The sequence below is a fragment of the bacterium genome (assembly GCA_035295165.1).
Classification (GTDB): Bacteria; Sysuimicrobiota; Sysuimicrobiia; order Sysuimicrobiales; family Segetimicrobiaceae; genus JAJPIA01.
Genome location: DATGJN010000017.1, coordinates 1 through 50,851, shown reverse-complemented (window position 1 = coordinate 50,851; position 50,851 = coordinate 1). Strand labels below are relative to the sequence as shown.

Sequence of the window (50,851 nt, the reverse complement as noted above, 5' to 3'; positions counted from 1 at the left end):
GAAGCCGCGCGTGTCGAGGGCCGGGGCGCACTGCCAACGTGGCGCGAGTACTGGAGCGAACGGCGGTGGGGACCGCGTCCGGCGTTGTCGACCGCGCCGCCGGTCGCGGAGACAGCCAAGGAGTCGCTCCGCGAGCAGATTGTCGCGCTCAACACGGAGCTCGCCAGACGGCACGGCGAGGACGAGGCAACGAAGTCAAAGGTCGCCGAGTTCGCCGCGCAGCTTCAGGTGCTCGAAGGACGCACGACACCATGACGGACGAAACGCGCCGCGACGACGGCGGTGACGCCAAGCCTCTCGCGCTGTCGCCGGTCATCGTGGACCCGGAGACCGGCGACCCGTGGACTATGTGTGACTGCTGCGGCCACGTGTTCCCCGTGCCCCCGGAGGGGGACGGGGACAGCGGCGGGCACGCCTAGTGCCGCGCACCTGCACCGTCTGCCGCCACCCGCAGCGCGATGCGATCGACGCGGCCATCGTCGCCGGCACCCCCTACCGACGCATTGCGGCGCAGTACCGGCTCGCCGAGGCTTCCATCCGGCGCCACAAGGCGCACATCGCCGCGCACATCGCGAACGCCCGCCAGGCCAAGGCCCGTCGGCACGCGACCGACTACTGGGCCGTCGTCGAGCGCGTCATCGAGAAGCTCGAGCGGACGCTGGAGTCGAGCGACGTCGCGAAGGACATCAGCTCGGTCTCGCGCGAGCTGATCGGCGCCGTGCGGATGGCGCTCGAGGCCAAGGGCGAGCTGCGGAGCGGGTCCCAGGTGCAGGTGAACGTGGCGATCGCGAGCTCGAGCGAGTGGTTGACGCTGCAGGCGCGCATCATCGCGGCACTCGGGCCGTACGCGGAGGCGCGTCAGGCCGTGCTGCTCGCGATCGGTGGGGATCACGTCGCCCCCGGCGCTGCCAGGAGCACCGCGAGGCCGCGAGACGCCTCTGCAGCCGTCGTTGTGGCGGCGAACAGCGGTCACGCAGGTGCGTGATGCGGCACAAAGAGTTCTTGGTGCCGCACGATGACGGCGCGTGCAAACGCCATACAGGACACGGCGCGGCGGGACGCGGTTGGGACACCCTTTTTGCCGCACCGGCTACGGTGAGGAGGCATGAGCATGGACCCGGCCAGTAGCGTCGCGGTGGCATGTCGGATGCTTCGTGAGGGTAGTCGCCGCCGAATGACGGGGACGTGTGCGGCATGTCTCGGCTCTCTGGGGCGGCCGTCCCGTGCGTGGCCCGGGCTGTGTGACGGCTGCGGATTGATCCTGTCGGCGTGGCGGGCACACGGGCGGACAACCACCGCGGCGCACCTGACCGAGTTGTGCACGAAGGGGCGGGCGCGATGGGGTCAGGACACGCCGATGTGGCAGTGGCCGCTCTTGTGGTGGTGCGAGGTAGGGTGGACGGATGGTCCGACCGACGCATAGAAGTCCACGGCAAGGCGGCCAGAACGCCCGCCATTGCGTTGAACGGCGGGGGCCGTCTCCAACACCCCCGACCCGCTGCCTGGGCCTGGTCTACAAACGCGTTGGCCGCAGTGGCGGGATCGCATGAGTGAGCTCGCCCGCACGTTGGCCGAAGCCTTGCGCCACTGTCCGTGGGCCGAGCTGGCCCGGCCGGCGCAGCTGCCGCCATCCGGCGGCTGGCGGATCTGGGCGCTGATCGCGGGCAGAGGATCGGGCAAGACGCGGGCGGCGTCCGAACACCTCACCAGCGAGATAATGGCGGGGCGGGCGCGGCACGTGGCCGTGGTGGGACGCACCGCGGCCGACACGCGGGACGTCATGGTCGAGGGGCCGTCCGGTCTGCTGGCGGTGGCGCCCGCGTTCTTCCGGCCCACCTATGAGCCGAGTAAGCGCAGGTTGTCGTGGCCGAATGGCGCCGTGGCGACGACGTTCTCGGCCGACGAGCCGGACCTGCTCCGCGGGCCGCAGCACGACCTCGCCTGGTGCGACGAGCTGGCAGCGTGGGAACGGGCGCAGGAGACGTGGAACAATCTGATGCTCGGCCTGCGGCTCGGTGCAGCACGGTGTATCGTCTCGACGACCCCGCGGCCGATCCCGTTGATTCGCGACCTGTTCGCCCGGGACGGTCGCGACGTCGCCGTCACCAAGATGGCGACACACGAGAACCTGCCGAACCTGGCCGCGGGGTTCGCGCAGGACATCGTCTCGCGCTACGCTGGCACGCACCTCGGGCGGCAGGAGCTGTTCGGCGAGCTGCTGCTCGACACGCCCGGCGCGCTATGGAGCCGCGACTTGCTCGAGAAGACGCGCGTCGCGTCCCCGCCGATGGTGACGGGCACGCGCACCGACGGCCAGCAAGTGCAGATTCCGGACTTGGTGCGCGTCGTGGTGGGGGTGGATCCGAGTGTCGCGGCCACGGCCGAGGGCGCGGCGGAGTGCGGCATCGTCGTCTGTGGGATCGACCGGCAGCGGCCGCTGCCGCACGCCTACGTGCTGCAGGACGCGAGCGTGCGGGCGAGTCCGGACACGTGGGCGCGGCGGGTGGTGAGCGTGTACCGGGTGCACCTGGCGGATCGGGTCGTGGCGGAGACGAACCAGGGCGGCGTGCTGGTCGCCAACGTGCTGCGGACGGTCGATCCGTCGCTGTCGCTGACGACGGTGCACGCGGCGCGGTCGAAGCAGGCGCGGGCCGAGCCGGTGGCGGCACTGTACGAGCAGGGGCGGGTGCACCACGTCGGGCTGCACGCGGAGCTCGAGGAGCAGCTGTGCGGATGGGTGCCGGGCGAGGGGGAATCGCCCGACCGCTTGGACGCGCTGGTGTGGGCGGTGACGAATCTGATAGTGACGCCGGGCAGTGTTTCGCTTAAGGACAAGCTCGCTAGCATGACCGACTTCGAGCGGGCGCGCTATTTCGCAGCACAGAGCGCGGCGCTCACTTGGAAGACCTAAGAGTCGTTCGTGATGCAGGGCTGGTAGATGGCGATCATCGCGAATTCGGCCCTCCACCGGATCTAGCCCGCGGGCGACTGGCTCTGGAACACTGGACCGAGACATTCATTCTAGACCAAGCCCAAGGCAAGACTTGCCCCGCAGCACCGAACGGCATCGCAAGGATGCCGGACTTAACTGATGTCCGCTTCCGGAGCCGCCGATTCATTCCCGGGTGCTTTGCCGCCACGAATAGACGGTTCCTGCGCCAGTTTTCTTCGGACTAAGTCAACCACGCCTCCTGGTTGCAAAGCATCAGGCGACATCCCAAGAACCTCAGTTGCGAAACGCCTATCAAGCTCATGTCGCACGTTATCTCGATCCAGCTCGTTGAACGGAAGGAGACCCTTCTTCATGAGCGCGTCAAAAATACTGGTCGCAAATTTCAATTGTTTCGGGTTCAAAGCTGCGACGTCCAAGACGGGCAAGCTTCGTAGCGCTGTCCTGCCTATATTCCCGCGGCCGGACTGCTGCTTGTTGGCATGATACCAATGAAGCAGTAGACCAAACGTCGTATTACCCCAAGCCACTAGCGCTTTCTCTTGTTCCACGGACGCGAGGCGAATCGATATCCAGGCACGGCCACCGATCGTTCGGTAGGGTGTGAACTGCATGGCGGTCGGTTGGCTATTGAATTGGAAGTTCTGATTGAAGTGGCAGTGCGCGGCCGTGGCCCAAATCGTCGCCACCTTTTCGTTGATTACCAGCTTCTCTGTTGCATTCTTCGGGTGCTTTGGTTGTGCTTCCGAATCGGCAGGAAACATCATGGTCGTTTCGCGAGTCGCGTCGTGCGACCATAGTACTGGATACGTAGGCGCCGCGTGCTCATCAATATCTGAAATGAGAAACGGGCCGCGTATACCGCCGCCGGAAGGAGTGCCATTAATGTCTGAGTGGTAGGGACCGATCTCTCCGATGGCTTGCACAGTTGAAATTCGTACACTGACCGATTCAGCTTCTTGCATCGCAGGAAGCCAGATGCGGCCATTTGTGGCCATTTGGTAAGCAGTTTGCGCTAATGAAAGATCAGCGATCCGCGACGGATTCCATGCGCAATCCTCGGAGATTGGCGCGTCAATCGCTTGCCCGACGATGTCATCGCCGAAGTAGAGAGGCGTACCGCCTATCGGCCCATCCTCTAACCGCCTAAGGTTGTTTCCGTGTGCTAAACGCCGTATCTGTCTTGCGGCCGTCGCACCGAGGAGCGGGTATGCGGGACGTTCCTTTAGAACGACGAACGCTGCCCGTTTGCTCGGTGTACCGGTTTTCTTGCCAACGACGAGACATTCCCCCATCCCTGTGTCCGCTGAAAAGGACATCTCCTCAGGACTTGCGCCAGCGATTGAAACAAGCACCAGATCGCTGTAATTTTTTGCCAGGAGGGCTCGCGATGCTTCCCAGGCCTCGCCTGCGATGAGGCTCAGTGGCATTACCAACGCAAGCACGCCGCCCTTCTTGACCTTCCGATCAGCGAGAACGAGGAAGATCGAAGCCTCGCCAGCATTTCCGTGCGCGCTCGTGCCTTTGGTGAGCGTCTTCGTCGCTTTCGCCATCAGCCGCTGTTCTTCGGCCGTAGAGGTAAATGCTGCGAACATCGGTCGAGGGACTCCGATCTTTTGAGCCTCATGGCCTGTTGATCGCGTAAAGGGTGGGTTCATGACCACGACATCAAAAAAGCCGTCTGGGATCTCCGTCCACGCGTCGGTACTGGATTCGCCCGATCCACCGGCCGCTTTCGCCGTGGTCGCAATGATGTCCACTAACTTGTTTCCCTGTGGATCGAGTAGATTAAGCGACCCTAAAGCCACACCGCCATCTGCCTGCCTTCCAAAGGGAACTGTCAATATTGAGCTATGGTCGTAAGTCACCGTCGGATGAGTGCCTGCCAGCATCGACGCAGTAAGATGCGCTGCGGCCGGTAGCACATCGCATCCGACCATCGAGTTTGCCATCATGGCCGGGTGGAGAGTTTCAGAATCCCCACCGTTCAGCTCGTGCAATTGTCCGATGCGCTGATACGCTGTGGACAGCAGTGTTCCCGTGCCGCAAGCGAGATCGCCGATGCGCAGATTCTCTACGGCTTCAGGTAATGCCCATTTGTCAGAGCTGAGCGGTGTCTCTGGAGTGACCGCCAAGCCAACTAACAAGGCCGCAGACGCCGGTGTCGTGTAGTATGCTGCGAGGAACTTTCGGTCAGCGATGAGCTTTTGAAAAACAGCCCCGGTAAGGTCGTGGGAGCGCATCAGTCGATTCTCAACGAGCCTGTCTGCGGTCGTGGCTAGTCGATCAAGCAGCAACTTCGTGTGGCCGACCGGAACAGTTTGGAGAATGCGGCGCGCAATGTCGAAGATCGGCCAGTAATTGACCCTTAGGACCTTTCGCCACTCGTTTAGAACCGCGGACTTCGTCAGCGCTCCAGATCCGCGCAGTTCCTCGATCGAGAGAACCTGAGAAAGCCCTCCGGGTCCGCGCGCTAGGCTCTCTTGAAAGACAAACGCATTCGCGAGAATCGTCGCCGCCATGCGCCGTGTCTGTTCATCATCGTGCTGGCGTAGTTCTTTGCAAATCTCCTGCATCGCGCCAGGGTTTCCCTGCGCCACTTCCGCGAGTAGACCTGCCGCTTCGCTCACACCCTCCACTAACTTGTTTGCGGCTTCTTCGATAACTTTTGGAGGCACAGAAGCCGACTGCGTGAGAATGGAGAGATCAGAGATCCCACCGGTGAGCCAACCCGATTGAGGCCATCGCAGGCAGTCTTGGGTATTACTCCCCGTGTAGATTGCCATCTCTAATTCCGTTGTGGCTTCCAGCTCTTTCCGCAGCGACGTTCCAGAGTGCTGCTTCAAAGCTTCGGGAAGTTGAACGGCAATCGCCGAGAGGATCAAGCGCCCGTTACTGCGGACGCGTTCGCCGAGGCGAGCAGCAGCTTCAAGTTCAACCACGGGCGCCGGAGCAAACTCTGTTTCAATGACGACGGGCGAAACCGTTGCCTCCATTACCAGAATGTCAGGGCGCTTGTTGGTCCCCACCAGCATTCCAGTGGTCTCGGAGTGCACAACATCCGTCGCTCTCCAAGCACGCCGCGTTTCACGCAGCAGGCTCGCAATCGCGTCGTTTATCGTGTGTTCGGTCGTTGGCATAATGGTTTTCATTCACGATGTCCGGTGCGGGGCTCCTGCCTAAAGCGCCCTCCTTCGGGTTGCTGTACGAGGCGGCCGACGGTCCGCGCCGAGCACCCGAGCCGTCGGGCCGCCTCGCGTCGGCTCAGGGCGCCGGAGGCGACGAGCGGTCGGATCTGGACCCACTCGCCGTTCACGGCCCGCGGCCGCCCGAGGCGCTTGCCCTGCTTCTTGGCCCGCGCCATGCCCGCGCGGACGCGCTCGGCGATCAGGCCGCGCTCGAACTGCGCGACCGCGGCGAGCACGTGGAAGATCAAGTCGCCAACCGGAGACGACCCTGACGTGTCGAGCCACGCCTCGGAGTAACTGCGCAGTCCGACGCCCCAGCGACGCAGCTGCTCGAGCGTGCTCGTGGCGTGGCTCACGGACCGGAAAGCGCGGTCGAGCTTCCAGACGAGCAGCACGTCGATCTTGCGCTTGGCCGCGAGGTCGAGCACCTCACGCCACGCGGTGCGGCCGCGGAGATCGGTGGCGCTGGCGTGGTCGACGTGCTCGCCGGCGACCGTCCAGTCCTGCGCCGCGACGAACTCGCGCAACGGCAGCAGCTGCGTCATCGGATCCTGGTCTTTGTCGCTGGTGCTGACTCTCGCGTAGATCGCGGCGCGCATCGTTACCCCCTGGTGGTTCACCTTGCCTCCTAGTATACGCGCTAACAACGAGGAGTGCAATACGCGCTAACATGCTATACTAAACACCATGAGAAAGCTGACGCTCTCGGAACGTGGACGACGCGCGGGCAAGGCACGGCTCCAGGCGATGACGCCCGAGGAGCGCCAGCGCGTCGCTCGATTAGGCGCCGAGGCCCGCAACAAAGAGCTCACGAAGGAGCAACGCCAGGAGGCCGCCCGGAAGGCTGTGCTGGCTCGGTGGGCGCGAACAAAGCGACAGGGCCGAGGAGTCCCATAATCGATATTCCTTGTAGTCGACTGGCTGCACTATGACCACGGGCGATCCCGGTGAGAGAAGGCCGCGCGCGGCCGGGCTTCCGCGGGAGTCTCGGCCACGCGTGCGACGCGTTCCCGCCTCGACGGCTATCCATGTGTTCCGTGCAATCGACGTAGACCACCAGGCGTGCGAAAAGGCTAGGACGATACTTGAGCGCACCCACGAGTCTGCCGCCGCGCTTCTAAAAGCATTCGATCTGCTCAGAACGCCGCGCGGAAGGCGAACGGCTAGGGTGGGTATGACTACGGACGAGGAGCAGGATGTCCTGCGAGCAATGCTCGTGATGGCGGCCGCTGGGCTTGACGCGATGACGAAGCAGCTGATTCGCGATGCGCTCCCTCTCATTGCACACCGCAACAGCAGGGCGAGAGCGGAGCTAGAGAAGTTTCTCGCTCGGCAGTTCGCCGTCGACGTGCAGTCGATCACTGCTGGGAGATCAGCAAGGTTCGTGGCCGGGTTGTTATCGGCGTCCGACCTACCAAGCCGTGCGGTCGCACTGTATGTCGAGGATCTTACTGCCGGTAGCCTTCAGTCGGCGGAGGAACTGTCTCGGATAGCCGCCGCCTTTGGGCTTACTCGGGAAGACCTCGGAACGAATTTCGAGGATCTTAGGGATATCTTTCGGGTGCGGAACAAGATTATCCACGACCTTGATGTTAATCTGGAGGCAGCCGGCAGAGTGCGAAACATGCGAACCAGACCGCGAATGGCTGCCGACGCCAACGCGCTCCTTCAAGCGAGCGAAGATCTGCTGCGGGCAATTAACAATCAGCTCAGCGGACTCGGCGCAAGATGATCCCGATCTTCGACCGGTCCGGATCGCCGGTGGGTTGGCTAGATGACGACCGAATCCTTGACGACCACGCCAGACATCGCGCTCTTGTCTACAATGGAGCAGTATTCTCTTACGCGGCTACGTACTTGGGAACATTCAGTCACGGTCTCTTTCGCAACAAGCATGGCGCGACCGTCGCGTTCATTCCAGGCGCATCAGGCGTTCTCTTGCCGCGCACAAAAGTGCCACCGATCCCTCCTCTTCCTCACTTTCCACCAGTCAAGCCGGTCCCTCCGCTTCCACCGATCCCGCCGCCCCCGTCGCTGAGTTGGAGCGGAATGAGCTGGGAGCAATTCTTACAGGGGACGTGAGCCCATGATAGCCGACGATCGTTCCTGTCGCGTGAGTGATTCGCGAAGATGTTTGGCCAACTAAAGAGCGCAGTCGATATCCTCAGTGCGGCCGCAGGAGCCGTGGCCACCTTCAAGGACAAGAGAGCACGACGCGAGGCCGTCCTCGAGCTGCTCGGTACGTGTTTCATCCTCACGGACGTCACGAAGGACGGCGAGAAGCTTCTCGATTCCGTAGGCAATGATCCCGCTCGAACATTGACCAGCCTCCCTCCCGAGGAGGCAGATCTGCTGGCGCGCGAGTGGGCACTGATTGTTCACCGCCAGGCCGGACGACTTTACTCCTTGGCTGGTTCTCTTTTCGGGCAGGATGCTCTAGCGTTGGTAAGCCCGGGGCTGAAGGATCGCCTCGAGGCGGTGGTTGGCTCCAAGCTCGAGCGCGCGGATTCGCTACACGAGATTGGTGCCGGTCTAGTCTACTATTCGATGTTAGCTCGCGTCGATGATCGGGAGTGGCTTCTCGACGTTGTTCGGTCGATGTACCCGGGTCGAGCGGACGAACTTCTAGATACCAGGAAAGCTCGAGAAGAACTGGCGATCCTCGAACACGGGCTCGCGGAGTATCGCAAGCTGTGCGAACGCCTCGTCAGCGATAGTGAGATCGTAGCGATGGCTAAGGAGGCGCGAAAGAGATCACGGGAACCGTAGCTCGCACCCCAGGGCCCTGCGACCGCATGAAAACGGAAAGAGCCGTGGCGTGCGGGAGGTCGAGAAAATGAGGCCACGCGCAGGCCACGGTACGGCAGGGAGTCGCAGATGAGAGGCAATCGTTGAGAATCGACCCGAGGGACTTTATTGCTCCGCCTTTCCAGGCGTGTCCGCAATGCCATCGCGAGAGCTTTGGCGTGCTGATGATTCCCGGGCAACACTACGTGCGGCGGTGTCGGGAGTGTCGACACACGGCCCGCATACAGCTTCCTCCCATCAGGAAGACCGTGATCTATCTCGACCAGTTTGCCATCAGCAACATGATGCTCGCGCTGAATCCCGCGACCGATGCGCATCGGGCCAGACGAGTTGACCCCGCGTGGCTCCAGCTATTCCGCCGGCTCGACCACGTGGCGAAGGTTCAACTGGTCGTCTGCCCGGACTCGGGCTTTCACTGGGACGAGTCGCTCGTGTCGCCATACTACAGTGCGTTGAGGCGCCTGTATGAACTCCTTTCCGGCGGCGCCACGTTCCGGGACGCATCGTACATCGAGCAGTTTCAGTTGATCTTCGCAGCCAAGGCGTGGATGAGCGGGCAGTCGGCCCCAGGTTTTGACCTGCACGCCCGGGACGTCGTCGACGGAGAGCTGGACCGCTGGTGGGAGAAGTTCCAGATCACGGCCAACATGAATATCCCTCCGGAATGGCTCGACGATCTTCGCTGTGAACGAGACCGGGCGCATGAAATTATGGGGGAGGTGTTCGAACGGTGGCAGCAAGAGCGGCCATCGTTCGAGGACGTCTTCTCAGAAGAGGTGCGTGCGTACGGACAGCAGCTCCTGCGAGGGTACCTGCAGCACTTGCAGCGATTTCACCGCGTGCTGACCGGGCAAGAAGCACCGTCTCTTGAACTTCTTGGGACTCCGCCGGTCCGGACTCTACACGAGATCCGTGACGCCCTGCGCGAGTCCGGCGTAGAGGAACAGGACCTGTGGCCTAAGACCGCGGAATTTCTTGCCTCAACGGCTCTCACGCACGTTCCGTTCCTGCGGCTGCGTTGCATGCTCTTCGCGGCCGTCGCGAGAAAGGCGGCCGCGGGTCAGCAGCGACCACCGAGCCGGGGGTTCGCGACTGACGCGCTCATGGTGTCCTGTCTCCTTCCCTATTGCGAGGCCATGTTGGTCGACAACGGGATCGCGGCCTATCTTGCCGAGCAACCGTTAGTCTCCGAGGTCCAGCGGTATGGAACTCAGGTGTTCTCGTTCAACACTAGGGACGGGTTCTTCGGTTTCCTCGACCGCATTGAAGCAGGCGCTTCGCCGGAACACCTTGAGATGGTACGCACCGTGTACGGGCCCGATTGGGGCCAGCCATTCGAGACGGTCTATCAACAGGAGGATCATGAGAATCTCTGACCGCTGGGACGAAGGCGATGCGCCGCGAGGCCGCGAGGAAGGCCGTGCTGGCCAGGTGGGCCAAGACCCCACCGAAGCCCGGGGCGCAGGTGGGGAGGCAGAGCCGTGACTGAGTCGGACCGGTATGCGCCACCGCAGCCGATTCCGCACGCTCCCGCAGGACGGACGTACCCGCACGGCGGCCGGTGGCTCGCGCCACTGGTGCAAGAACGCTTCGGATCGGCCACCGCGTTCGCGCGGGCCGTCCCGATGACCCAGCGCGGGCTGGCCCGCTACTTTACTGACGCGGACTTCTACCCGCGCAGGCCCACGGTCGAGAAGATCGCACAGGCGCTGTCGCTGCGGGGCGCCCCAGTGACGGCCGACGAGGTGCTGGACCGCTTCGGAGGGCGCACCTACGAGGACCACCGGCGGCAGGAGGCGCAGTCCGTTCTGGCGCAGCGGCCTCCGTGCCCGGTCTGCGGCCGGCCCGTCCGGCGGTCTCCGTCGCGCCGCGCGTCGAAGCACGCCGCGTGCGGCCGCGGCTGCGACACCATCTGGAGGATCACGCGCGCGGGCGTGGAGACCCTGCTTGGCCGCTGGGTGGTTGTCATCATGGCCGCCGCGGCGGATGTCCCGGCGGGTCGGATCGCACGCCTCGTGCATGTGCCGCCCGTGGCCGTCACCACGTGGCTCGAAGAGTGGCATGGCCGCGTCGAGGAGATCCGCACAGCGGTGCGGGCGTCTCCGACGCGGCCACATTCGCTGATGCAGGCGACGGCGGGCGTCCTCGGGATCGAGCGCAGCGCCCTGGCGGCGCTCATCCACCACCGGATCCGCCACCCTGACAAGCGCCATCCCAATCGCCGCCGCGTGGTGACGCCGGCGTACCTGCAGGACCGCGTCCTGCGGGCGCTGGCCGGGTTCTTCAGCCGCTCGACGGACGAGGTCCTCGCGGCGGCGCAGCGTGGCACCATGACGGACTTTTACAAACAGCACGGGCCACGGGCGAGCATCCAGCGGTTCCGACCCGACCAGGCAACTGGCCGGTTGCTCAAAGCCGAGGTCCACATCGCCACGCAGTTCATCGTCCGCGCGCTTTGGCGCGGCGATTCCCTCGACGCGATCCGCCAGGCCCTGGAGGACGCCGAACTCCCCGGCTCACACGACCCGATGTGGACCGCGAAGCAACACGCCCTACCCGACCGCTGTGCGCCGTGCCGCGCCCTCATGGCCGCCTACCTCAACAAGCGGCAGGGGAAGACGCTCGAGGGGGTCGGCGAGGTCTGCGGCTGCACGAAAGTCTGGGCCGGGAAACTCGTGAAACGGGGCCTCAACGCCATGAAACATCCGACCCCAAGTTTACAAACGTTGCTCGCAAAGCCTTGCGCCACGAGGGGTTCCGAACTGCCGCCCATATAACCGCCCACAATCGCCCCGAGTTCTGATCATTGGTCGGACCCCGCGGCTTTCGCGGGGCATTTTAATTCGAGGCCGCCGCTGCTGCTGTTTCATACTTTGAGTTGTGAATGTTATCCACTACGCCGATCTCGACCTCGCCGCTGTCGTGCAACACCGCGACCGCGAGCTTGCCGCATGGTACAGCTTCCGCACCACTGACGACACCGGCACCGGTCGCGTTTCACGAGACCAGGTCGAGAACGTGCGTCATCAGCTCGGGTGGAGTCCCCGGTTCTCGGCGCGGGTGCTCAGAGACGGCGCGGACACGTTCTGGCGAGTAACGCCGCGTGGCGTCGTCTACCTCCGAGGTCCAGCGACAATCGCGGGCGCGCTTGGTGTGACATCATTCCACGTGGCCTACTGGGCGCCCCTTGATGATCTGCGCGGGGCGCTCGGGGCGGCTCGTGCCCGACTCGTGATGCGCGCCGTCGCGGCCCTGCGGAAAGGACGCCCCGTCTCGAACGCGACGATCGCGGAGATGGTGCACACATCCATCCGCACCATCACGCAGTGGAGGCGGACCGCCCGAGTTCACCCGCGCGAAAACTTCGTGCTAGTGGCCCCACTCCACCCTGGGCAGATTGCCGGCGACCTCCGGGCGTCAGCACCGGCACTCCGCACCGTGCGGTTCCGTGGCCGTCGCTGGGTGGCTCGCCGGATCGCGGATTCGCTGCAGATTCCCGAGGTGGGAGGGCGGTCGCGCTTACGGCACGTGAATCGGCGCCTGCGGCTTCTCGCCGGCGCGGCATCTTCCGCATCATCCGACGGGGGCCCTGCCCGTCGGCTCTACGCACCCGGTTCCACGCGCCGCGCCCCCGCGACCCCCTCCCCCGGTCTCCCAGTGTACGACGTGATCACCCCGCTCGGCGAGGGACGGCGGTCCCATCGGGCGGTCCGGGTGTGGGGGTCAAGATCGGAAGTAAGCGGTCGAAGTTTTGTGCACGGGGACAAGTTGTGAGCGACGTCGCCAAAGTCCGATCGTGTGCCGAGTTGGCGCAGGCGCTGATCCCACCGTTGGACGCAGCGGTCTACGCGGCCCTGAAGGTCGACATTGCGGCGCACGGTGTGCTCGTCCCGGTGGAGTACGACGAGGCCGGCCATGTCCTCGACGGCCGCCACCGGGTCCGCGCCTGGGAAGAACTGAAAGCCGAAGGAACCCGCTTGCCGGACTACCCACGGACCGTCCGCGCGTTCACCTGTGATGCTGAGCGGGTCGAACACGCGGTGCGCCTCAACTGCGCGCGCCGGCACCTGACACGGGAGCAAAAGCAGAGGATTGCGGCGACGCTTCGGGAGCACGGGTGGACGACACGCCGCATCGCCGGACTCGTCGGTGCGGACCACAGCACGGTGGCCCTGTGGGTGCGAGATGTGTCGAAAATTCGACACGTCGTCACGGATACGCTGGGTCGCCGACAGCCGGCCACGAAGACGCGGCGGCCGGCGATCATCGCCACCACATTAGCGGAGCAGCGCGCGGCGCTGCGGCTCCTACCGTCCCTCGACGGGGCATCTGACGGCACGGCGGGCGTACTCACTGTTCGCGCCGCGGCCAAGGCCGCCGTCCGCGCCGATCGCGAGGCAGCCCGCAGAGCGGCGGAACAGACGGGTGCCACAGCGCCCTTGCCGCGTGATGTGGATTTGCGGCATGGTGACTTTCGGGATGTGTTGCGGCGGTTCCCCAAAGCGTCGGTCGACCTGATCTTCACGGACCCGCCGTACTTGAAAGACAATCTGCCGTTGTACGCCGATCTGGGGCGCGCAGCCGCACGCATCCTCAAGCCCGGCGGCAGCCTCGTCGCATATTGTCCACACTACGCGATCCACCACGTTATCGCGTCAATGGAGGGCGTGCAGCCGTTGCGCTTGTGGTGGCTGTTTGCTGTCGTACACTTCGGCGGCCAGAATCGGCTGCCTGGCGCGCATGTGTGGGGCTGCTGGAAACCGCTGGCGTGGCTCGTGCATGGCACGCTGTCGGCCGAGGTGAAGAAACGCGAGCTGATCAACGACATTGTGCGATCCGAGCCGCCCGACAAGACGCTACACGACTGGGCGCAGAGCGAGGTTGAGGCTCGCTACTACATCGAACACTTGACCACTCCTGGCGACATGGTGTTGGATCCGTTCTGCGGGTCTGGGACGACGCTGCTGGCTGCGCTGGCGCTTGGGCGGCGGGCCGTCGGGATCGAGATTGACGAGGCCACGTTCCAGCGGGCGAGGAGCCGGATCGCCGGTGTGAGTCGCGCGGGGAGTCCGCCGATCGTGGGCAGGCGAGCGGATGATGCCTGACGCCCCTTCCCCGTTCGTCACCGTTCAAGAAATCGCGGCACTCCTGCGCGTCCCGGTCAGCCGCGTGTACGCGTGGACGGCACGCCGCGACCCCGGGTCCATCCCCAGGTACAAGGGGGGGCGATGTTTGCTCTTTGATCCGGTCGAGGTCGTCGCGTGGTTCAAATCGGAGCAGCGCGTTGGACAGGATCTCGGCCCTCGGAATCGGGTGCGTCTGGCCCGATCCCGGCGTGGGCGGTTGACAGAAGTCACCTCGCCACGTAGGATCACCGTGACTTCGTCATGCGGAGGCAACGATGCGCGTACCCGCAACGATGACGATCCGAATCGACCCCGACGTGTACCGCATCCTCAAGGCCCACGCGCGGCCGCTCGTGGACACCCCGAACAGCGTGCTCCGTCGGCTTCTCAACCTCGAGCCACAGCAGACTCCGACGGACCCGACGACGCGCGGCGGGGGCTCGGGGATCACGACGACGTCTGAGCAGGCCGGCGCTTAAATGGGCACGGTACGCTATCGGGCCGATCGTGGCGCGCATCAGATCGACTTTGTGGACGCGACCGGCCGCCGGGTGCGGCAACTCATCAACGGCGGCGAGCGGTTGGCCCGCCGGATCCTCGAGCAGCGCGAGGCTGAGGCGGTGCTCGGCGTGCATCGGATCGCGCCCGCGCAGACGCCGCGCTTCGGAGACTTCGCTGACGACTGGCTGCGGCGCGGCCGGGCGCGGGGGCTAAAGCCGAAGACGCTGGAGTCGTACGAGGGGACCGTGAACGTGCACCTGCGTCCTCGCTTCGGCGAGTCGCGACTCGGGACGATCAGCCGACGTGACGTCGAGGACTTCGTGACTGCGCTCGCGGAGACCGGCACGCGGCGCGGCAAGAAGAAGCGTCGGGTTCCCCTCTCCCCGACGACCGTCAACTACGCGCTCCACGTTCTCAAGTTCATTCTCAAGGACGCGGTCGACCAGGGACACCTGACTGAGAGCCCCGCCGCCCTCGTGCGACCGCTGCGCGCGCCCGACCGGGTGGACGGGGAGCGCCTGCAGATACTCCGGCCGGACGAGATCGGGCGACTGCTCGACATCGCCCAAAAACCCTTCCGAAGTCTCTATCAGCTCGCAATCTACAGCGGGATGCGACGGGGCGAGCTATTGGCGCTCCACTGGTCGCAGGTCGATCTGCGCAACGCCCGCGTTCACGTCCGTCGGACTCGGGGGCGCGTCAAGGATGGCGACGTCTATCGCGTTGTGGAGGGGCCGCTCAAGACGGCCGCGTCCCGGCGCGTCATCGATGTCCCCCGCCCTGTCCTGCTGGATCTGCCCGGGAGCGACGTGGAGGACGATTACGTCTTCCGCAATCGTGACGGCGCACCGCTGGACCCGGACAACGTCGACCGCACATTCACTCGGCACCTCACGCTTGCCGGGGTGCCGATGGTTCGGTTCCATGATCTGCGGCACACGCACGCCAGTCTGTTGATCGCCGCCAACGTCCACCCGAAGGCGATCCAAGCACGGCTCGGGCATACGTCGATCACGACGACCCTCAACACCTACGGACACCTGATGCCGTCGGCGTTTCAGGGGGTCGGCGAGCAGCTGGATAGGCTGCTCAGCGGCACCAAGAACGGCACCAGGACGGCACCAGACGCGACAGGGGAACAGGTCGATGCGCGGAAACCCTAGTGAAATATGGTCGGGCCGGGCGGATTTGAACCGCCGACCACCTGAACCCCATTCAGGTGCGCTACCGTCGCGCGCCGAGCCATGTGAATGAAGGGCTGCCGGACCAAGATCACCTGATTGCGCCACCGAGATTCCCCCCTCCCAGTTGTCGTCGGCGGCTGAAGCGCGGGCCCGATTCCCGAAATCTGTCAAGCCCACATGCCCATTTTCACTTGTTTTTACGAATTCGTTGCACGCCATACAGAGCCTGAACGGCCGACGACGTACTTACGCATGATTATGCAACTTCTGCCCACTCACGTCATCGTGAATCTGAACGAATTTAGGGCAACTCGAAAATCGTATGGTATCTTCGTCCGTAACGGAACCAGGGGGTGGACGACTCCCATCCTCCAGGCTGAAACCCTTGCGCGGTCATCCAGTGGCCCGCCGCTCCTTCCCGTCGGCGCAGGCGCGCCGCGTCGTTACCTGTGCTTCACCTGTGGCACTCGCGTTTGGAATGCTCCGGCCCGCGACGCATCGCTGATCGACGAAGGGCTGAACCTTACGAAGTTCCGCCATTGGGTAACACGGTGGTCGGCGAAGGTTGCGAGAGACAGGATGTGGAAATTCGGGAGGGTGCAAGGCGATGAGCAGCACATTCGTGTGCGATATCCAGTGCAAGGATTGCCCGGCGCAGGCGCTCCGAGCGATCAGGGTAGTCTTGCGTCGGGTCCAGCATGGCTATCCTTGGGATTGGAGCAGACTCCGCCGGCGTGTTCGGCAGTTCGAGACCGTTGACGATCTCGACGAAGCCGCTGGCCAATGGTTCCCCGACCCGGTCACGCACACTCATACAGGCCCAACCCGGTTTCCCCTCCCCAGGTGCTGTCGGATGGAGGCCGCGTTTAACACGACTGGCGTGGTCCGCTTCGCGAAGAAGACTGAGTTCTTAGCGGGACTCGTGGCCCATGAGTGCGGTCATGCGGTGACGACCTATGCCCAGTTTTCGGCGCGCGAGGGGAATGACGCCGGCTGGGCCTCAGAGCTCTGCGCGAATCGGTACGTGTGTAAGTGGGGGTTCGATAGCCGAAGATGGCGCAGGATCATCCAAGCCCAGTTCGGGCACATGGTCGGCCTGCCCGGCACCACCGTAACGGTTGGCAGCGTTTCCGGTGGAACTGCAGTCACGTTCCGCGTCACCAAGGACTTCCGTCTGCAACGCTTTTAAAGGCACGCCTTAGACATGCGCGAGCCCGGCTCATCGGGTGCGTCTTCGGGTAGCGGGCCCCCTGCACCCTAATCTTAGATCGGGACTGGAGCCTCCGACCTGACGAAGCGGTCCCCTACCCCTCGGGCGCGACGCGTCATTCTACCGCGGGTCCCCTTCTGTCTGCGCGCGGCAATCCGCCGGGACGCTTACTGCCTCGGCGGCCTTTAGCGCGCCGCAGGAAGATCCACGACCGCGAGAGCTGCCCTCAAGTGAGTATCGAACAGTTCGCGGTTCGCAGTGTGGGCGGCCAGCCACCACATGCCGACGCACCCTTTCTCGCGGACTTGTTGCGCATTTGGTCCCGAACGCGGGCCTGTCCCGGGCCACATTACACCCTGCCCGACACGCTCGGCCGCCGCGTGCACCGCGACCGCGGCTTGGCGGAGCGAAGCCAATTCGAGATGCTGCTCGGCGCACCGCAGGGACGCAACGGCGTCCTTGGTCCCCAGCCCGAACCCGGCCTCCAGCCGTGCAACGACCAAGTAGAGGACGGCAGCCGTGGCGTGTGCCCGTGATCCCCCCACGGCCTCTGCGACGCCTCTCAGGACGCGGACAACGGTTGCGGGATCACGCGCATCGACCTTCCTCAGCGTCTTGAGGCGTTCCGCGAGCGTAAGGAGTGGCGTACCAGGTGGCTCCGCCTCCACAGACGGTGGGGAAGCTTGAAGAGCTGGTTGCACAGGAGGTTCACGTCGTGAACGCTCCGGCACCGCCAAGACATCTTCCAGTTGTCGGACCAAGTGGCTGAGTTGCTGGAGCATAGGACGGAGTACCTGGAGCGCCAGGCGCGGGTCCACATGTTCGGCCCAAGTGCTCATGCGTGCCCGCGCCCTGTTCAACCAAGGCACGATGGCTTCGCTGTCATCTGCCGGGCCGGCTGGCGCTAGCGCAGGCGCTTCGTTGTTGGCGGGGGCGGTCGCATGAGAGAACACTGGGCGCTCTCGAGGAGGCAGGAGCCGCCATCCCTGCGTGCCGACACGTTCGAAGACGTGCGGGCGTTGCCGCAGCGCGATCGCCACCGACGCATAGGAACAGCGACGCCTTGCAAAGACCTCGTGCCTGAGGGTTGACTCGTTCACAACGATCTCGCCATGCGCGGCGTGATCCTGCAAGACGTGCACGATCGCCGTGATCACTCCCTCGTCCACCGGCTGGGTCATCAGCTCGAGCTCCTCCCAGCGTCGTGCCGACCGATAGACGTCTTCGTCAACCTGGATATGGAAGCGCACCTCGGGATCGGTATGCGATCGTGGGGCCCCGCGCTCGTCCGGTGTGAAGCGTATAACGTTCTTGATGACACACTCGGCTGGGCGCGTACGCAGCTCGAACTCATCAAAAGTTCCCGTGCGCGAGAGGGTGAGAATGGTACCGGGTGGCCAATCATGGGCCCATAGGAAGTGCGGCAAGTCGGTCTGGTTGAACAGGACGTGCCGTGCCCGGTCGAGCTTAACGGTGACCCCCCTCCTATCCAGTTGGGTCGTCAACCGAAACTCGGACCGGTCTAGCGGGCAAAGTTTCTCTGCTGCATCGGGCAGCTCGATTACACCCAGATAGAGGGCCTCCGCCCGCAGCACTATCGTAACAACCCCGGTCTCTGGCTGCGCTGTTTCCGCGGCCGTGATCCTTTCCTCAAGCTCCTTCTTGTCCTGATCGAGGTGGTACCCTAGCGCTCGCAGTGCATTGTTGGTGCCGCGCGGAGCCTGGAGGCGTACGTTGCCCTCGTAGCGCGCGCTCACCCCTGTCCACGCCGGCTTCGGTTTCACCGGTGCGCGGGCGTCTGTCCGCCTTCCAGCCAGCGACGGCGATGGATGCGGCGTAGTTGGCTCGAATTGAGGTTCCTTCCCGTCTGTCGGGGAGAGTGTTTCAGGAGCGAGCGGCGCGGTGGAGCCGCGCCTCTGACGGACCCGTTCGTTCTCTTGTTCCGCGGGCATCGATGAGCCCGCCTGCGGCGCGGTTACGCGCCCATCCGCTATGTCCGCCTCAACCTCAACCGTCCGGTGCGGCACCCCATCAGTTGCCCCGGATGGGCCCTGGGAGTCTGCTGGCTCTGGTTCCGGGAACGTGGCGACCGGTTTGGAGGGTGCCGGTTCCGACTCGAGGACCGGTATGGTGAGGTACCGGGTCTGCTGGTGCAGTTTCGGCAGCGCAACGCCGTCTCGGCGCACCCCGGAGACGTCCAGAACGTGACCTAGCGCTCCTTCTTCAGGCGCTTCCACAACGCGGGCGATGATCTGGATGAACAACGCGCCTTCAACACACGCGCCGAGGCCGGCCTTCTGCAGCAGTACTTCCCCTACGCACTGGCCTCCTGCCGCAAGCCCCTCATATCCGGGTGTGATGACCAGGCGAGCGGGATCGCCCTCCGACTCGACCCAGGCGAGCTCCTCGGTACTGCTGAAGCCCCCTAGTCCCTCGATACTCCCTTTGATTTGCAGACGTGTGGCCAGAAATGTTTGGAGTCCCGATAGCCAATCCTCGCATTTCTCCGGCGCTCCGCCGAAGTGAAGGATGATCCGACGGAGGAATGGCCACCGTGCCCTGAGCCGAGTGGATATGTCAGGGGCCGGTTGCTCGCCTTCGGCACGCTCCAGTTCCCGGCGCATTGCGGAGGTCAGCGGTCGGACACCTGCGGCAAGGTACCATGGGAGGAACGTGGCATCGCGAAGGCGGCAAAATTGTGGGGCAGCGACCTTGGCGAGCGCGCCCCAATGGGGATTGTCCTCCCAAAGGGTCTTGTCCGGAAAGTCGAGACGGCCGTCCTGGGTGAGAATGAGGCGACGGTGAAGCTCGGCGGATTGGGGCAGTTTGCGCTCGGCCGCTGCCCTAGCCAACCAGCGATACGCCGACCGGATGACGGACTCGTCTCCTTGGTCTGGCGGTATAGGGTTCTTGGCTGCTTTGGCCGCGATTTCCTCGAGCACATCAAGGTAGTCCGTGGCCTCAATGATCGATCGGGCGCCGAGCGCTCGATACAAATCCTTGAGCTGGCTTGGCGCGCTTTCCGGAATAACCGGCCGGTAGTCCCCGAAATCACCCGTTTCGACCAGGAGCAGATCGCGCGGGCGGTAGTATCGGCCGTTCTCATAGATCAGGAAGCGATCGGACAGGTCCTTCTTCCTGGGCAAATCCTGGCGGTGCTCGGCCAACCACTGATAGACTTTCGCAGATGGTGGCGCCCCTGTCGATGCGAGAGCGTCGAGATGCGCTAGCACTTCCGCCACGTCGACTTCGGTGTGAAACTTGAGCAGGTCGGGGAGGACGCTGTCCGGCAAGAAGCGCACATCGGTGAAGAGCAGTCCGTGTCCGGCGAGCTCTCGGAGTCTCTGGAAGGGAGGTGCGACATCCCTGGGCCGCATTAGGTCTGTGCGACCCTCCGCAGGGATCCAGTGGAGTTTCTGTAGGGGCTCGAGACCGGTGGTGAGGGTCTGGAGGATCTCGCCCCAGTCATCTTCGTGACGCAAGTCCTCCACCATGCGGTCCAGGCCGTGGACAACAGTTTGGATCCGCGTGCGGCGCTCGGGTTCAGGGGTTACCAGGCACTCATCTACGACCGCAACAAGGTCCGACGTGGAAGGAAAGCGCTGAACGTCCAATAGGTGCCAAAAACGCTCCCACCGAAGGGGGTCGGGGACCTTCTCGTGGGATCTGGATCTCCTTAGTTCGGGCGTGATCTTGGGCGACACCTTGGGGTCGATCACGGGCGCCTGAGGCCCGACAATATCCGTCAGCCAGGGGCTCGGGAAGAACACGTCGGCACCCCGGCGCCAGTCGCCCTGTTTGGTCGGAACAAGTTGGGCTTGACGCAGCTGGTCGGTCAGCGACGGTTGGCCTGGGACGACCAACCGGTTGTCCATGTGGGCCTCGCGGAGCCACCTCAGCGCCTCGTGCCGGACCTTGTCAGTGAGGTCCGGCCACTGGCGGAGGAGGTAGTCCCGGATAAACTCGTGGGTTCCTAGCTCGCTGAACCCGACACCGCTCCGGAGGAACGTCCGCATGTCACCCGTGGAGAACTCCGCGTGGATGACATCGTCAACCGGTAGGAAGCTGGGGAGGGACTCGCTACCTTTCACGCGGAGCGCGTGGTTCAGTGTCGACGCACGGAGGGAGCCGTCCTGGGTCAGCCACACAGGAACCATCTGGAGTCGCCGGAGGTCTTCTCGCACCGCCGTTTGGTTATCGATCCACGCCCGCTGGAGGTGGTCATAGAGAACCTGCAGGTCGCCGACAGTCCACCCAAGCTCCTGCGGCTTCAGGGGGCCCGGCGGGAGCGCGCGCACGAGAACCGCGAGAATCCTCGATACCGTCAATCCGGACAGTTTGAGTTCCGCCCGGTGAGGCTCGAGCAGGTCGCACGTTCGTTCACTATCAGGAGTCGACAGGTCGGCATGTTGGAGCTTCAATAGCACCTCCACGGCCGGTTGGTCTTCATCCGTAGGCACGATCAAGTCGGTCGGAGACGTGAGCCGGCGCCGACGATCGGGGATGCAGGGGAGTATGCGCACGCGGGCCCAGTCTTCGCTCCGGTTCTCCTGCGAGAGGACGTACCGGATCAGATCCTCAAGCCGGTTACGAGTACCAACCAACGGATGATTGCCGTCGAGGGCCTGAAAGCCCGGCGTGAGGATGCTGCTGAGGTAGGATAGCAGATCCTTACGCGTGAGTTGCGGGACGCCGAGGGCGTCATATACGTAGCGCAGTTGGCGATTGGTTAGCCCTGAGTGGACGATTGGGAGACTCTCGCACTGTGCCGCGATCTTCCGCTCGGCCTGCTGCGGGTCTACCCAGTACACGTTGCGCGGGATCTGCCATCGGTTCCGGTGATCGGGCAGAACAGCCATGCGGGTGAGCGCCTCGTGGACACGCTGGGCTGGTTCCCGGAACAGATCAAGGATGGTGCGTTCGTCGAGTGGGAGAGCGGCGTACAGCGCAGCGGCCGCCTTTCCGCCGTCGCCATCCATCGCCTCAAGCAACGCGTCCCGCAATCGCTCGACGTTGGTAACGATGAGTTTCCCGAGCGCCTCGATCACGGCCCGGTTCCAAGCTCCGCCGCCTGGACCTGTTTCGACAACATGTCTCCGCGTGGGATCTGGAATGAAGTGCCCGTTCAGCATCATCTTGAATCCGAGTTTGAGGTCTAAAGGGAGCACGCTATAGAGGAGACCATCCGGAGCGTTTGTCGAGAGCACGACCGCAAGTTCCACTTCACGCGACCGGGCAATGCCGACGCCTTCGGATCCTGAGGCGAAAGTGTCGGCGGCGTGGAACCAGCGTTGGGTGCTTAGTACCTCAAGGGCGTTCTTCCGAGGGTCGTACTTGGAGAGGGTCACGGTGTCACCGTTTCTGAAGGCCACCCAGGTTGGTGACTTGGGGAGTGTTTCGATGTAGACTTCGATGGCCCGGACATTGCGCAAGAACAATAACAGTTCGGTTAGGTGCGCGCGGAGCACGCGCTCAAACTGGCGTTCTTGGTGAGGCTCGACCACCGCAGCCTGTTGGGAGAATCTGGCCAGCACCGAGGTCCGATCACGCCGGAACGGCAGAATGATGCTCGTCCACTTCCCATCGGGTTCGAGATCGGCATCACACTCCAGTACCATTCGCTCCCAGTTCAGACGGACTCGGCGCCCGTTGGAGCGGATCTCAGGCGTGTCGGTGATGGAGTACACTGCGCCAAACCCTGCTCCAAAATATCCGGCGGCGCGCTCGGTGCGCTGTTTGTGCCCGGAATTGATCTCGGCGATCGCCCTGAGGTCAGCCTCGTCAAACGGCGGCCCATCATTGTTGACCTCGACACGATTTGAGAAGAAACGGAACCGCACAGTTTTGGCCCCGTAGCGGCCACCCCGGGCGTCCCGAGTGGTCACCCCGGCGTCGTCGGCGTTTTGAATGAGTTCTTTCGCAAGAGCCAGGAAGCCGACGTAGCCATGCAGATGTTCGGCGACAATCCCAACGGGGTTGGCGCCGATCTTGTGGAGTTCGGTCCACGCCATTTCTCTACTCTCCTACGTGCTCCCAGTTCAGCGGCTTGCCATCGGCAAGAACGACCGCTCCCTTTTCCGTCACAACCGGCACGAGATAGGTGTCGGAGCTACTGCGAAGCGAGCGTTGTTCCTCACGGATGAATCCCTCTCGCAGTAACCGCTCATAGGTTTTCTGCAACCTGCGGCGAGGCCGGAGCGTCGCGAGCGCCGCCCACGTCGGGAACCGGTGGAGATGCCGCTGGCGCCGTCGGCGCTCGTCGGGAGGGTACCGATTCACCAAGGCGTAGTCGTTGCCTTCCAGGATGTGCGCTAGCGTCTTCCCACTGTACGGCTGCCGCCCTTCCTTTTCCAGGTCCATGTTGGCCTGGATCGTCTCGATCCACACGGTCGGGAGGTCGAACAGCACCGACGGATTGGGGACGTCCTCGATCCGCAGGTCCGCCCAGGGGACGCCAAGGCGCGGATTGCATCCATCGCACGCTCCGCACGGGGTGGCGAGAGTTTCTCCAAAGTAAGTGAGCAAGCGCTGGCGACGGCACTGATCGGGTCGAGCCTCGGCATAAGCGATCATCTGGCGCAGCTTCCGGTAGGCCCCCGCCACCACGGCCGCATCTGGCGACTCAACTGCCGGGTCGTAGGACTGCCAGGTTGGACCCGGCACGATCGACGCTACCCGTCCATAAGGTCTGTAGATCACGTGCTGGTCCAGTGCAAGGCGCACGAGCAACCGGTCCAGATCGGCCGGAGCCAGCCCTGCCGCGTGCGCCAGCGGGAGTATATACATGACTTGACGCTGATACGGCCGGAGCACACCCGTCCGCAGGAGCGCCTCGAGGCCGGCGTACTCGTCCCCGCGCTCCAGAAGGGTCTCCAGCGTGCGACGGTCGGTCTGGACAGTGAGGATCGCTTCCCGGGTGACATCTACCTCCCGCCGGATCAGGCCGCGGTTCTCCAGATGAGTTAAGGCCACCTCAAGGGGGATCTCCTCAAGGTCCACTTCCTCGGCGAGTTCCTGGAGGTCGACCAGCTGCCCTTCGGCCAGCCTAGCCCGCAGCGCGGCCGTGAGGGCTCTGAGTTTCGAGAAATCGATCTGACCCTGGTCGGCGAAGTATTCCTGGATCTTCACGTCTGCAGGGCAGTAGAGGAGAACGCAGTAGGCGGGCTCCCCGTCCCGACCGGCACGCCCAACCTCCTGGTAGTAGCTCTCGAGATCGCCAGGGACATCGTAGTGAATGATGTAGCGGATATCACGCTTGTCGATACCCATACCGAACGCCTTCGTGGCCACGATGATCGGGACGAGGCCATCCATGAATTGGTCCTGGATGTCCGCGCGGTCGAAGGCGTCCATCTTACCGTGGTACGCTCGGACAGTGAATCCGGCTGACGCGATCCGGCGCGCCAGCGTCTCTGCGCCGTGGACGGTTGCAACATAGACCACAACCGCGTCAGCGTGCCGATCGGCCGCACGGAGAATTGGGAGGAGAACGCGGAATTTGTCCGGCCGGCTGCGGACGTGATAGTACCAGGCGTGCCGATTATAGACGATCAGTCGGAGGTTGGGGCGATCGACCGACGTGCGGATGACCGTGGGATCCCGGAGGCCGAGCACGTTAGTGATGTCCTCGGCGATCGCCGGTGTTGCCGTCGCGGTGAGCGCTGCGACAGGGGGACGCTGCACGCCGTTCGGGTACATCGTCGGGATCGCTCGGTACTCCGGCCGGAACGTGGGCCCCCACATTGAGACGCAGTGCGCCTCGTCGACCACCACCTGTGCGATGCGCCTTACGCGCAGGACCTCCTGCAAGTACGGATCGCGGAGCCGCTCAGGACTGCAATACAGGAGGCGCGTTTGCCCGGCGCGGACCCGCCGGTACACATGCTCGCGCACGTCGGCCGGCAGATGACTCGTGAGCGCGTCCACAAGGTCAATCCGCCGCCCCTGTAGTTGGTCGACCTGGTCCCGCATAAGTGCGATGAGCGGTGAAAACACGACCGTAAGATCGCGCCGCAAGAGCGCCGGCAGCTGGAAGCCGAGCGATTTGCCGGCGCCGGTCGGGAGCACAGCCAAGATATCGTGCCCCATCAATGACTCCCGGACGATGGCCTCCTGCTCCTCCGACCTGAACGCCTCGTGGCCGAAGATGTCGCGGAGGAGCTGGAGGAGTTCGCCCCGGCGCGCCGCGTACGCGTCCGCCGTCAGGGGGCCTACCAGGTTCCAGGTTTCGAGCCGGGTGGCAACCTCCGAGAGCAGGGTTTCCGGGATCTGACCAAGTTGGGCGGCCAAGTCTCGGCCTAGCATGATGGCCGGTATGTGCCGCGCGACTGCCTCGTACGTGGACCGGCGGTCCCCTTCCACCTCGGGCCGGCGCGTGAAATTTGGCAGGCAGTTGAGAAGCCTCTCCCGATAGGATTTTCCGTGAATCCTCCGGTCCAGCAGCAGGACCGCACCGCGATCGCTGGGCGTACGGATCAGTCGCCCGAATCCCTGCTTAAATCGCAGGGCCATAAGGGGGAACAGGAAGTCGTCGAATGGTCGCCCCCCCGCCTGTTCAATCGCCTCCATCCGGGCTTCGAGAACGGGGTCGCCGAAGAACGGGAATGGCAGTTTCTCCATCACCACGATTGACAGCGACGGCCCGGGGACATCTACGCCTTCCCAAAAAGACTGAACACCCAGGAGCACCGAGCTCTCGACATCTCGGAAGCGGCGTTTGAGTTGGTCCCGGCTTTGACCTGCAACTTGCGCCAGAACCTCGACCCCATCAGCGGTCAGTGGCGCGGTGATCTTGGCGAACACACCCTCCATGCGGTAGCGGGCAGTGAACAGCACGAGACCGCGGCCGCCAGTGAAGCGGAGAAGGTGTGTGAGTTCCTGCGCTACCTCCTCCGTGAACGCCGGCACATATGTGGCTGCCGGGATATGGTTGAGGTAACGCGTCAATACGAGCAGCGCGTTCTCGTAAGGCAGGTTGGGAGGAAGCGGATGGAGGTCGGAATCAGTCACCCGATCCTGCAAGCCCAGCCGGTCCCGGAAGTGGGTAAAGTCATTCCGTTCAATCGTCAGCGTAGCGGATGTTAAAACGAGCGACGTCAGCTGCGCGAACCGGGGTTGCAGGTCGGCTGCGACCGAGATGGGTGCGGACCGAAAGGCCCAGCTTGGTGGATCGTCCCGGCGGGGATCGACATGCAGCCAGTACACGTTGCGCCGAGAATCAGCACGCGGAAGGACTTCGAGCCGGGCGGCTTCATTCTCGACCGCCTGCTGCAGCGCGAACAGATCGCCCCGATAACGGCCAGCGTCAGCAGCGACGTCCAGGCCTTCGCGAATCTGCCTAAGATCCTCGGCGAGCGCAAGTAGACAAACTGTTCTGAGGTGAGCTAGCGCCGCATCGATGCGATCCCACCGCTGCGCATACTGATTCCGAAGGTCACGACGGATTCTGAGCGTGACGCCGTATAGTTCGCTCACCTCGCGCCCACTGTGGCGCGCGAACTCGAGGAGCAGTACGCCAATCTCGCCGAGCTGCTGCCTCGCCACACGCACCTTGCGGAACGCCGATGAGATGAGACGAGTCAGTGTGGAACCAGGCCGCACTGCGGCCTGAAGCCGCACCAGCAGGCCCAACCGGTCCCCCGGATACAGGATCTGCGAAAGCGCATACCCGATCGTCTCCGTGCCAACTTCTTCTTGGAGCGCTTCCGTCGCCGCGTCTTCGAACCCATGGGCCTCATCGATCAGGAGATGGGGCACCTGGCTGCGGTCAGCTTGGAGCCATAGCGCGTGGTTGAGAACGAGCACGTGAGCCGTCTCAGCGGCGCGCCGAACAGCTCCCCAGAAGCACCCGCGGTACCGGCCGCAGGTGCTGGTCGGACAACTGTGCTCGAGCGCGCGGACCTGCCCGACAAGGGTCGAGAAAATGGGGAATCGCTCTCGCAGACGAAAGGACAGGTCGTCCAGATCGCCCGTGTTCCCGGAAGCACTAGCCACGGTGCCCCACCGCACGAGGTAGGCTACAAGGAACCGCTCATCTGAAGGGGTTTTTACCGGATCGAGATCCCGGACGAGGCGCTCCAACCGCGTGAGGCACAGGTAATTCTCTCGCCCTTTGACAACCTGGAAACGGAACGGATACCCGGATTGCTCCCTGAGCTGAGTTAGGTCATCCAGCAATTGCGTCTGAAGAATGTGGGTACGCGTAGCGATGCCGACCTGCTGTCCCGTTTGCAGCGCGAAGAGGGCGGCGGGGAAGCCGAGGGCGAGGCTCTTGCCAGTCCCGGTCGGTGCCTCAATGAGCTTCGCCCGTCCATTCACCAGTGCGTCGGCGACATGGCGAACCATCGCAACCTGCGAGGGGCGCGCATCTCGCCCGGTGCGGGTCACGAACATCTCGAACGCTTCCGCCACCGCCTGTGGCGTAAGTTCAGGAAGTACCGAGCCTGCACCGACCATCGTGCCGCTGAAATCTGCACGCCGCGGCGGGGTCAACACAGCCTCCACGCGCGTGACGTCGCCTCGCACCCGCAGGAACGAGCTCCATTCAGGGAGGAGGTACGCCAGCACAGCTCGATCGTCGTCAGGCAGCGCCCGTAGCGCCTCGACTAGCGCGTCGAACAGCGCCCACGTGCACCCAGCATCGTACAGCGCGTCATGGTAGTCCGATCGAGTTGAGTGCTCGCGGATTTTGGCAGGACAAGAGAGCTCAAGGGAGTCGATGAGTGCACCGAGCGTACGATCAGTGAGGTCCGGTCGCGCCAAGTGCACGAGCTCCCACGTATCGATACACTGATTGGGGATCGGGCCGACGTGCGCCTCCAGAAAGGGCAGGTCGAAGTCAACCCCATTGTGGGCGACAACCGGAAGATCCTGGAGCATGGATTGGACACGGGGCCACACAACCTGCAGGGGCGGCGCTGACCGCATCGCGACCTCCACAGGTCCGCCGGCGACAATGCCAAGCTTATCTCGAAGCTCAGGTGCGATCTCGCGATCTGCCGGGTTGACGTACGTTACGAGAGGCTCGCACTCCAGATGCCCGTGGTGGACCCGAAAGGCCGCGATCTGAATAACTCGGTCCGTGCCCTTGACCATGCCCGTTGTCTCGATGTCGAGCACAGCGTAGTGCTCGGCTGTTCGGGGGAGACAGAGCACGGACACGGGGATCGGGTTCCTAGCCGGTTCAGATGCATGGTCGCCCGTGGCCTCCTCAATCGGTTCATGGCCCTGGACATACCAGTGGCCACTGAGTTCGGTAAAGAGGCCGCGCCGGAGAGCGTACTCGATCTGTTGCTCCGTCATGCCGCGGCCGTGCTCGCGCAGCCGCCGGCGGAGTTGAGGGACCGTGACCCCCGCTGGACTAGCAAGAAGAAGCTCGGTCAACAATGCGGTGAGGGCGTTCATCGCCAACGTTTGCGCCTAGCGCACACGTGGCGTCTTGTAGTCATCGGGACACTCCACCCTCTGAGGGCAACCTGAGGCTTACAGTTCAGGAACATCCAATCGCTTGAGTTGCCCAAAGTCGTGTAACACTAGACTTCGATTATTTCAGTTTGCCATCTGGCTGGCGCACTCAAGGACGAACCCCCAGATCCGCTCGCTGCAGGAACACGTAAAGAGATGCACCTCGTACCACGAAGACGTGCTTCTTCGTGACGGTTCTCGGGTCCGTTTTCAACGGTTCGGCCGGGGGCAGCTGCAAGTGAACTGGCAGCGGATACTCCAGCACGGTGGCATCGACCGGCTCGTATCGTACCCGCATCCAATCGACTTCACCGGTGTCCAAAGAAACTGCTTTCGGCGTGAAGCGACACAGGAAGAGATTTGCGGTCGTCACAACCAGCGGGATCACCCAGGCCCCTACTTCCGGTTCCATTCCGGCTGCTAGAAGGTGATTTTGACGTTCCACGATGTCGCCGAACAATGCTTGAACGGCTTGCGTCGCTTGGTAGCAGGCATCCTCAATGCGCTTCGTCGAAGATTTCCACGAATCTGGTTTGCCGAACTCCGCTTTGAGTTCCCGGGCGTCGATGCAAACGACTCCGGCAGTAAATGGGCGGATCTCGGTGCTCAGGCGCCACTTCGAGCCGGCGGTCGTCGAACCAGGGGTTTCGCTCGTCAGTACAGGGTAGGCAACTGGAGCCCTGATCTCTTCCGACCGATCCGGAAAGAAGACCCAATCCTTGTAACTTTGGTCGGACTTCTTACACTCAATCGCGAGAATGATTCGGTAGCCTTGGGAACCGCGCTCAGCCCGGATGTCCAACCGTCCTTCGCGACCCGGGAAGGGCCCATTCCCCTTAGGAAAGGCCACCGGATGTTCTTGAGCCGTGATCGTCCAGCCTGCTTCCTGGACCACGTCGGCGACCCGCTGCTGAAAAAATACTCCCTCGACGTTCAGCGCGTGAGTACGAGCTTGGGTTGGGTCGATCGCACTTGTCTTGCTGTCACCCACCGTGCTTCCCGCCTCCCAAGCCACAACAGCACGAGAGTCGTCCCGCCGGGGCTAGACCCCGTCCGGGCCCGACGCCGTCCCGTATCTGTGCACGTTCCAGGATGGTGGGACCTCCCAGCCCGTTCAGGGTGTTTCACGTGCTCACTACCCCTCCCACATCAGGAACTCCTTGTGCGGTAACCCTCGCCGGCCCCGCGGCGCATTTCGTCCATCGAATCGTCCAATCAGACGGACGACAACTTTGTTATCATCTGTGCGATTCCGCACATTTTGTCCCTGCGATGCGGGCGTGGTGAACTCGTGGGCCGGGAGCCCAGACCCCGCGCGCCGTCGAGGTTAAGCCAGCCGTTCCTCCCGGCCGGTCGGCGTGACGCACAACGCCGCTTCCCGGACGAGCGCCGCGATCGATGCGGACATCCTCTGCCGACGCTTCTCCCACATATCGCGCATGTTGTCCGCGTGGCTACCGGCCCACAGGCCGCGCACATCGTGAGTCGGGATGGTCCCCGCGACGCGTCGCGCGGGGCCGCCTGGCGGGACGGCCCCCCGGAATCCGGATCTTCCATGCAGCTTCCATGCAATCGGCAACGTGTGGACGAAGGCATGGCCCAACGGCGCGCTCGCGAACGCTCCCGACACCTACGTCCAGACGGTGCCTGTGGCCCCCGGAAGCACGCTCGTAGCCCACTTGGCGCTACCGGTGCCCGGTCAGGTGAAGTTCCTGGACCACGCGCTAACGCGCGCGGTGCGCAAGGGCATGATCGGCGTGATGGACGTGACGGGTCCGGCGCAGCCGCAGATCTTCAAACCCGAACATCCTGCGGCGGGATGATACGATGAGGCTGAACCGCGAGAGGTGGTAGGGGCTGAGCGGGACCAACCGATAGAGGCTGACAACGATTCGCTTTCTGCGGCGCGGCAGTCCGAACACCGCGCCGTCGGCGCGCGCAAGTGCCTGCGGTCGCAAGTGGACTTTCTGTTCGTGGGGTCATCCGTCGTTGTCGCGGCGGGACGGGAGCCCGAATGCCGCGCTAGCGCGCCCTCGCCCCGTCCTGTTTTTTTGTGTCCGTGTCTGGGCCGTACTCGGGATCCCTCGCACGGGAACCCAAAGTCCGCGCGCGTTCGACGCGCGCGCACCGCGTGTCTAGATCGCGGGGCCTCTGCCTGTGCTGCTATCACGTCCGGGGTTTCCAGGTCCTTCCGGGCCAACATCACAGGCTCGGCGTGACGCTTCCGAGGCGTTGTTCGCGGCCGAGGGAGATGGTATGCTAACCGAAATCGCTGTGCGATCGGGGCACCCTCCTGGTCGTACTGTTCGTAAGGGGGCTAGCGCACGTCGAGACGCCGAGCGCGCCAATGGATCAGAAGTGACGGAGGTCTTCTTGTGCCGCAGCTCGCCACACCAGCGCATCGTCGCCTCGTCGAAACTGCGTATCTATATCAGACGTTATCGCTCGGTTCCCTGGGCGCTGCCAGGATGTCGTGGGAGGAAATCACCCGTTCCCTGAGGCGGCATAGCCAGCAAGCAGCCCTGACGTTCCTCGCGACGGTAGATGCTACCCTCGAAAACGACGGCGAACTGGCACCTGACACGCAGGCGGAACTCACCGCTGCATTGATTCCGGAAGATCTACGGCTGGCAGCCACTGAGAAGTTGCGTCACTCGCGCGTTGTTGCGTTTGCGAACCAACCCATCTGGATCCTTGAGAAGCTCGCGCTTCTCTACGCCGATCCTGTCGCCGAAGCGGCGGTGACCGAGATGGAAATGCGTGATCTCGGCCGCCTGCTGCTGGCGATTGCCGATCATCTTGACGACCTGACTCCGGCAGACCGACCTGGCGATCGCGACTGGATGCTGTTGCAACACCTTCTGCGTATGGAGATGCTCCATGCCCGCGAGAATGCTGGGGCTGCGCTGCAGCGTGTCTGGGCCATGCTGGTTGACCTCCTGGGCGATCCTGCCCTCTGGGCGGAACACCGCGCCGACCTCAGCGATCTTATGGAGCGGCATGATGGCCTCGACATAAAGACCTACCTTGCCGCGGGCTCAGCGCTCATCGTTCATTATGGCCAACTCAGTCTCCGAAACCGGGTGAAGCCATTGCTGATGCTCTCGCCGCGCGCCTACTTCGCGGCTGCCAACTTTACTCCGGACGTCTGGGACCGGATATGCGCGGTTGCGAGTCTCTCCGCCGACGAGTACGCTGTACGGCTCCGTCACGAACACGTCCGTACTGAAAGTATCGCCTTCGGTTTCCGCACCATGCGCGAATTCCCGCTTGTGCGGTACGGCGATAAGATCTTACCTCTCAGTCTCCGCTTCCTCCGGGAGAAGTTCACGACCGGCTTGCTCTGGCGGCTCCGTGACCACGGGAGGGCTAGTGGGATCGATGTGCCGCCGTTTCTTGGGGAGCTGTTTGAAGAGTACGTTTATCGTAAGCTCGCCGCGGCGCACAGCAGTGGCACGCTGACCCCGCTTGCTCCCCGCGTCCACCGGGAGGTACCATACCGGTGGCATAAACGTGCGCTTTGCAAGAGCTCCGACGTCACCATTGACTGCGGGGACCGTCTCGTCATGGTCGAGGCTGCGGTGGGAGGTCCGCGACTTGAAGAAACTCAGATTCGTGCTGCGCGGCACGAGGTTGAGCGAGATGTCGAGAAGATTGTCGTTCACAACGCACGCCAGCTCGACCGTAACATCCAGGCCCTGCTTGCGGGCAAGTACCAGTTGCCTGGCGTAGACCCGAGCCGGATTCGGCGAATCTATCCCGTGATTGTCACACTGGGCTCCATGCCAGACGGGGATCTGGTCTGGCACGAGTACGAGACGGCGCTCCGTGGGGCTCATTTGCTCCGGTCAACTGAACTGGGAAGAGATGTAGCGCGGCTCCAGCTGCTCACCGCTGAGGAGATTGAGCTCCTTCGCCATCTGATTCCCCAGGGGCTCTCGTTGGCTGACATTCTCGAACGCAAAGACGAGGAATCCATGCGGAACATGGGCTTCAAGAATTTCTTGTTCCGGATAATGCGCGACCGAGTGCACCGCGCGACGACGCTTGCCGACCAGGAACTGGAACGCGTACGGAAAGAAATTGTCAAACTCGTGTTCCCGCCCGCCGGGTAGCGCTGTGAATTCCCCATGAATTGGTTCAACAAATGGTGAGTTCAAGCTCGTTCCTAGTGGAGCGAGTCATTGATAAATGACACGGGCTGTACTCTTGAGATCCTTGCAGGCGCACAAGAACGGCGTGGTCTTGTGTCACACATTTTCGACTCGCGCCACTAGCCGCGGTCGGGACGACCTCCAGAGGTGCTAGTTTAGCTTAGAGTACAAGTGATCGAGCGAAACGGGTATCTGCGCACGTTATTTCAGAACGTCCGGACACATTGTTCCCGTTTGTTCAAGGCGGGGCATGAGCCGACGATAGGCTGCCCTGCTCCGCGGGCTGCGCGTTGCCCATGCCACGCGCTCAGGCACGAGCGGGCCGAGGCCACTCCACGATAGCAGAGACCGTGGCGAGGCGCTGAGGGTCGTCGCCGCCAGTGGCCTAGCAGGGCGTCCGACCGCGTGCCAGCCGTACAGCGAGAAGAGCCCAATCGAGGGGTCAAGGCGAGGCGATTGAGCCCCGATCGGCGTCGCTGGAGGGCCGCAAATGATCCGAACGACCAGCGCCACGCGCGACCTGGCCCAGCGAGCACGGCGACCGAAAATGGCCCTCGCTTATCGCAGAGCGGTCCAGAGCATCGCGGCCCGGAGCCTGAGCGCGCAGGGCAGTTCGTCGGAGCGATGCCGGTGTGGCCGACGAGCCAGTGCGGCGCGCGGCGGTCCGCCTGCGACCGACGAAGCCGCGCTTGCGTTCCCGGTCCCCTCTACGGCACCGCGAGGCCACGCCCATCGGCCACGGCGGCACTTCCCGATCGGGCGGGTAGCAGGACACCCGCAACCCGTGCCAGCGCCTCTCGCGGAGATCGGCGCGGGCTGAGCAGAGCCGCTGTCGTCTCGTTCTCCGGAAGACCGGCTGGCGGTGTGAGCCAGGCCGGTAGCCGAACCGACGAAGGCCGTGCGCGCTTCCCGACTGCCCCTACGTCACTCCGAGGACACCTCTAACAGGCTACGGAAAAATCAGGTGCGAGCATGACCATGCCTCCGGAACCGCAATCAGTTCGCAGCGCGCGTCCGTCGGTTAGCGCGTCCGCGCCGGTGGCGCAAGGACCACGAGCAACGCGGGTATGTGCCTCACGCCCTGGTCTCCAGCAGCTTTCGGATCCGCACGAGATTGTACACGGCCGTGGCGAAGACGAACATCCAGTTGACGCGATCGCGGCCTCGGTGGCGCGTCTTCCGCATCAGTCCGACGGTCTTCAGCCAGCCGAAGATCTCTTCCACCCGCTTCCGGGCCCGCTGGCTGCGCTCGTAGCCGCCATGGCGCGTGGTGCGCGCATCGATCGCGCTCGTCCGTTCGGTGCGCTGCGCGATATGCGGGGTCGCGTTCGCCGCGCGCACCGCGGCGACGAAGTCGCGCGTGTCGTAGCCCTTATCGGCGCCCACCGTGATGCGGCGCCCCGGATTGTGCCGGCCATGCACCAAGACCGCGGCGGTCTCGCGTTCCGCGTAGCCGGTCGCCACGGTCACGACTGCGGCCATGGCCAAGCCGTGGCGATTCTCCATCCGGAGATGCCCCAGATAGCTCAGCTTGGCTTCCCGCCCGACCGCGCGACGGACCAGCCGGGCGTCGGGATCGGTCGTCGAGGCATGCGTGGCATTGCTGCGCCGCTCCCCGCGAAAGTTGACGGTCGGATTGCCCGGATCGTCATTCGAGGGCGGCGGCGGTGGGGTGTCCTTGCGCCGGAAGCTTTTCGTGCCCGCCCACGCCTCGATCAGCGTTGCATCGACCGTGAAGTGCTCGGCCGACAGCAGCCCGCGGCGGCGCGCCTGCGCCAGTACCTGCTGGAAGAAGCCCTGAGCAATATCGCCATCCAACAGCCGTTGCCGATTCTTGGTGAAGGTGGTCGCATCCCACACCCGCGCATCCATCTGCAAGCCCACGAACCAGCGAAAGAGCAAGTTGTAGTCCAGTTGCTCCATCAACTGGCGCTCGCTGCGCACCGTGTACAGCACTTGCAGCAGCAACGCGCGCAGGAGCTGCTCCGGGGGAATCGACGGGCGACCCACACGAGCATAGAGGGTGTCGAACGTCGGCGAGAGCTCCACGAGCACGGCATCAACCAGTGCCCGGATCGTGCGGAGCGGATGATCCGGCGGCACGCGTTGCTCGGGCGAGATATAGCTGAACATCGCGCCTTCGTGCGAGTCGTCACCGCGCATGCGAGGCTCCTCCGACAGGTGGTGTGTATGAGCAGCGAAGTGTCGCAGCATCAATTCATCACATCTTGTCGGATGCCTGCTTTTTCAGCATCCTGCTAAGGGACAAGTCTGCATTCCGCGGCGGAGCGGATAGTCGGATACCCCGGGGCCGGTCGAGTGGTTCTCGCGGAGATCGGGGTGGGCCGAGGAGAGTTTCGTCGGTTCTGCCCGTCACGCGTAGCCGAGCAACCGCACGTCTATCGACTGCCTAAAGACGGGTTGTTTCTGCGGCACCGGGGTATTCGGGCACTCGCATTCGTGCCGAATGGCGTCTCGGCGTGCCCTGGTGCATCCTCGGTAAGTTCCAATGCCGGCGACCACAGGCGCACGGGAGCCGATCTGTCGCAGGCTGTACAAAAGGGGAGGGTTATGTACATCTGAACACCGACTTCGAGATCAACCAGAAGGCCGAGGAGCTGCAGACCGCCTCGATCGAGCATCAGGGGGAGCTGAGTTCACAGATCCTGCGTCGGCTGGAGGGAACAAAACGGTCGGAACCGCGAGAAGATCGATGACAGAAATCACCCCCGTCGATGCGACATCGAGGCCACAACCTCGTGGATCGCGAGAATCTGTCGGACCAGGTAGAATATCAGACCTGTGAAACCTCAACTAACTCCGGATCTTTCTCGGGCGCACCGGCCGCTCTTCGGGTTTCCAGGTGCAGCTTTCCCAGCGCAATTTCTTCCATTGCGATGAGCACAGGATTGCGCATCGTTGTCTCGATGGCGGGCAGATCTCCCGCAATCAACTGCCGGGCCCGAGCGGCCACCACATTCACGAGTGCATACCGTGGTGAGACCCTGGCTAGTAGTTCCTCAAGCGGGCGTGTGCGCATTATCTTCCTCTCCAGACAGTCAACATTTCAGATGTCGCCGTTAAGAATACACGGCCTCGTCGGGCATCTCGAGATACCCAAGCACGTCGGATACGCTGCGGGACAGGAGAATCTTCAGTGGCGTGGGCCCGCCAAAGGCCATGGTCGGCGCGTTCAGCCACTCGCGGGCCTTGTCGACGCTTTTGTACCGATCCACGAGCAAGTCCTTCACTGCGAGGATTCGCTCGAGCTCTAGTCTGTCCACTCCCTGAGGCGCGAGGCCGCCAGACCGCCATTGTCCGATCGTGCGCTCTCGCACGCCCAGAACCTGGCCGAGCTTGGCCTCAGAGAGATCGAAGAACGCCTGAAGTTCGCGGATCTGGTCCCTCGCGTTCATGACGATCATGACGCCACCTCCGTCAGCGCGCCTAGCGGATTCCTCCCGCTTGCACTTGCATCTGACATCAGGCTTCGGTGCGGATCCCGTCGCAATTGGACCGCTTCGCGCCGCGCGATCGCGCCAAGCCTAGTGAATAGCGCCGATCGAGACGAGCCCCCGCTACCTCCTCGTCATCGATCCGAGGTCACGGGGTGTCCATCCGAGCGGCACGTGGAGTCGCCGAGTCGCGGAGAGGGGGGACGACGCGTTCCCACTGCTCACTGGCTCCGGCCGGAACGACCATGGCCTGTTTCGTGGTGACGTGCACGCCAAGACCAGCTCGGCGCAGGCCATCAAGAACCCCGCCACGGGCCTCTACGGCCCCTCGGAGCACTATAGGATCGCCGATCGCCGTCACGTGAAATGGCCCGACCGTTCGGCGTCCATCGATCAGGAGGGTTGGACCGGACGACACAATGGTGCTCTGTGCCGTGATTCGTTCTCCGTTGACGGCGACGGCCTGAGCCCCGCCATACCGCAACATCATGTTCAGCAATACCACATCTCCGTCTTGCACCAACGCAGCGCTTGGATCGTCCGACGAGAGTGCCCGGGTGGCATCTGAGAGCACAATTTCGATGCCAGGCCCTGGGATCGCCGTCAACCCGCCGCGGCGGCCAGGCTGCGCGCGACTTGATGCTCCCGCATGTCACCCAGGACCGCAACGCCTGCGACGCACCATCCTGCCAGTGCGAGCGTAAGAGCCCACGTCAGACCGATTCGCCGCAGTATCGAAGCCAGTGCCCGCGATGACCGTCGCCCATTTTCGTGGACCGCAGCCTCCATACGTCGCTCAGTCCTCCCCACTCCCCCGCATCTGCGCGAGACAAGCCGCAATCGGGGCGTGTACTGCAACCGACTGTCTCCAGTGGCGGGCAAAACCTAGCCGAGGTGTTGTGTCGCCTATCTGAGCGTCAGACCAGGCCACCCTCGGGCCTCAGAGTAGCCTGATCTGCGCCCGAGACCGCCTACTCGCCCTTCTGTTGCTGGACAATACGGGTGGCTTCCGTATACGTCAGCCACTGCTGGCTCTGCTGGTAGGAGACGTACCGGAGATAACCGGGCAGCGACATAAAGTCCGTCTGCGCGCTGAATGGTGTCAGATTGGACACGGTCGGGTACTGTTGGGCCGATGCAATTCCAACGAACGCCGTCGAGAGCATCAACACGCCAAGCATGATCCCCCCGAACATCCGCAAGGATTTCATGGGATTCCTCCTCTCCGTGAGAGTCTTGACGACCAGGCTCGCTGGTACAGCCGTCTGACACGGGGCAATGACCAACGTGCTCGAAGCCTGTGTGTGCCTACGTTCCAGGGTAGCAGGCTCGGGGCGGAAAAGATGGTCAAATATGCTCACAAGACGCGGAACTGGGCGATTTCGAAGGTCCGCTCACGTCCTGGAATTCCTAGCGCGGAGTGCCGGCGAACAGGTGGAAAAGGTCGTTTAACCCTGACGCGCTCCGAGCGTAGTGGGCGCAATCGCAGCTTCAACTTCGCCGACGTGCCCCGACGGATCGAGAGAAAGATCAAGCGGCTGCGGAAGGGCATACGTACCTCGCTTCGCCGTGCCGCGCCTGTCATCCGCGATGCTCCACGCGCGGACGCGAGCGAGACCAGCGAAGCCCCGCGCGGATCGCCGCAAGCACGGCGGCGCCCGCGCCGATGGTCTGGGCAGCCTGTCGCGCCACGTCTTGCATTCGGATAAGTGCTTCGATCCCTGACTGCAGAACCGCGTGCGTCTTACTCACAGTCCCGAGGACATCCTCAGTGCGTACGAGCACGTTACGCAGATCTGCCGTCACCAATGGGAGGACCCGCTGAGCAGCCGCGACGACCGTCTGTACCCGAACAACGACGCGCCAAGCCATCACAAAGACCGCCACCGTCACGCCGGTCACGATGAGGCAAGTCGCCGCGATGATGGCAAGACTCACGTCAGCGACTATTGACATACGATCACCTCGCGCTCATGATGGATCCGGTTTACCCGCGCGCTTGACGTTCCGGAGGCGGCGGCGGCCTACGGCTCGTAAGAGCAGCGTCATCGCATCCTCTCGCCCGTTGCTTCATCAGGGAAGCGAGCCCCTTGCGATACCCTCTTCCAGTCGTCGCCAGAACACGACCGGTAGCGCCGGATGACTGTTGCAGCCCGCCATGCCGACACTCTCTGCCCGCTATCAACTCACCTTCGGGAACTCAGCCGGCCCAGCACGCCACGCGGAGGTTGCCCGCAGCGGCTTCGCAATGTCCTCGATTGGAGCCGCTGAAACCAGCGGGCGAACCGGCGAGTTGATCTCCTGGACGACCTCCCTCGCCATCACCTGCACGGCCGCCGCCACCGGGAGAGCGAGCAATCCGCCAAGAAGCCCCAGCAATTTCACTCCAATGAGCAAGGCCACAATGGTCAAGAGTGGTGACAGTCCGAGGACGCGCGCCATGAGCCGAGGGATCAGAATATGCGACTCCAGATTCATCGCGACGACGAAGAAGATGACCACAGCCAGCAACTGCCAGGCGGGTTGCCCCAGTGTTACGAGAACCGCGATGACCGCTGCAAGGGTGAGTCCTACCAGCGGAATGAGTTCCCCGACCCCGGCGATCACGCCGATTAGAAATGGATAGGGGATGCCGATGGCGAGAAGGACCAGCGAGACTGGCACGGCCACAGACACAGCCAGCAGGAGTTGCCCACGCAACCATCCACCAAACTTCATGCCGATCCGATGGAGAAGGAGGCTCACCCGTGGGCGTTCTTCTTGAGGAAACACCGTGAGAAAGGCGCTCTTGATGGACGCTCCCTCGAGCAGCATATAGAAGGTAACCACCAGTACCGTGATCGCCGCCACAAGCCCACCCGCCAGCCGCAGCGCCAGCACGGCCGCGCCGGACCCCAGCATGGCAGCATTGGAACCTTGCGCCGAAAGATGGTCGAGATCACTTGCGAGGTCCGGCACCCACGGCCGCTGAACCCTCACGCCCGCCAGCCACTGCCGACCCTCGGTTAGGAGAGACGGCGCCTGCTGAACGAATCTTCGAGTTTCCCCGACGGCCGGCGCGATCACCATGGCAGAGATGAGCACGACAACGATAAAGATCGCGAGGTAGAGCGCCCCGATCGCGGCTCCCCGGGGGAGCCGGAATCGTCCCACGATCCGCCACCGCTCCACAAATCCCACGAGGGGCGCACACGCGGTTGCGAGGACTGCCGACACGAGCAGGAGCACCAGAATCTCCGCGATCTCGCGTACGAACCAAATCATTACCCCGGCGAGGAGAATGACCGCCACGACCGTAACAGTGCCACCGATCAGTTGCCTCTGTGTCAACACCGACCCCGCAGTTTGTTCCATGAATCTGGTCCGAACATACTTCACTTAGTGGCTAGGTACTCGCTCTCACATCCTAGAGGGTGATCAGCGGAAACTGGGTCCCCCGCGGTGTCCTGAGACAATTGGCCGTTGCCGTTCGGCAACACGGTTCTGTCGAGAGACGAGCTCCTACCTTGGGGGAAGGACCGGCGCGCCTTCCCCCATCTAACGTGGATACAAACACAACCCAGGCTACGCTACGCCGCCCTGGAATGCCGCATCCCGGTCAATTGCCGCACCAACCAGAGCACGACCACGGCTCCGACGAATGCAACAATGATGGATCCGACGTTCACACCCGTGACGCCCACGTGCCCAAAGAAGCCGAAGATCCAACCTCCCACGATGGCGCCGACGACACCGATCACGAGGTCTCCCAGCAGACCGCCAGGTCCTTCACCGGGAATTACCATTCTCCCTAACCAGCCGCCGACTATCCCCACCACAATCCATGATAGAATGCTCATCTCATACCTCCTTTGTTCGAAATATCCAATGAAGAGCATGTGGAACCACTGTAACGCCTCCTCGCGGGGACGATCTTGCGTTGCGCGCCGAGTTGGCCGCGGGCGCTCCATCTCCATGCGGCCATAGCTTGTACATCTTGTTCGGTGAGGGTGGGCCAAACTTGACGTACATCTCGCATTACTGTGGATTGGTACTCTCTGACCGGCCAGGGGCCGCCCATGGCACGTCATCTCCTCAGCTATCTTTCCTCTGCTCGATACGCCTACCGTCGATCGACTTGTCGATCGTCCCCGGGCCTAGATGAAGCGTAACACGACCTGCAATTTCCCACTATGCAAAATTGCTCACATCTCTCAAATGCCGACTGGGTCGTGCCCCCCATCGCCGTCAGCACGATGTCCCAAGCGTCGTCCACGCGTGGACGCAGACCCTCACCTGCCGCCACTTGTCGCATCCGCACTGCGCTTCGAGGCGTGCCTCGACCGTAGGCGATAAGGGTGGGCGCATGTGCCAAGAGAGGTAGGCGCCAAGAACTGAACTAATCAGTCCCGCCTTCGGATCGTCGGTGCTCATTGCGAAACTAATGAGGTTTTCATAATACAGTGATAACTCGAGCATCAAAAAAAGAGCCCGGCGTGTTTCAGAAACCCTCGGCTCACAGCGGGACGCCGCCGAAATCGGTGAACCCCGTTGCGGACGCTGCGGCGCAGCAGGCGCAGCTCGTCGGCCGGGGTGTTCGCTAAGGCCGTCACATCGAGATGAGCCCACAGCTGCTCGACGGGATTGAGGTCCGGCGCGTACGCCGGCAGCCACACGACGGTCAGCCAGGACCGATATCGGGCGACCGTCTCCTGGACCACGCGGCTGCGGTGGGCGGGCAGGCGATCCCACACGAGAATCACGCGACGGCGCACGTGGTGGCGGAGCGCCGTCAGGAACCGGATTACGTGCACGCTGCGCACGGGGCCCGGGTGGAACGCCACGGACCACCGCGGGTGACGTCCGTGGCCGGTCGTCAGCAGTGCGCCGATGGCCGAGAGGTGCTTCCAATGATTGAACGGCTCCACGACCACCGGAGGGCGGCCTTTCGGGGCCCACGTCGCGCGAATCGGCGGCCGTTGGGTAAAGCCACTCTCGTCCAGGAAGCCCAGCAACGCCCTCAGGCGGGCGGCGTTTTTTTTACCCGCGGCCACGTCGTGCGGATCCAGCGGGCCACTGCCTCGGGATCGCGCTCTTTCGCCTGTCGCGCCGGCCGTTGTCGGCTCCACCCCAAGTGGCGCAAGACGCGCCAGGTCTGCGGGACGGAGTAGCGGACGCGACAGACTTTCCAGATGACCGTGACGATCCGCTGCAGCGTCCACAGGTGGGTGGGATAGTCCCAATCGGTCGGGCCACGGACGAGGGCGGTCTCCAGTCGCTGCAACGCCGCAGCGTCGAGGCGTGGCTTCCGGCCGGCGCGCCCGGCTCCGCGCAGGCCCGCCGCGCCGTGCGCCCGCCACGCTTCGTACCAACGGCTGGCGGTCTCGCGGGACACGCGCAACTCGCGCACAACATCGGCTTGGCGCTGGCCACGCGCGAACAGCTGCGCTGCGCGTTGCCGGCGCGCTTCCAGAGCAGCGAAATCCCGTCGGGTGCGAAGGATGGGCGCCATGAGGACATTGTAGCAGGCCCACTGACGGATGTCACTATATTACGAAAACATCATTAAGTTCGATGGCACCAATCAGAATACCAAGCAACGGGGCTAGGATGGGCAGCAGGTGCTGGAGACATTCATGTCAAGCTGCTATACTCAGGTCACGCTCGGGCGGTGGAGATTAGCGTTGGCAAAGAGAAAACCCGCGCACTTCAAGCATCTCAGCACCCTCGAAAAACCCGGTGCCGGGAAACGCGTGGTCGAATACCGCCCGAAAGACACCCTCTTTCAGCAGGGCGATGCTGCCGACGCAGTATTCTACGTTCGGGACGGCAAGATTAAGTTGACGACCACGTCCTCGCAAGGCAGGGAAGCCATCGTGGCCATCGTCGGCGCGGGCGACTTTGTCGGCGAAGGATCCCTCGCGGGGCAACCCTTGCGCATGGCGACGGCCATCGCCATGACCGCGTGCTCGTGTGTGCGCATCGACAAGACGGTCATGAACCAACTGCTCCACCAGCGTGGTGTCTTCTCCGAACAGTTCATGGCGTATTTGCTCGGCCGCAACATTCGGATTGAAGCGGACCTCGTCGACCAACTCTTCAACTCCAGCGAGAAGCGGTTGGCCCGGACGCTCCTACTGCTGGCGCAGTACGGCAAAGAGGGACAACCTCAATCCATCGTGCCGCAGATCAGCCAAGAGACCCTGGCGGGGATCATCGGGACGACCCGGTCGCGCGTGAGCCACTTCATGAACAAGTTCAGGAAATTGGGCTTCATCGAATACAACGGTGGCTTGTCCGTCCACAGTTCCCTCCTGAGCGTCATCCTGCTCGATTGAGTCGGCTCTTATGTGAGGTCGACCACGCCGCTTCCGAACACACGGAAAGTCGCAAACAACGCGCACAGACCCCTGAGAGGATGCATGGCCAACTGATGCGGTGGACTGGACATGGTCGCCGCCATCTGCCACCAGTCCGCACCGAAGAGCAACAAAGTCGTCGTCACTCGACCGAAGCGCTCATCCTGTATCGGTCACCCTATCATGTCGCGGCACCTGATCTGGAGATGGGCATGTTTGTATCAAGTCTGTCGTACATCGGAAACCCCGTCTGAAGACCCGATTTCTGGGACGCTTCGCACGCCCCGGTGAGCCAAAGAGCCGGAGAGGGAGGATCCCGAATCGTGGCTATCCCGTGGTACCGATCGAAGTGGTTCCGTGTCGGTGGCGTCATCCTCCTGCTGGGGCTGATCGTTGCTGTGGCCCTTCCCTTCCTCATCCCGGTTGACCGCTTCCGACCGCTGCTGATACAGCTCATCGAAGCCAACACCGGTCGAGAGGTCCAGATCGACGCGCTGAGACTCCATGTGGTACCGACGGTGCACCTCCAAGCCGTGAATGTCCGTGTGAGGAACTCGCAGGGCTTCCCTGGGGGTGATGCCATCATCGTGAAGTCCGTCGATCTCGACGTCGGGCTGCTCGCGTTGCTCTCGCAGAAGCTCGATGTGACGTCCATTGTACTCAGCGGCGTCGAGGTGCATCTTCTCCGGAACCCTGCGGGCCGAACGAATCTCGAGCTTCCGGTTGCCCTTGGAAGCGTCCCACCGCGGCTGACCGCTGTCGCCACCGGGGGTGGCGCCTTGCTGACGCTCGACCACGTCGGTGCGATCGCGGTGACGAATGTCGAGATCACCATGGGCAGCGTCGACCCACGCACCGAGCAGGTGACGCCGTCCCTGACTTTGCGCGGAGTGAATGCCCGAATCCGCTCCATCGATCTGAGCGCACCGGACGCGCCGAAGCGGCTCGAAATGGCCTCGGCCCTGCGGGGCGTGACGATCACGACGCCGTCGTTAGCCAAGCCGGTGCAGTTCGAAGCGGGCGACTTCCTCATCAAGGATGGTGCGGCGCGGGGAGCGTTTGCGGCAACACTGGACACCATGCGTGTCACGGGGTCCGTCGCGATCGCCAGTCTCGATCCGTTATCCATCATCACGTTCACGGTCGCCATCCCCGATCTCGACGTCGCCAGGATGGAGCGCCTCGCGATCCGCGATGCGCGCGGCAATCCGGCAGCCTCGACGCCCTCGACGACCCGGCACCTGGTGGCGCGCGGAACAGTCAAGATCGACCGGCTCGTCCTTTCCCCACTGGAGGCGACCCAGATGCGTGGCCGGTTGAGCGTGCACACGAACACGATTCAGGTGGATTCCTATGCACTCTCTGCGTATGGCGGTACCGTCCAGGGCGCGGCCGTGCTGGACTACTCCGCTGCCAGCTTTCCCACCATCGTCACCACTGCGGTGCGCGGCGTCAATGTCGAGCGGATGTCGAGCACGCTCTCGCCCAAGGGAGGACAGATTACGGGTACGCTGGAGGCCGATCTCAGGCTGGCCACCGAGATGGGGCGTGATCCCGAGGCGGCCCTCAGGGGTGCTGGGACCTTTGCGGTGCGCAACGGATCTTTCCCGAGATTGGACCTCGAGAGCACCATGGAGAAATTGGCGACGGCGGTGCACCTCATTAACGTGCCGGTAGGCCCCACGCGGTTCAGCTACTTCGGGGGAGATCTTCGCATCGGGCAACAGCGCGTGTACAGCAACGCCATTCGGCTTGAGGGAGAAGGACTGGAAGGAACGGTCCGGGGTAGCTTCGGCTTCGATAGGACCCTTGACTACGTGGGGACGGGCGCGATGAAGACCCCAGCATCAGCGGCATCGGGGGGCGCCATGTCATTTGTGGGGCGGATCCTCAGGAAGGTCGTGCCGGGGACTTCGGGCGCAGCCGGGATCCAGGTGCCGTTCTCCGTGCGCGGGACCTTCGACAATGTCACGTTTTCCCGGGCCGGCACGCCGCAGCCGATACGGGACCTGAGTCCCCAGCAACAAGAGCAACAACCCCACAACCCTTCGCGGTGACGCGGCGCACTCCCCGAGGCCCCTGAGGATACCATTGGGGCCGGATGCAGTAGCCCGTATGCGAGAACTGGACGACCTTAGTGCTGGCTGGTTCCAACCCGTTCGGCCTCGAGATCCCGGACCAACTGGGTGGCCTCCACTTTCGCCGCGGCTGTGCGACCTGGCATCTTCACGTCTTGACTTGTCGGCCGGAATGACCGAGGGTCTTGAACCGACGGGCTCCTCGCGCCAGCCCTCCTCAGTTGATGACGAGGACCTGCTCGGAACGGCTAGGCCGTGGTGAGCCACATGCCAGCAATGGTAATAGAATTACTACCCCCTTCCACTCACCCCGGTCCGCCGTTGGCCGAGCCTGCCGACTATCGCTTCGGGCGCTTCCGCAGCACCCGCGGTCGTTCGTTCCGGTACCTAAATTATAAATTAAATTAGAGCAATTCACATTTAGGTCAAACTTCGACTCGCGGGAAAGAGCACCCTAGATCTTCCTGGATTTAGCAGACTGCACCCAACCCTCTAGCTCCCGGGCCGCAATGTCCCTTCCACCAAGGCCAAAGGCCAGAGCCACCGCCACAGCGATAGCCCCAAGGAGCAGCGTAAAAGCCGTGTTGATAATCTCGTTTGCCAGGTCCATCTGCCTCAGGGCCATCGCCCCGACCAAGACCAAGATAGAGACCCGGGTGGCTACGGCGAGTAGGCTCGCTTGGACCATCCCGCTGGCCAGGACCATATTGGAGATTAGATTTGCGATGTAGAGACCGACGGCAAAAATGACCAACCCCACAAGCACGTGGCCCGCCGAGACCGTGAACCGGACCAGGAGGTCGGCCAACAAGACAAGGCCAAGGATCCGCGCGGCTTCAATCGCGGCAAAGAGCATGATGGCTACCCGGACGAGATGGCCTGCAATTTCCGAGGGCGCGGCCTGCATGTTCTTGAGAGCCACAATGCTCTTGAGACTTTCGTCGCTCTTCGTGGCCTTCAGCAGACGAATGACGATGAATCGCAGCACACTGGCGGTGACCCAAGCGAGCAATAGAAAGAGCCCAGCCGCGAGCAGCGCGGGGACTGTCTGGAAGATCTGGTTCATCATCGTGACGAGCGGTTGCGTGACGATCGTGAGCCCCACGACCTGGAAGAACCCGACCAGGACGAAGAGCATGATCAAGTAGTAGACCAACTTCCCAATCCACTGCTCCGCATCGACAGGTTTTGCTGCCTCTTCCCCGGTGATCCATTGCACCAATCGCTGACCCGTGCCTGTACGGTGAAGGACCGCTCTCACGGTACCGGACACCACCCGGGCTACGATCCACCCAATAACAAGGACGGCGATGGCACCGATGATGGTGGGGCTTGACCGAACAATCTGGTCTCGTATCACTTCCATCGTGTCACCTCCTCTCTCCCTGATCCCCTCAGGATCTTTCGTTCGGTCCAAAGGTCTTCTAGGACGAAAAGGACATGACGGCGATCCGGAAGAATGTCGATTGCTCTAAACTTGACCCGCCGCCAGGGAAACAAAGCTTTCTTTGAGGTTGCGCAATCCAGGCGCGTCGGTGGGACTCCAAGCATCCTCGGAGACCCGGTCGGCCTCTTCCATCTGCTCACGATTAGTGGCCACGATTTCTTGACCGTTCGGGAAAGCACGGTCAGAATCGTCCAACTCCCCCGCATCATTCCAGTTGCAGCATCTGTCCAGCTTACGAATCGCGGTCCACCCTTAGAAACCGGTCACCACAAGCAGATTCTGGACTTCTGTGACTCCAGGCGCAGCCCACGCACCGTCCTCGGCCTCTTGCAATTCCCTCCAGGAGCGGACAGTGCCGGTCAGCGTGACCTTGCCCCCAGAGGTGGTGACCTTGATCCGCTTTGCGTCAAGAATCGCATTGCGCTGGTGGGCCGCTTCGATCTTCGCCTTCACCTCAGCTGGGGTTACCGATGGCCGGATGGTGATTTCATTGCTGACTCCCCGAACTCCCGACATATGTCGTACGGTTTCCCAAGCTGCTAGCCTCTGGAAGTGCCAGTCCACTTGGCCTTTCAGGGTCACCCATCCATGCTCCGCAGTCACCTTGATACGATCTGTCGGCACCCGGATGTTCCAAGCCAGCGCATTTTCCACTGCTCGCACGATCTCAGCATCCGCCCGCTCGTAGGAGGGATGCAGCCGGACCTCGATCTCATCAACCACACCTTTGACGTCCCAGAGCTTCCTTGCGGCGTCCTCCGCGGACAGCCTCTCCGCGTAACTATCCACATAGCCGGTGAGGGTGACTTTACCGTCCTTGACCGCGACTCTGATAGCCTCCGGATGCAGAACCGGCTCCCACTTGAGTTCCTCTTCCACATCCTGTTTGACCTGCGAGTCACTCCTCATTCGAGGATCCTCCTCTCTTTGATATTGATACAATCCATTATAAGAATCCATCAGGTTTGCCCGCCATCGGGTGCGGAGCCTATTTGGGGGGAGGTACCTTCCCGCTTTTTCCTCTCGGGGCGCTTGGCCTTGTCGTCGGTACCACGAGTACCGCGCAGACCAAGCCAAGCTCCATCCGCGCTGTCATCCCCCGCCCTCAGGTTGTCGAGCGGCGACACGCGCCGGAACTTCCGCGACACACGTCCGGCCTCACCAGGAGAGTGTAGCGGAGCGCCATCGCGAGGCTCTCGTTCCGGAGCAGCTGCCACACGAGTTCCAGGTCCCCAGTCTGCTTGAGGAATCGACATGACCGCGTAGTGACGCAACTGGTGAGGACCGATCTTATGCAGGCGTTCGGCGCGGATGAAGAGGCGGTGCAGGACGGCGTGTTGCCAGCCTCGCAAATCGCATCAAACCGCGACCGGGGGGCGCTTAGTTAGAGCGAGGAGCGCTGCCTTGACCGCGTTTGGCCGTACACCGCCCATGACCAGTTCGGGCACGGCTTTTCGAGGAATCTTCCGCTCCTCCTAGAACTCTTGGTTCCGGGTATTCCCGTGTGGCTCTGCATAGGATGATCATGGTGTAGGCAAGAGCAAAGCAGGGTGCCGATGGACATTCAACAGATTTTGACGAGACTCCCGCAACGTTACCCATTCTTGCTCGTTGATCGCATCGTAGACATGGTGCCGGGCGAACGCATCGTCGGGTTCAAGAACGTCTCAATCAACGAACCGTTCTTCGCGGGCCATTTCCCTGGGAATCCGGTGATGCCGGGGGTCCTCGTCGTCGAGGCGATGGTTCAAGTTGCGGCCATTCTCGTGTCATTTCGCCCCGACATCGAGGGCCGTCTGATCCACCTCGCGAATCTCGAACGTGTACGGTTTCGCCGAACGGTGCGCCCCGGTGATCAACTCATCATGAGCGCGGTGGCGCTCCGGGGCAAAGGTCGGTTCGGCAAAGCGCACGTGACCGCCACGGTGGAGGGCATGGTCGTGGCAGAAGGGATTGTGACCTACGGGTTGGTCACGGTTGATGCGGTGACATCCGCCAATCGGTAGTCTCTTGCTGGAACTGACATTCAATAACATCAAAGTTTTCCCGACCCGGTCAGTGCATTGTTCACGATCTTCTGGGCCTCGCTCACGATAGTCTGCAGATGTTGCTCGTCACGAAAACTCTCCGCGTAAATCTTGTAAATGTCTTCCGTGCCGGACGGGCGGGCGGCAAACCAGCCGCTCGCAGTCACAACTTTCAAACCGCCGATGGCCGCACCGTTGCCGGGAGCGCGCGTCAGCTTGGCCATGATCGGATCGCCCGCCAGCTTCGACTCCTTCACAGCCTCGGGCGACAGCTTGGCGAGGCTCACCTTCTGTTCCGGCGTCGCCGCCGCGTCAATACGCGTGTAATACGGCGTGCCGAACTCCGCCGTCAGGTCACGGAAATGTTCGCTGGGATCTTTGTCGGTGCGCGCGGTGATTTCCGCCGCGAGCAGGGCCATGATCGGGCCGTCCTTGTCGGTCGTCCACACCGTGCCGTCGAGCCGCAGGAAACTTGCTCCGGCACTCTCTTCGCCGCCGAAACAAACCGAGCCGTCGAACAGTCCGGGCACAAACCATTTGAAGCCGACCGGTACTTCGCACAACCGGCGGCCAAGTTTGTTCACCACGCGATCAATCATGCTGCTGCTCACGAGCGTCTTGCCAACCGCCGCATTGGCCGACCAGTGCGGACGATGCGTGAGCAGATACTCAATGGCCACCGCGAGATAATGATTCGGGTTCATCAACCCCGCCGACGGCGTGACGATTCCGTGCCGGTCCGCGTCGGGATCATTGGCGAACGCGACGCGGTATTTATCTTTGAGACTGACGAGGCTGGCCATCGCATACGGGCTGGAGCAATCCATGCGGATCTTTCCGTCGTGGTCGACTGTCATGAACGAGAACGTCGGGTCGAGTTTCGGATTCACGATCGTGATGTTCAAGTTGTAAATGGAGTTGATCGGCGTCCAATAAGGCAACGCCGCGCCACCGAGGGGGTCCACACCCAGCGTCAAACCGGCGGCACGAATGGCGTCCATGTCCACGACATTCTGCAGGTCATTGACATAGGGCAGAATGAAATCGTCTGCGTGTGTGGTCGCCGCTTTGAGTGCGGTGGCAAACGGCACGCGCTTCACACCGGCATTATTCCCGCGCAATAATTCGTTGGCACAATCCTGCACCCAGCGCGTCACGTCGGTGTCGGCGGGGCCGCCGTTGGTCGGATTGTACTTGAGGCCGCCGTCTTCCGGCGGATTGTGCGAAGGTGTGATGACGATTCCGTCCGCGAGGCCGATTGTGCGTTCGCGATTGTGAACAATAATTGCGCGCGAGATGACCGGCGTCGGCGTCACGCCGTCGTCGGGTTGGATGAACGTTTCCACGTTGTTGGCCGCGAGAACTTCGAGCGCGGTACATTGGGCGGGAGCGGATAGCGCATGCGTGTCCTTGCCCATGTAAAGCGGGCCGGTGATCTTCTGGCGGCGGCGGTACTCGCAAATGGCCTGCGTGATGGCGAGAATGTGCGCCTCGGTGAACGTGCCGTGCAATGATGAGCCGCGATGTCCGCTCGTGCCGAAGCTGACCAATTGATTCCGGTCGGCCAGATCAGGTCGCCGTTCGTAATACTCACGTTCGAGCCGGGCCAAGTCCACCAACATTTCCTTCGGGGCCGGTTTGCCTGCGAGTGGCGAAATCACCATAGTATCCGGGATTTCCAGTTGGGGTCTAGATTCCCTTCGGTTGGAGCCGTCTAGCCTGTCCAGTGTGGACGAGGTGCCGCGCTTCACTCGTCGTCGCGTGGCGGCTTCGGTCCCGACGATGGCCCCTCGGTGCTCTCGCCCATCCCGGCGGCCTCCACCGCCCCACCGCTCGGTTCCAGTTCGGCCTTGGTCGCTTCCCACTCGGCTAGCAACTCCTCCTCGTCGGTGAAGGCACGAGCGGAGATGGTGTTTCTGCGATGGTCACGCCTCACGATGACGCCAAACGCCGTGCCGAGGGCTGCCCAGTCCTCCGCGTCGATCTCGTCTCGCACAATAGCGTCGTTCGCCTCGATCTGCTCCCTGAGACGCCGTACGATCTCCGCGCCGTCTCGCAGCAACCCGGCCCACACATTTCCCCCCGGACCGGTCGCCCAGTCATCCGCACCTTCCTCGGCCATCGCGTACAGAAGAGTCGTGAGCGGCGGGGCCAGTTCGTGACTCATGTCCATCCTCAGTCCCCCCGTCAGCGTGGAGCCCCGACCTCCCGCGAGCGCACGATCCGCAGGTGCGATGCGAGGCCGACCCTGGACCATCCCCGACGATGGCCTCCAGGTGGCCACCGCGGCAGCCAAGGGGCGTCTCGGGGGGGCGGCGCCACGTCCAGATCCCAGATCCCGGTGGAGCGCGTCCGTAGTGGTGCTCGCCGGCAGCACGTCGGAGCGGCTACGGCGTCCCCTGCGGCGGTCTCCCACGTCCCCCATCCACGAACGGCTGGAGCAGTTTGGTGAACTCCATGGGGAACACGAACTTCGTGGCGGGACCCGCTCCGAGGGCTTTCAGGGCCTCCAGATACTGGAGGCTCATCGTATTCGTGTCCACGGTCTTGGCGACCTCGAAGATCTTACCCAAGGCCAGCGAAAACCCCTCCGCACGGAGGATCGCGGCCTGACGGTCGCCCTCCGCCTTCAGGATGGCCGACTGCTTTTCTCCCTCCGCGATGGTGATGGCGGCCTGCCTCTTCCCGTCCGCTTCCGTGACGAGCGCGCGCCGGCTCCGTTCGGCGGACATCTGCCGCGTCATCGCATCCTGGACGTCCTTCGGCGGGGTGATCTCGCGGATCTCCACGGTCGTCACCTTGACCCCCCACCGCTCCGTGGTCTCGTCGAGCTTGGCGCGCATGACTTGGTTGATCTGGTCCCGCTTCGTCAGCGCCTCGTCGAGGCTGAGGTCGCCGATCACCGCGCGGAGCCCGGTCGTG

The 50,851-nt window shown here is 63.1% G+C and carries 37 protein-coding genes and 1 tRNA gene; 17 read left to right on the top strand and 21 right to left on the bottom strand.

The features are described from left to right. The 4 genes from VKZ50_02725 to VKZ50_02710 all read left to right on the top strand — a co-directional run. The coding region (locus VKZ50_02725; protein ID HLJ58625.1) for a hypothetical protein at positions 1 to 255 on the top strand (255 nt) is incomplete at its 5' end. Next, complete coding sequence (locus VKZ50_02720) at positions 252 to 419, top strand: hypothetical protein (protein ID HLJ58624.1); 168 nt, start codon at positions 252 to 254, stop codon at positions 417 to 419. The genes VKZ50_02725 and VKZ50_02720, both read left to right, overlap by 4 nt. Then, positions 419 to 985 (top strand): hypothetical protein, encoded by a 567-nt coding sequence (locus VKZ50_02715; GenBank protein ID HLJ58623.1) that lies wholly within the window; start codon positions 419 to 421, stop codon positions 983 to 985. Before VKZ50_02720 ends, VKZ50_02715 begins: the two co-directional genes overlap by 1 nt. Before the next feature lie 561 nt (positions 986 to 1,546). After that, a complete protein-coding gene (locus VKZ50_02710) occupies positions 1,547 to 2,911 on the top strand; it encodes a terminase family protein (protein ID HLJ58622.1) in 1,365 nt (454 codons plus the stop codon). A 173-nt stretch (positions 2,912 to 3,084) separates the two neighbouring features. On the opposite strand, the gene VKZ50_02705 is transcribed toward VKZ50_02710, so the two are convergent. Then, positions 3,085 to 6,102 carry a hypothetical protein gene (locus VKZ50_02705; GenBank protein HLJ58621.1) on the bottom strand — a complete coding sequence of 1,006 codons (3,018 nt, stop codon included), beginning with the start codon at positions 6,100 to 6,102 and terminating at the stop codon, positions 3,085 to 3,087. Next, entirely contained in the window at positions 6,099 to 6,758 is a 660-nt protein-coding gene (locus tag VKZ50_02700) for a recombinase family protein (GenBank protein HLJ58620.1), read from the bottom strand. The genes VKZ50_02705 and VKZ50_02700 overlap by 4 nt, the downstream gene beginning before the upstream one ends. A 377-nt stretch (positions 6,759 to 7,135) precedes the next feature. On the opposite strand from VKZ50_02700, the gene VKZ50_02695 reads away from it, so the two are divergent. From VKZ50_02695 to VKZ50_02665, 7 genes are all read left to right on the top strand, one after another. After that, on the top strand, positions 7,136 to 7,870 hold the full coding sequence (locus tag VKZ50_02695; protein ID HLJ58619.1) for a hypothetical protein: 735 nt from the start codon (positions 7,136 to 7,138) through the stop codon (positions 7,868 to 7,870). A gap of 452 nt (positions 7,871 to 8,322) precedes the next feature. Next, a complete protein-coding gene (locus VKZ50_02690) occupies positions 8,323 to 8,907 on the top strand; it encodes a hypothetical protein (GenBank protein ID HLJ58618.1) in 585 nt (194 codons plus the stop codon). A gap of 197 nt (positions 8,908 to 9,104) precedes the next feature. After that, positions 9,105 to 10,322, top strand: a complete 1,218-nt coding sequence (locus VKZ50_02685; protein HLJ58617.1) for a hypothetical protein — start codon at positions 9,105 to 9,107, stop codon at positions 10,320 to 10,322. 105 nt (positions 10,323 to 10,427) lie between these two features. Next, a complete protein-coding gene (locus VKZ50_02680) occupies positions 10,428 to 11,723 on the top strand; it encodes a hypothetical protein (GenBank protein HLJ58616.1) in 1,296 nt (431 codons plus the stop codon). 993 nt (positions 11,724 to 12,716) lie between these two features. After that, positions 12,717 to 14,051, top strand: a complete 1,335-nt coding sequence (locus tag VKZ50_02675) for a DNA methyltransferase (GenBank protein HLJ58615.1) — start codon at positions 12,717 to 12,719, stop codon at positions 14,049 to 14,051. A gap of 296 nt (positions 14,052 to 14,347) precedes the next feature. Beyond that, positions 14,348 to 14,551 (top strand): hypothetical protein, encoded by a 204-nt coding sequence (locus VKZ50_02670; GenBank protein HLJ58614.1) that lies wholly within the window; start codon positions 14,348 to 14,350, stop codon positions 14,549 to 14,551. Further along, positions 14,552 to 15,736, top strand: coding sequence for a site-specific integrase (locus tag VKZ50_02665; protein HLJ58613.1), 1,185 nt, complete (start codon positions 14,552 to 14,554; stop codon positions 15,734 to 15,736). Between the two features lie 7 nt (positions 15,737 to 15,743). Here VKZ50_02665 and VKZ50_02660 read toward each other — a convergent pair. Beyond that, positions 15,744 to 15,813 (bottom strand) — tRNA-Pro (locus tag VKZ50_02660). 797 nt (positions 15,814 to 16,610) lie between these two features. On the opposite strand from VKZ50_02660, the gene VKZ50_02655 reads away from it, so the two are divergent. Next, a complete protein-coding gene (locus VKZ50_02655; GenBank protein ID HLJ58612.1) occupies positions 16,611 to 16,946 on the top strand; it encodes a hypothetical protein in 336 nt (111 codons plus the stop codon). 206 nt (positions 16,947 to 17,152) lie between these two features. Here the strand turns inward: VKZ50_02655 and VKZ50_02650 are convergent, their stop codons facing one another. From VKZ50_02650 to VKZ50_02640, 3 genes are all read right to left on the bottom strand, one after another. Next, positions 17,153 to 22,978 (bottom strand): hypothetical protein, encoded by a 5,826-nt coding sequence (locus VKZ50_02650; GenBank protein HLJ58611.1) that lies wholly within the window; start codon positions 22,976 to 22,978, stop codon positions 17,153 to 17,155. A gap of 4 nt (positions 22,979 to 22,982) precedes the next feature. After that, the gene (locus tag VKZ50_02645; protein ID HLJ58610.1) at positions 22,983 to 28,370 is read right to left on the bottom strand and encodes a RecQ family ATP-dependent DNA helicase; all 5,388 of its coding nucleotides are present in this window, start codon (positions 28,368 to 28,370) and stop codon (positions 22,983 to 22,985) included. A gap of 169 nt (positions 28,371 to 28,539) precedes the next feature. After that, positions 28,540 to 29,421, bottom strand: a complete 882-nt coding sequence (locus tag VKZ50_02640) for a hypothetical protein (GenBank protein HLJ58609.1) — start codon at positions 29,419 to 29,421, stop codon at positions 28,540 to 28,542. A 589-nt stretch (positions 29,422 to 30,010) separates the two neighbouring features. On the opposite strand from VKZ50_02640, the gene VKZ50_02635 reads away from it, so the two are divergent. After that, a complete protein-coding gene (locus tag VKZ50_02635) occupies positions 30,011 to 30,253 on the top strand; it encodes a hypothetical protein (protein ID HLJ58608.1) in 243 nt (80 codons plus the stop codon). 552 nt (positions 30,254 to 30,805) lie between these two features. Further along, the gene (locus VKZ50_02630; protein HLJ58607.1) at positions 30,806 to 32,545 is read left to right on the top strand and encodes a hypothetical protein; all 1,740 of its coding nucleotides are present in this window, start codon (positions 30,806 to 30,808) and stop codon (positions 32,543 to 32,545) included. 1,113 nt (positions 32,546 to 33,658) lie between these two features. Here the strand turns inward: VKZ50_02630 and VKZ50_02625 are convergent. The 9 genes from VKZ50_02625 to VKZ50_02585 all read right to left on the bottom strand — a co-directional run bounded on the left by VKZ50_02625 (position 33,659) and on the right by VKZ50_02585 (position 41,530). Next, positions 33,659 to 34,747: an IS5 family transposase gene (locus VKZ50_02625; GenBank protein HLJ58606.1), complete on the bottom strand. Its 1,089-nt coding sequence runs from the start codon at positions 34,745 to 34,747 to the stop codon at positions 33,659 to 33,661. Between the two features lie 631 nt (positions 34,748 to 35,378). Next, positions 35,379 to 35,624, bottom strand: a complete 246-nt coding sequence (rpoZ, locus tag VKZ50_02620) for a DNA-directed RNA polymerase subunit omega (protein ID HLJ58605.1) — start codon at positions 35,622 to 35,624, stop codon at positions 35,379 to 35,381. Positions 35,625 to 35,664: 40 nt separating this feature from the next. Then, positions 35,665 to 36,009: a hypothetical protein gene (locus tag VKZ50_02615; GenBank protein ID HLJ58604.1), complete on the bottom strand. Its 345-nt coding sequence runs from the start codon at positions 36,007 to 36,009 to the stop codon at positions 35,665 to 35,667. A gap of 1,001 nt (positions 36,010 to 37,010) precedes the next feature. Then, positions 37,011 to 37,250, bottom strand: a complete 240-nt coding sequence (locus VKZ50_02610) for a hypothetical protein (GenBank protein ID HLJ58603.1) — start codon at positions 37,248 to 37,250, stop codon at positions 37,011 to 37,013. Positions 37,251 to 37,620: 370 nt separating this feature from the next. Then, on the bottom strand, positions 37,621 to 37,995 hold the full coding sequence (locus VKZ50_02605) for a hypothetical protein (GenBank protein ID HLJ58602.1): 375 nt from the start codon (positions 37,993 to 37,995) through the stop codon (positions 37,621 to 37,623). A gap of 225 nt (positions 37,996 to 38,220) precedes the next feature. Further along, positions 38,221 to 39,369, bottom strand: coding sequence for an AI-2E family transporter (locus VKZ50_02600; protein ID HLJ58601.1), 1,149 nt, complete (start codon positions 39,367 to 39,369; stop codon positions 38,221 to 38,223). Positions 39,370 to 39,608: 239 nt separating this feature from the next. Beyond that, the gene (locus VKZ50_02595) at positions 39,609 to 39,878 is read right to left on the bottom strand and encodes a GlsB/YeaQ/YmgE family stress response membrane protein (protein HLJ58600.1); all 270 of its coding nucleotides are present in this window, start codon (positions 39,876 to 39,878) and stop codon (positions 39,609 to 39,611) included. A gap of 618 nt (positions 39,879 to 40,496) precedes the next feature. Next, positions 40,497 to 41,072 (bottom strand): IS630 family transposase, encoded by a 576-nt coding sequence (locus VKZ50_02590; protein HLJ58599.1) that lies wholly within the window; start codon positions 41,070 to 41,072, stop codon positions 40,497 to 40,499. Then, on the bottom strand, positions 41,039 to 41,530 hold the full coding sequence (locus VKZ50_02585) for a winged helix-turn-helix domain-containing protein (protein HLJ58598.1): 492 nt from the start codon (positions 41,528 to 41,530) through the stop codon (positions 41,039 to 41,041). Before VKZ50_02585 ends, VKZ50_02590 begins: the two co-directional genes overlap by 34 nt. A 109-nt stretch (positions 41,531 to 41,639) precedes the next feature. Between VKZ50_02585 and VKZ50_02580 the strand changes: the two genes are divergently transcribed. Both VKZ50_02580 and VKZ50_02575 read left to right on the top strand, forming a co-directional pair. Continuing rightward, a complete protein-coding gene (locus VKZ50_02580; GenBank protein ID HLJ58597.1) occupies positions 41,640 to 42,356 on the top strand; it encodes a Crp/Fnr family transcriptional regulator in 717 nt (238 codons plus the stop codon). A 344-nt stretch (positions 42,357 to 42,700) separates the two neighbouring features. After that, positions 42,701 to 44,434, top strand: a complete 1,734-nt coding sequence (locus VKZ50_02575) for an AsmA family protein (GenBank protein HLJ58596.1) — start codon at positions 42,701 to 42,703, stop codon at positions 44,432 to 44,434. Positions 44,435 to 44,909: 475 nt separating this feature from the next. Here VKZ50_02575 and VKZ50_02570 read toward each other — a convergent pair whose 3' ends face one another. From VKZ50_02570 to VKZ50_02560, 3 genes are all read right to left on the bottom strand, one after another. Continuing rightward, positions 44,910 to 45,821, bottom strand: coding sequence for a mechanosensitive ion channel (locus tag VKZ50_02570; GenBank protein HLJ58595.1), 912 nt, complete (start codon positions 45,819 to 45,821; stop codon positions 44,910 to 44,912). Between the two features lie 105 nt (positions 45,822 to 45,926). Further along, complete coding sequence (locus VKZ50_02565; GenBank protein HLJ58594.1) at positions 45,927 to 46,097, bottom strand: hypothetical protein; 171 nt, start codon at positions 46,095 to 46,097, stop codon at positions 45,927 to 45,929. A 57-nt stretch (positions 46,098 to 46,154) separates the two neighbouring features. Then, entirely contained in the window at positions 46,155 to 46,811 is a 657-nt protein-coding gene (locus VKZ50_02560) for a BON domain-containing protein (GenBank protein ID HLJ58593.1), read from the bottom strand. A gap of 647 nt (positions 46,812 to 47,458) precedes the next feature. Here VKZ50_02560 and fabZ point away from each other — a divergent pair. Then, entirely contained in the window at positions 47,459 to 47,908 is a 450-nt protein-coding gene (gene fabZ, locus VKZ50_02555) for a 3-hydroxyacyl-ACP dehydratase FabZ (GenBank protein ID HLJ58592.1), read from the top strand. Positions 47,909 to 47,937: 29 nt separating this feature from the next. Here fabZ and pgm read toward each other — a convergent pair whose 3' ends face one another. The 3 genes from pgm to VKZ50_02540 all read right to left on the bottom strand — a co-directional run. Continuing rightward, positions 47,938 to 49,593: a phosphoglucomutase (alpha-D-glucose-1,6-bisphosphate-dependent) gene (gene pgm / locus VKZ50_02550; GenBank protein HLJ58591.1), complete on the bottom strand. Its 1,656-nt coding sequence runs from the start codon at positions 49,591 to 49,593 to the stop codon at positions 47,938 to 47,940. A gap of 83 nt (positions 49,594 to 49,676) precedes the next feature. Then, positions 49,677 to 50,096: a hypothetical protein gene (locus VKZ50_02545; GenBank protein HLJ58590.1), complete on the bottom strand. Its 420-nt coding sequence runs from the start codon at positions 50,094 to 50,096 to the stop codon at positions 49,677 to 49,679. 220 nt (positions 50,097 to 50,316) lie between these two features. Next, positions 50,317 to 50,851 (bottom strand): SPFH domain-containing protein (locus tag VKZ50_02540; GenBank protein HLJ58589.1); only part of this gene is annotated, 535 nt, incomplete at its 5' end.

Bases quoted from the DNA above. Each gene is read 5' to 3' on its own strand.
- VKZ50_02720 (HLJ58624.1), top strand. From the start codon at position 252: ATGACGGACGAAACGCGCCGCGACGACGGCGGTGACGCCAAGCCTCTC.
- VKZ50_02710 (HLJ58622.1), top strand. From the start codon at position 1,547: ATGAGTGAGCTCGCCCGCACGTTGGCCGAAGCCTTGCGCCACTGTCCG.
- VKZ50_02705 (HLJ58621.1), bottom strand. From the start codon at position 6,102: ATGAAAACCATTATGCCAACGACCGAACACACGATAAACGACGCGATT.
- VKZ50_02670 (HLJ58614.1), top strand. From the start codon at position 14,348: ATGCGCGTACCCGCAACGATGACGATCCGAATCGACCCCGACGTGTAC.
- VKZ50_02665 (HLJ58613.1), top strand. From the start codon at position 14,552: ATGGGCACGGTACGCTATCGGGCCGATCGTGGCGCGCATCAGATCGAC.
- VKZ50_02655 (HLJ58612.1), top strand. From the start codon at position 16,611: ATGGAGGCCGCGTTTAACACGACTGGCGTGGTCCGCTTCGCGAAGAAG.
- VKZ50_02650 (HLJ58611.1), bottom strand. From the start codon at position 22,978: ATGGCGTGGACCGAACTCCACAAGATCGGCGCCAACCCCGTTGGGATT.
- VKZ50_02645 (HLJ58610.1), bottom strand. From the start codon at position 28,370: ATGAACGCCCTCACCGCATTGTTGACCGAGCTTCTTCTTGCTAGTCCA.
- VKZ50_02625 (HLJ58606.1), bottom strand. From the start codon at position 34,747: ATGCGCGGTGACGACTCGCACGAAGGCGCGATGTTCAGCTATATCTCG.
- rpoZ (HLJ58605.1), bottom strand. From the start codon at position 35,624: ATGCGCACACGCCCGCTTGAGGAACTACTAGCCAGGGTCTCACCACGG.
- VKZ50_02615 (HLJ58604.1), bottom strand. From the start codon at position 36,009: ATGATCGTCATGAACGCGAGGGACCAGATCCGCGAACTTCAGGCGTTC.
- VKZ50_02610 (HLJ58603.1), bottom strand. From the start codon at position 37,250: ATGAAATCCTTGCGGATGTTCGGGGGGATCATGCTTGGCGTGTTGATG.
- VKZ50_02605 (HLJ58602.1), bottom strand. From the start codon at position 37,995: ATGTCAATAGTCGCTGACGTGAGTCTTGCCATCATCGCGGCGACTTGC.
- VKZ50_02595 (HLJ58600.1), bottom strand. From the start codon at position 39,878: ATGAGCATTCTATCATGGATTGTGGTGGGGATAGTCGGCGGCTGGTTA.
- VKZ50_02585 (HLJ58598.1), bottom strand. From the start codon at position 41,530: ATGGCGCCCATCCTTCGCACCCGACGGGATTTCGCTGCTCTGGAAGCG.
- VKZ50_02570 (HLJ58595.1), bottom strand. From the start codon at position 45,821: ATGGAAGTGATACGAGACCAGATTGTTCGGTCAAGCCCCACCATCATC.
- VKZ50_02560 (HLJ58593.1), bottom strand. From the start codon at position 46,811: ATGAGGAGTGACTCGCAGGTCAAACAGGATGTGGAAGAGGAACTCAAG.
- fabZ (HLJ58592.1), top strand. From the start codon at position 47,459: ATGGACATTCAACAGATTTTGACGAGACTCCCGCAACGTTACCCATTC.
- pgm (HLJ58591.1), bottom strand. From the start codon at position 49,593: ATGGTGATTTCGCCACTCGCAGGCAAACCGGCCCCGAAGGAAATGTTG.
- VKZ50_02545 (HLJ58590.1), bottom strand. From the start codon at position 50,096: ATGAGTCACGAACTGGCCCCGCCGCTCACGACTCTTCTGTACGCGATG.